Annotated in this window: 65 protein-coding genes, 1 tRNA gene and 1 riboswitch (2 of these 67 only partly in view); of the genes, 13 read left to right on the top strand and 53 right to left on the bottom strand. The window is 56.0% G+C overall.

Annotated elements, in window-relative coordinates:
- Window positions 1-795, top strand: the final stretch of a protein-coding gene (locus tag ABLQ08_RS13510; RefSeq protein ID WP_352943031.1) for a TRAP transporter permease. The gene continues 1,125 nt to the left of window position 1, outside the view; 795 of the gene's 1,920 nt are visible here — the last part of the coding sequence; the start codon falls outside the window, past its left edge; the stop codon is at window positions 793-795.
- Between the two features lie 164 nt (window positions 796-959).
- On the opposite strand, the gene ABLQ08_RS13505 is transcribed toward ABLQ08_RS13510, so the two are convergent.
- Window positions 960-1,046: transfer RNA gene (locus ABLQ08_RS13505), tRNA-Leu, on the bottom strand.
- Window positions 1,047-1,178: 132 nt separating this feature from the next.
- Window positions 1,179-1,445, bottom strand: a complete 267-nt coding sequence (locus tag ABLQ08_RS13500) for a FliM/FliN family flagellar motor switch protein (RefSeq protein WP_352943028.1) — start codon at window positions 1,443-1,445, stop codon at window positions 1,179-1,181.
- 95 nt (window positions 1,446-1,540) lie between these two features.
- On the opposite strand from ABLQ08_RS13500, the gene lipB reads away from it, so the two are divergent.
- Window positions 1,541-2,248, top strand: a complete 708-nt coding sequence (gene lipB, locus ABLQ08_RS13495; RefSeq protein ID WP_352943025.1) for a lipoyl(octanoyl) transferase LipB — start codon at window positions 1,541-1,543, stop codon at window positions 2,246-2,248.
- A 9-nt stretch (window positions 2,249-2,257) separates the two neighbouring features.
- On the opposite strand, the gene ABLQ08_RS13490 is transcribed toward lipB, so the two are convergent.
- The 9 genes from ABLQ08_RS13490 to ABLQ08_RS13450 all read right to left on the bottom strand — a co-directional run bounded on the left by ABLQ08_RS13490 (window position 2,258) and on the right by ABLQ08_RS13450 (window position 12,191).
- A complete protein-coding gene (locus tag ABLQ08_RS13490) occupies window positions 2,258-3,145 on the bottom strand; it encodes an NAD-dependent epimerase/dehydratase family protein (protein ID WP_352943023.1) in 888 nt (295 codons plus the stop codon).
- Between the two features lie 106 nt (window positions 3,146-3,251).
- Window positions 3,252-4,106: a glycosyltransferase family 8 protein gene (locus ABLQ08_RS13485; protein ID WP_352943020.1), complete on the bottom strand. Its 855-nt coding sequence runs from the start codon at window positions 4,104-4,106 to the stop codon at window positions 3,252-3,254.
- Between the two features lie 9 nt (window positions 4,107-4,115).
- The gene (locus tag ABLQ08_RS13480; protein WP_352943017.1) at window positions 4,116-5,336 is read right to left on the bottom strand and encodes an NAD-dependent epimerase/dehydratase family protein; all 1,221 of its coding nucleotides are present in this window, start codon (window positions 5,334-5,336) and stop codon (window positions 4,116-4,118) included.
- A 163-nt stretch (window positions 5,337-5,499) separates the two neighbouring features.
- On the bottom strand, window positions 5,500-5,787 hold the full coding sequence (locus ABLQ08_RS13475; protein WP_352943014.1) for an acylphosphatase: 288 nt from the start codon (window positions 5,785-5,787) through the stop codon (window positions 5,500-5,502).
- An 82-nt stretch (window positions 5,788-5,869) separates the two neighbouring features.
- Window positions 5,870-6,781 (bottom strand): DMT family transporter, encoded by a 912-nt coding sequence (locus tag ABLQ08_RS13470; RefSeq protein WP_352943011.1) that lies wholly within the window; start codon window positions 6,779-6,781, stop codon window positions 5,870-5,872.
- Between the two features lie 80 nt (window positions 6,782-6,861).
- Window positions 6,862-7,014: riboswitch (FMN riboswitch) on the bottom strand.
- Window positions 7,015-7,184: 170 nt separating this feature from the next.
- Window positions 7,185-8,354 (bottom strand): AAA family ATPase, encoded by a 1,170-nt coding sequence (locus tag ABLQ08_RS13465; RefSeq protein ID WP_352943009.1) that lies wholly within the window; start codon window positions 8,352-8,354, stop codon window positions 7,185-7,187.
- Window positions 8,341-9,159 carry an RNA ligase family protein gene (locus ABLQ08_RS13460; protein ID WP_352943006.1) on the bottom strand — a complete coding sequence of 273 codons (819 nt, stop codon included), beginning with the start codon at window positions 9,157-9,159 and terminating at the stop codon, window positions 8,341-8,343. Before ABLQ08_RS13460 ends, ABLQ08_RS13465 begins: the two co-directional genes overlap by 14 nt.
- A gap of 255 nt (window positions 9,160-9,414) precedes the next feature.
- Window positions 9,415-10,083 carry an HAD family hydrolase gene (locus ABLQ08_RS13455; protein ID WP_352943003.1) on the bottom strand — a complete coding sequence of 223 codons (669 nt, stop codon included), beginning with the start codon at window positions 10,081-10,083 and terminating at the stop codon, window positions 9,415-9,417.
- Window positions 10,084-10,178: 95 nt separating this feature from the next.
- A complete protein-coding gene (locus ABLQ08_RS13450; RefSeq protein WP_352943000.1) occupies window positions 10,179-12,191 on the bottom strand; it encodes an acetyl/propionyl/methylcrotonyl-CoA carboxylase subunit alpha in 2,013 nt (670 codons plus the stop codon).
- A 225-nt stretch (window positions 12,192-12,416) separates the two neighbouring features.
- On the opposite strand from ABLQ08_RS13450, the gene ABLQ08_RS13445 reads away from it, so the two are divergent.
- A complete protein-coding gene (locus ABLQ08_RS13445) occupies window positions 12,417-12,884 on the top strand; it encodes a hypothetical protein (protein ID WP_352942997.1) in 468 nt (155 codons plus the stop codon).
- Between the two features lie 251 nt (window positions 12,885-13,135).
- On the top strand, window positions 13,136-13,447 hold the full coding sequence (locus ABLQ08_RS13440) for a hypothetical protein (protein WP_352942995.1): 312 nt from the start codon (window positions 13,136-13,138) through the stop codon (window positions 13,445-13,447).
- 62 nt (window positions 13,448-13,509) lie between these two features.
- Here the strand turns inward: ABLQ08_RS13440 and ABLQ08_RS13435 are convergent, their stop codons facing one another.
- Window positions 13,510-15,042 carry an acyl-CoA carboxylase subunit beta gene (locus ABLQ08_RS13435; RefSeq protein WP_352942993.1) on the bottom strand — a complete coding sequence of 511 codons (1,533 nt, stop codon included), beginning with the start codon at window positions 15,040-15,042 and terminating at the stop codon, window positions 13,510-13,512.
- Between the two features lie 424 nt (window positions 15,043-15,466).
- Here ABLQ08_RS13435 and ABLQ08_RS13430 point away from each other — a divergent pair, with 424 nt between their 5' ends.
- The 5 genes from ABLQ08_RS13430 (at window position 15,467) to mgtE (ending at window position 21,001) form a co-directional block, all read left to right on the top strand.
- On the top strand, window positions 15,467-16,891 hold the full coding sequence (locus ABLQ08_RS13430) for a circularly permuted type 2 ATP-grasp protein (protein WP_352942990.1): 1,425 nt from the start codon (window positions 15,467-15,469) through the stop codon (window positions 16,889-16,891).
- Window positions 16,892-16,898: 7 nt separating this feature from the next.
- Window positions 16,899-17,849 carry an alpha-E domain-containing protein gene (locus tag ABLQ08_RS13425; protein WP_352942988.1) on the top strand — a complete coding sequence of 317 codons (951 nt, stop codon included), beginning with the start codon at window positions 16,899-16,901 and terminating at the stop codon, window positions 17,847-17,849.
- A 26-nt stretch (window positions 17,850-17,875) separates the two neighbouring features.
- Complete coding sequence (locus ABLQ08_RS13420; protein WP_352942985.1) at window positions 17,876-18,694, top strand: transglutaminase family protein; 819 nt, start codon at window positions 17,876-17,878, stop codon at window positions 18,692-18,694.
- Between the two features lie 73 nt (window positions 18,695-18,767).
- Window positions 18,768-19,499: a proteasome-type protease gene (locus ABLQ08_RS13415; RefSeq protein WP_352942982.1), complete on the top strand. Its 732-nt coding sequence runs from the start codon at window positions 18,768-18,770 to the stop codon at window positions 19,497-19,499.
- Between the two features lie 77 nt (window positions 19,500-19,576).
- Window positions 19,577-21,001 carry a magnesium transporter gene (mgtE, locus tag ABLQ08_RS13410; protein WP_352942979.1) on the top strand — a complete coding sequence of 475 codons (1,425 nt, stop codon included), beginning with the start codon at window positions 19,577-19,579 and terminating at the stop codon, window positions 20,999-21,001.
- 119 nt (window positions 21,002-21,120) lie between these two features.
- Here the strand turns inward: mgtE and ABLQ08_RS13405 are convergent, their stop codons facing one another.
- Together ABLQ08_RS13405 and ABLQ08_RS13400 are read right to left on the bottom strand one after the other, a co-directional pair.
- On the bottom strand, window positions 21,121-21,894 hold the full coding sequence (locus ABLQ08_RS13405; protein WP_352942976.1) for an ATP12 family chaperone protein: 774 nt from the start codon (window positions 21,892-21,894) through the stop codon (window positions 21,121-21,123).
- Window positions 21,894-22,574 (bottom strand): HAD-IA family hydrolase, encoded by a 681-nt coding sequence (locus ABLQ08_RS13400; RefSeq protein ID WP_352942973.1) that lies wholly within the window; start codon window positions 22,572-22,574, stop codon window positions 21,894-21,896. The genes ABLQ08_RS13405 and ABLQ08_RS13400 overlap by 1 nt, the downstream gene beginning before the upstream one ends.
- 36 nt (window positions 22,575-22,610) lie before the next feature.
- Here ABLQ08_RS13400 and ABLQ08_RS13395 point away from each other — a divergent pair, with 36 nt between their 5' ends.
- From ABLQ08_RS13395 to ABLQ08_RS13380, 4 genes are all read left to right on the top strand, one after another.
- Entirely contained in the window at window positions 22,611-22,844 is a 234-nt protein-coding gene (locus ABLQ08_RS13395) for a hypothetical protein (protein WP_352942970.1), read from the top strand.
- Between the two features lie 172 nt (window positions 22,845-23,016).
- Window positions 23,017-24,180 (top strand): DUF2778 domain-containing protein, encoded by a 1,164-nt coding sequence (locus ABLQ08_RS13390; protein WP_352942967.1) that lies wholly within the window; start codon window positions 23,017-23,019, stop codon window positions 24,178-24,180.
- 103 nt (window positions 24,181-24,283) lie between these two features.
- Window positions 24,284-24,454 (top strand): hypothetical protein, encoded by a 171-nt coding sequence (locus ABLQ08_RS13385; protein WP_352942964.1) that lies wholly within the window; start codon window positions 24,284-24,286, stop codon window positions 24,452-24,454.
- Window positions 24,455-24,509: 55 nt separating this feature from the next.
- Window positions 24,510-25,001, top strand: a complete 492-nt coding sequence (locus ABLQ08_RS13380) for an AAA family ATPase (protein WP_352942962.1) — start codon at window positions 24,510-24,512, stop codon at window positions 24,999-25,001.
- Window positions 25,002-25,028: 27 nt separating this feature from the next.
- On the opposite strand, the gene ABLQ08_RS13375 is transcribed toward ABLQ08_RS13380, so the two are convergent.
- The 39 genes from ABLQ08_RS13375 to rpsG form a co-directional block, all read right to left on the bottom strand.
- Window positions 25,029-26,048 carry an RluA family pseudouridine synthase gene (locus tag ABLQ08_RS13375; protein ID WP_352942960.1) on the bottom strand — a complete coding sequence of 340 codons (1,020 nt, stop codon included), beginning with the start codon at window positions 26,046-26,048 and terminating at the stop codon, window positions 25,029-25,031.
- A gap of 125 nt (window positions 26,049-26,173) precedes the next feature.
- A complete protein-coding gene (crcB, locus tag ABLQ08_RS13370) occupies window positions 26,174-26,557 on the bottom strand; it encodes a fluoride efflux transporter CrcB (protein WP_352942958.1) in 384 nt (127 codons plus the stop codon).
- Between the two features lie 79 nt (window positions 26,558-26,636).
- On the bottom strand, window positions 26,637-27,425 hold the full coding sequence (locus ABLQ08_RS13365; protein WP_352942955.1) for a sterol desaturase family protein: 789 nt from the start codon (window positions 27,423-27,425) through the stop codon (window positions 26,637-26,639).
- 58 nt (window positions 27,426-27,483) lie between these two features.
- Window positions 27,484-28,263: a sterol desaturase family protein gene (locus ABLQ08_RS13360; protein ID WP_352942952.1), complete on the bottom strand. Its 780-nt coding sequence runs from the start codon at window positions 28,261-28,263 to the stop codon at window positions 27,484-27,486.
- A gap of 6 nt (window positions 28,264-28,269) precedes the next feature.
- Complete coding sequence (locus ABLQ08_RS13355; RefSeq protein WP_352942950.1) at window positions 28,270-29,043, bottom strand: sterol desaturase family protein; 774 nt, start codon at window positions 29,041-29,043, stop codon at window positions 28,270-28,272.
- Window positions 29,044-29,145: 102 nt separating this feature from the next.
- Window positions 29,146-31,539 carry a patatin-like protein gene (locus tag ABLQ08_RS13350; RefSeq protein ID WP_352942947.1) on the bottom strand — a complete coding sequence of 798 codons (2,394 nt, stop codon included), beginning with the start codon at window positions 31,537-31,539 and terminating at the stop codon, window positions 29,146-29,148.
- A gap of 179 nt (window positions 31,540-31,718) precedes the next feature.
- On the bottom strand, window positions 31,719-33,062 hold the full coding sequence (locus ABLQ08_RS13345; protein WP_352942946.1) for a replication-associated recombination protein A: 1,344 nt from the start codon (window positions 33,060-33,062) through the stop codon (window positions 31,719-31,721).
- Entirely contained in the window at window positions 33,031-34,440 is a 1,410-nt protein-coding gene (locus tag ABLQ08_RS13340; protein ID WP_352944391.1) for a Do family serine endopeptidase, read from the bottom strand. The genes ABLQ08_RS13345 and ABLQ08_RS13340 overlap by 32 nt, the downstream gene beginning before the upstream one ends.
- A gap of 181 nt (window positions 34,441-34,621) precedes the next feature.
- Entirely contained in the window at window positions 34,622-36,799 is a 2,178-nt protein-coding gene (locus ABLQ08_RS13335; protein WP_352942943.1) for a methyl-accepting chemotaxis protein, read from the bottom strand.
- A 188-nt stretch (window positions 36,800-36,987) separates the two neighbouring features.
- Window positions 36,988-37,413 (bottom strand): 50S ribosomal protein L17, encoded by a 426-nt coding sequence (gene rplQ, locus ABLQ08_RS13330; protein WP_352942940.1) that lies wholly within the window; start codon window positions 37,411-37,413, stop codon window positions 36,988-36,990.
- A gap of 79 nt (window positions 37,414-37,492) precedes the next feature.
- The gene (locus tag ABLQ08_RS13325) at window positions 37,493-38,515 is read right to left on the bottom strand and encodes a DNA-directed RNA polymerase subunit alpha (protein ID WP_094071083.1); all 1,023 of its coding nucleotides are present in this window, start codon (window positions 38,513-38,515) and stop codon (window positions 37,493-37,495) included.
- Window positions 38,516-38,606: 91 nt separating this feature from the next.
- Window positions 38,607-38,996, bottom strand: coding sequence for a 30S ribosomal protein S11 (gene rpsK, locus ABLQ08_RS13320; protein ID WP_006936427.1), 390 nt, complete (start codon window positions 38,994-38,996; stop codon window positions 38,607-38,609).
- Between the two features lie 72 nt (window positions 38,997-39,068).
- Window positions 39,069-39,437 (bottom strand): 30S ribosomal protein S13, encoded by a 369-nt coding sequence (gene rpsM / locus ABLQ08_RS13315; RefSeq protein WP_352942937.1) that lies wholly within the window; start codon window positions 39,435-39,437, stop codon window positions 39,069-39,071.
- A 180-nt stretch (window positions 39,438-39,617) separates the two neighbouring features.
- A complete protein-coding gene (locus ABLQ08_RS13310) occupies window positions 39,618-40,214 on the bottom strand; it encodes an adenylate kinase (RefSeq protein WP_352942933.1) in 597 nt (198 codons plus the stop codon).
- Window positions 40,211-41,542 (bottom strand): preprotein translocase subunit SecY, encoded by a 1,332-nt coding sequence (gene secY, locus ABLQ08_RS13305; RefSeq protein ID WP_352942930.1) that lies wholly within the window; start codon window positions 41,540-41,542, stop codon window positions 40,211-40,213. Before secY ends, ABLQ08_RS13310 begins: the two co-directional genes overlap by 4 nt.
- A gap of 49 nt (window positions 41,543-41,591) precedes the next feature.
- Window positions 41,592-42,059 (bottom strand): 50S ribosomal protein L15, encoded by a 468-nt coding sequence (gene rplO, locus ABLQ08_RS13300; RefSeq protein ID WP_352942927.1) that lies wholly within the window; start codon window positions 42,057-42,059, stop codon window positions 41,592-41,594.
- Window positions 42,060-42,081: 22 nt separating this feature from the next.
- A complete protein-coding gene (rpmD, locus tag ABLQ08_RS13295; protein ID WP_006936433.1) occupies window positions 42,082-42,279 on the bottom strand; it encodes a 50S ribosomal protein L30 in 198 nt (65 codons plus the stop codon).
- 41 nt (window positions 42,280-42,320) lie between these two features.
- Entirely contained in the window at window positions 42,321-42,887 is a 567-nt protein-coding gene (rpsE, locus tag ABLQ08_RS13290) for a 30S ribosomal protein S5 (protein ID WP_352942923.1), read from the bottom strand.
- Between the two features lie 41 nt (window positions 42,888-42,928).
- Window positions 42,929-43,291, bottom strand: a complete 363-nt coding sequence (gene rplR, locus ABLQ08_RS13285) for a 50S ribosomal protein L18 (protein WP_352942921.1) — start codon at window positions 43,289-43,291, stop codon at window positions 42,929-42,931.
- 12 nt (window positions 43,292-43,303) lie between these two features.
- Window positions 43,304-43,837: a 50S ribosomal protein L6 gene (gene rplF / locus ABLQ08_RS13280; protein WP_352942918.1), complete on the bottom strand. Its 534-nt coding sequence runs from the start codon at window positions 43,835-43,837 to the stop codon at window positions 43,304-43,306.
- 41 nt (window positions 43,838-43,878) lie between these two features.
- Complete coding sequence (gene rpsH, locus ABLQ08_RS13275; RefSeq protein ID WP_297586241.1) at window positions 43,879-44,277, bottom strand: 30S ribosomal protein S8; 399 nt, start codon at window positions 44,275-44,277, stop codon at window positions 43,879-43,881.
- Window positions 44,278-44,289: 12 nt separating this feature from the next.
- Entirely contained in the window at window positions 44,290-44,595 is a 306-nt protein-coding gene (gene rpsN / locus ABLQ08_RS13270; protein WP_352942914.1) for a 30S ribosomal protein S14, read from the bottom strand.
- A 21-nt stretch (window positions 44,596-44,616) separates the two neighbouring features.
- Window positions 44,617-45,174, bottom strand: a complete 558-nt coding sequence (rplE, locus tag ABLQ08_RS13265) for a 50S ribosomal protein L5 (protein WP_352942912.1) — start codon at window positions 45,172-45,174, stop codon at window positions 44,617-44,619.
- Window positions 45,167-45,484: a 50S ribosomal protein L24 gene (gene rplX / locus ABLQ08_RS13260; protein ID WP_352942909.1), complete on the bottom strand. Its 318-nt coding sequence runs from the start codon at window positions 45,482-45,484 to the stop codon at window positions 45,167-45,169. Before rplX ends, rplE begins: the two co-directional genes overlap by 8 nt.
- Complete coding sequence (gene rplN, locus ABLQ08_RS13255; RefSeq protein ID WP_008191626.1) at window positions 45,484-45,852, bottom strand: 50S ribosomal protein L14; 369 nt, start codon at window positions 45,850-45,852, stop codon at window positions 45,484-45,486. Before rplN ends, rplX begins: the two co-directional genes overlap by 1 nt.
- A gap of 69 nt (window positions 45,853-45,921) precedes the next feature.
- Window positions 45,922-46,152, bottom strand: a complete 231-nt coding sequence (gene rpsQ / locus ABLQ08_RS13250; protein ID WP_141186217.1) for a 30S ribosomal protein S17 — start codon at window positions 46,150-46,152, stop codon at window positions 45,922-45,924.
- A gap of 10 nt (window positions 46,153-46,162) precedes the next feature.
- Complete coding sequence (gene rpmC / locus ABLQ08_RS13245) at window positions 46,163-46,363, bottom strand: 50S ribosomal protein L29 (protein WP_352942905.1); 201 nt, start codon at window positions 46,361-46,363, stop codon at window positions 46,163-46,165.
- A 20-nt stretch (window positions 46,364-46,383) separates the two neighbouring features.
- Window positions 46,384-46,797 (bottom strand): 50S ribosomal protein L16, encoded by a 414-nt coding sequence (gene rplP / locus ABLQ08_RS13240; RefSeq protein WP_055115933.1) that lies wholly within the window; start codon window positions 46,795-46,797, stop codon window positions 46,384-46,386.
- A gap of 47 nt (window positions 46,798-46,844) precedes the next feature.
- Window positions 46,845-47,573: a 30S ribosomal protein S3 gene (rpsC, locus tag ABLQ08_RS13235; protein ID WP_352942902.1), complete on the bottom strand. Its 729-nt coding sequence runs from the start codon at window positions 47,571-47,573 to the stop codon at window positions 46,845-46,847.
- Entirely contained in the window at window positions 47,573-47,953 is a 381-nt protein-coding gene (gene rplV / locus ABLQ08_RS13230) for a 50S ribosomal protein L22 (RefSeq protein WP_297586251.1), read from the bottom strand. Before rplV ends, rpsC begins: the two co-directional genes overlap by 1 nt.
- Before the next feature lie 2 nt (window positions 47,954-47,955).
- Complete coding sequence (gene rpsS, locus ABLQ08_RS13225) at window positions 47,956-48,234, bottom strand: 30S ribosomal protein S19 (protein WP_148632529.1); 279 nt, start codon at window positions 48,232-48,234, stop codon at window positions 47,956-47,958.
- A gap of 12 nt (window positions 48,235-48,246) precedes the next feature.
- Window positions 48,247-49,080, bottom strand: a complete 834-nt coding sequence (rplB, locus tag ABLQ08_RS13220) for a 50S ribosomal protein L2 (RefSeq protein WP_352942900.1) — start codon at window positions 49,078-49,080, stop codon at window positions 48,247-48,249.
- A gap of 18 nt (window positions 49,081-49,098) precedes the next feature.
- On the bottom strand, window positions 49,099-49,392 hold the full coding sequence (locus ABLQ08_RS13215; RefSeq protein WP_352942897.1) for a 50S ribosomal protein L23: 294 nt from the start codon (window positions 49,390-49,392) through the stop codon (window positions 49,099-49,101).
- Complete coding sequence (rplD, locus tag ABLQ08_RS13210) at window positions 49,389-50,009, bottom strand: 50S ribosomal protein L4 (RefSeq protein ID WP_352942894.1); 621 nt, start codon at window positions 50,007-50,009, stop codon at window positions 49,389-49,391. Before rplD ends, ABLQ08_RS13215 begins: the two co-directional genes overlap by 4 nt.
- Entirely contained in the window at window positions 50,009-50,719 is a 711-nt protein-coding gene (rplC, locus tag ABLQ08_RS13205; RefSeq protein WP_352942892.1) for a 50S ribosomal protein L3, read from the bottom strand. The genes rplD and rplC overlap by 1 nt, the downstream gene beginning before the upstream one ends.
- Before the next feature lie 23 nt (window positions 50,720-50,742).
- A complete protein-coding gene (gene rpsJ, locus ABLQ08_RS13200) occupies window positions 50,743-51,051 on the bottom strand; it encodes a 30S ribosomal protein S10 (protein ID WP_006936455.1) in 309 nt (102 codons plus the stop codon).
- Window positions 51,052-51,123: 72 nt separating this feature from the next.
- Window positions 51,124-52,314: an elongation factor Tu gene (gene tuf, locus ABLQ08_RS13195; RefSeq protein ID WP_352942854.1), complete on the bottom strand. Its 1,191-nt coding sequence runs from the start codon at window positions 52,312-52,314 to the stop codon at window positions 51,124-51,126.
- 46 nt (window positions 52,315-52,360) lie between these two features.
- The gene (gene fusA, locus ABLQ08_RS13190) at window positions 52,361-54,436 is read right to left on the bottom strand and encodes an elongation factor G (RefSeq protein ID WP_352942886.1); all 2,076 of its coding nucleotides are present in this window, start codon (window positions 54,434-54,436) and stop codon (window positions 52,361-52,363) included.
- A gap of 24 nt (window positions 54,437-54,460) precedes the next feature.
- A protein-coding gene (rpsG, locus tag ABLQ08_RS13185; protein ID WP_352942885.1) for a 30S ribosomal protein S7 crosses the window boundary here: on the bottom strand, window positions 54,461-54,619 show its final stretch. 312 nt of this gene lie beyond the right edge of the window; the window shows 159 of its 471 coding nt (coding positions 313-471); its start codon lies off the right edge, out of view; the stop codon is at window positions 54,461-54,463.

Genomic DNA, 54,619 nt, shown 5'->3' with positions numbered 1-54,619 from the left:
AGTTTCTTCAGGTCCGGCCCAAAGCCAACCGTGAACGAATTTCTGGAAGCTTTGACCAACGGCGCAGCGGTCGGCGCAAAAATCGGCATTTCGCTATGCGTGGTCGGGCTCATTTCGCAGACACTGATCACAACTGGCCTCGGCGCCAAGATTGCCGGCCTGGTCGAGCTGTTGAGTGCAGGAAACATGCTCATGGGTCTGGTGATCACGATGATCGTATCGATCATCCTTGGTTGCGGCGTGCCACCCGTGGCTGCCTATAGCCTCGTTGCCATCGTTGCTGTACCCACGTTGATCAAGATGGGCGTTCCGGTGATTTCCGCGCACTTCTTCTGCTTCTATTTCGCCATTCTGTCCGCGGTCACGCCCCCAGTCGCCCTGGGCGCACTGGCCGCATCGGCAATTTCCGGTGCCAACTATTTCGCGACCTCGCTGAAAGCCTTCAAGCTTTCCATCGCGGGCTTCATCATCCCCTACCTGATCGTCTTCAATCCGCTGCTCAACCTGCGTTCGGAAAATGCAATGACCACCGTCCTTTCCTTGATCGCCATACCGGTGGCCCTGCTCACAATGACGATGTTGATCTACGGGGTCCAAAAGATCTGGTTGACCGCGATGGAGAGACTTTTCGCCCTGGTCGCCTGCGTATCCATGTTTGGATACGCAACATTCGGCCACGATCACTGGGGCATTGCCGGTATCGCACTGTTCGGCGTTGGTTTCACCGGTTTTGTGGCTCTTCTCGTCAGCCAGCATGTCAGGGCAAAGGCACCGGTCAAGAATGTAACGGCTTGAACTGAACAGTTGGAAGACGCTCCGAAAGGCTGAAATCGAGGCATTTGCATCGTGAAACAGCCAATCGCACCGTTCACCGGGTCTCCAACAAACGTCGTACTTGAGTGCAGACGCAAAAAAACCGGCGCAAGGCCGGTTTTTTTAATACCAATCTCCGGAGAGAATGGTGCGGTCGAGAAGACTCGAACTTCCACGGGTTTTACCCCACAGCGACCTCAACGCTGCGCGTCTACCAATTCCGCCACGACCGCTTATTCGATTGTTTTCGGCGCCTCTCAGCGTCGAGGCGCCCCATGTAGCAAAAGGAATTTGGGGGCGCAAGTACTGAATTGGCAATAATTCACAGGCATGCAAAATTTCTTTTGAAAGCAGCTCATTATCGCTCAGAGCGGACCGTCGGTCCGCATGGGCCTGATCTCCGGTGCACGCATCAAAACTTCCGTAATGGAAATGCCGATCCGTTCGCCCAGCAACACCACCTGCCCTCTGGCAACGAGCGTGTTGTTCGCATAAATCTTCACGTCGTCATCCTCGTTGACGTCGAGGTCGATGACTGCACCGCGGCCCATGCGCAGAAGCTGATGGACCGGCATTTCGGACTCACCGAGAACGACGGAAATATCGACTTTGATTTCATCAAAGGTGGTCATCGGACGCTTGGTTCCTTAAATAGGCGATACCCGCCAGCGCTTAACCATACCACGGCCCGGCAAGCCAGCTCAAAAAACAAAGAACTGTCATCCACATGTCACCTGACGAAAGAGACAACCTATCCGTCAATTTCCTGCCGAAACCGGGCACAGCACCCGTCGAATGGAAAATATCCGACGAACTCGTTGACTATGAGGTCGCCCTGGCCGCGATGGACGAACGCGTGCAGAGAATCATTGCCGGTGAAGCGCGCGAGCAAGTTTGGCTGCTGGAACACCCCCCCATCTACACCGCAGGAAAACGAGCTGACGACAGCGATCTGGTCGCTCCAGACCGTTTTCCCGTCTATCGGACAGGCCGCGGCGGCCAGCACACCTATCATGGCCCGGGCCAAAGGGTTGCCTATGTAATGCTGGACCTGAGGCGGCGGCATCAGGATGTGCGCGCCTTTGTGTCCGCGCTCGAAGCCTGGCTGATCAATTCGCTCTGGCACTACCACATTCGCGGCGAACGCCGGGAGGACCGGGTTGGTGTCTGGGTTCGGCGCCCGGAGAAAGGCACGAATGTGGAAGACAAGATTGCAGCCATCGGCATTCGGTTGCGCAAATGGGTGACGTTTCACGGCATAAGTTTCAACGTCGAACCCGAACTGGAGCATTTTTCCGGCATCGTTCCATGCGGCATTACCGAACATGGCGTCACGAGCCTCGTGGATCTTGGCATCCCCGTCACGATGGCTGAGAGCGATTCGGTCTTGCGCGGCGAGTTTGAAAAGATCTTTGGCCCAGTCGAAGCTGCCTAGAAGCAGCAATCAGTCCTGATTGCCTGCCTCGGCGACACAACTTTTCTCAAGAAAGGACTGCAACCGTGCGCTACCGCCCGGTTGCCAACCCAGCACTTTCAGCTTGCCTGCATCCATGACGCCCAAGGGACCAGGTGCCCGCGCCGGCAAATCCACCGATATGTTTCTCACGCGCGCATAGCTTTTAAGAAGGTCCTGCCGGTCGAGAAGAAGGTCGGACACGTTGAAAACTTCAAAACTGTTCCCTTGGGAGGTGTTTCGGTTCAACACCTTCAAAACGGCATCGGCCAGATCTTCTCCGTGGACTTCGGTTCCAAGGCGCGGAGCAATATCCTCACCATTTTCCAAACGGATGAACAAATCACTCCATTTGTGTTCACTCAGGCCGGGAGGGCAGCCGTAGACCCCGGTTGCACGAAGGACACTACCGGAAAACGCCTCATCGCAGAGCGACTTGAGGGCTTCTTCCCCGGCAAGTTTCACTTGCCCATAAAGGGAATCCGACTGCGTCTCCGAGTTCTCGTTCAAGACAGCCCAATTCCCGGTATCCGTATAGACGGCGCGGCTTGAGAGAAACACGCAGTGCCGTACACCTGCCCGCTTCGCGGCCTCGAACAAACGCTGCGTTCCTTCGGCATTGGCCTGGATGAACCCATGAGGGTCGTCTCCCTCACCACCGCGATATTTTCCGGGTTCATGCTGAAACGCACAGTGGACGAGTATGTCAGCTTCCGGCAACTCCGGAGGTGCTTCCGACAGGTCAAACCGGCAAAATCCGGTCCTGCAGCCTTCCACGGGCCGTCGTCCCAGCGCAGTCACTTTGTGACCGTCATCCAGCATCCGTCTGGTGATGAAACGACCGACAACGCCGTTGGCACCGGTAATAAGTAAATGCATCAGAAAGTCCCGGAAAGACGCTCACACATGTTCGCTTTCAAAACCGCATCCCAAAGGGCGCGAGTCGGAGTTCTTATACTCCAACAGCATGCGGCAAACGAAGGGCTTACGGATTTCCAGATCCAGGATCTGCAAGTTGCGACACGTTTTCCGGCATCCCCTCACCAGTTGCGTAGGCCCGCCAGAGATCGATCAGCGGGCGAACAAGACCCGCTTTTTCGTGATTTTCCTGCCAGGGCTTTTCATACTGAAAATGCAGAATGTGAATGTCGCTCCAGCGCCAGAGGTCTGGCAGATTGAACCAGACATATTGCAGCATGTTGTAGAAAACCGGCAGGCCGTGCCAGTCCGGAAAATAGGTTTCAAGGAAGGTCTGGTCCGTGCGACGCCAAAAAACTTCCGGCTGATCCAACTTTTGCAGCATGTCCCTGAAAGTCGCATCGCTCGGTTCGGCTGTGAACACGCCGCTGTTGAGCCTGTGAAAATCAGCGCCGCTCTCATAGACATTCGGCGCTCCACAGAATTGGGGATAAGCAAACAGCTTGTCGCAGTTCTTCAGGACAAGTGCATCCGCATCGATGAAAACGACCTTCTCATACTCCGTCAGCTGCCAGAGGCGCAGCTTGACGAAGTTGTCCAGCGGCGTGTGAAACACCGGTTTGCCACCTTTCGTGAAAGGCGCTGCCCTGTGAAGCCGTCCCCGTTCATGCCGTTCGTTGAACGCCTCGGAAGTCGGCAGCCTCTCACACCGTCCCAACCGGGGTTCAAACTCGCGCAAGGTCTCAATGTCTGCCGGATTGACACCTGGCGTATAAAGCACGACCAGGTCCGCTTCTGTTGAAGTCCGGCGTAGCGACCGTAATAGAGCGGTCGCCCCGAGAACATAATCCCCGTTGGTGACCAGGGTTACGTAGGCGTTTTTGCTGGCCGGAGCTCGGTCGAACTCGGGAACATCAACCATCTGGCGTCCTCAGGAAACCGACTTGAGACGTGGATGTTCCGGATCGTGTTCGATTTCTTCGGCAATTTCTTTTGTCCAGGCTGAAGCCGCGGGAACCCGGCTTCGATCGACACGGTAGGCAAATGTTTTCGCCACGTCGACAACCTCACTCAACAGACCGTCCGCAAGTGTAATCGGATTAAGCCCGAGTTCAAGGAATTGCTTGTTTTCAACCACCAGGTCGTTTTCGGGTGCTTCCTTACGCGGGTTCGGCAAGTAGGCGACCTTTGCACAGGTCAGGCGGGAAATCAGTTCCGCCAGATCCCTCACCCGGTGGGTTTCGGTCATTTGGTTGAACACCTTTACCCGGTCACCCTTTTGCGGCGGATTGCTCAACGCAATTTCAATGCAGCGCACCGAATCCTGGATGTGGATAAAGGCTCTGGTTTGTCCTCCAGTGCCGTGAACGGTCAGCGGATAGTCGATGGCAGCCTGGATGAGGAAGCGATTCAGAACCGTTCCATAATCGCCATCATAGTCGAACCTGTTGATCAGCTGTTTGTGGCGCAGCGTCTGTTCAGTATGTGTGCCCCAGACAATCCCCTGGTGGAGGTCCGTGATCCGCAGTGCATCATTCTTGGCATAGAACTGGAACAGAAGCTGATCCAGACACTTGGTCATGTGATAGATCGAGCCAGGATTTGCCGGATAGAGGATTTCCTGATTGACCTTCTCACCGGACAGCGTCTCGACATCCACGCCAAGATATCCCTCAGGGATGGCAGCGCCAACACTGGAGTAGCCGTAAACACCCATCGTACCCAGATGGACCAGATGAGCATCCAGATCCAGCTCCACCATCGCATTCAGGAGATGGTGAGTAGCATTGACGTTGTTGTTGACCGTATAATTCTTGTGCCCGTCCGACTTCATTGAATAAGGCGCGGCACGCTGTTCGGCAAAATGAATGATCGCGTCCGGACGGTTCTCTGACAACCAGGCCTTGAGCACTTCGTACTCATCGGCAATGTCGATCAGGTGAAACTGGATGGTCTTCCCGGTTTCCTGTTTCCAGATGCGCACACGCTCTTGAATGGAATCCATCGGTGTGAGTGATTGCACCCCCAGTTCGGCATCGATCCAGCGGCGGCTCAAATTGTCGATGATATGAACTTCATGCCCCTGGTCGGACAAGTGCAGGGAAGTTGGCCAACCAACAAAACCGTCTCCACCGAGAATCGCAATCTTCACGAGAAATCTCCTAGGGTTACTCAACACGGGACTTGGCAACACTGATCGTGTGACTCAAAGTCCCGATTGTTCCATGCGAGAAATCAGATCATTGCGATATTTCAATAACAACTCAACATTGAATTTCGTAATTGATATACAATGGGCAATTGACAGCGACCGGCTAGACCGTATCGCGAATGGCAAATACGCCATTTTCCGGGTCTACCGGATCGAGATCCTTGATGGTGGTGACCCGTGCAAAGGAAGGTCCTTGCCACAACACATCGAGCATATCAACGACCGTATCCGAAGGGCCGAAGAACACGGCCTCAACGGCTCCGGATCTTCGATTTCGAACCCATCCGGATAAATTGCGCGCTTCTGCCTCTTCAGCGCACCAAACCCTGTAACCCACTCCTTGCACCCGGCCTTCAATCAGAACATGAACGTTCAAGGGATCGGCGGTCATTGGGCCCTCCAATCAACAAAACAGGAGAATCATAAATCAAGACCGCCGAATCCGGAAATTTTCCGCATTTGAGGCGTTATTCTCACACTTCTCCTGCTGCCGTTTGTCGTGCGGCGCGCTTCTGTTCGTCCAGCATGACAAGAAGAGAGGCCCCCACAATCACCAGGGCTCCGGGCCAGAATGCTCCTGACGGTGCAAAACCGAAAGCGAGAAAGCCGACCGCAATGTTCAGGGGCAGTTTCAGGTGATCGAACGGCTGAACAAATGCTGCATCCGCTTTCTGATAGGCCAGCGTCAGCAGATAGTTGGCGACAACAGTCAGAACACCTGCCCCCACCAACAACCAGAGTGCAGCTCCGGACGGTAGAATTTCCCCATCGCCCAGAGCCAGAAGAGCGTTGACCGGCGTCAACAGCAACAAAAGGTATAGCGTTATGGTGTCTGCCTGTTCCGTTTTGGTCAATTTCTTGGTGACCAGCGACGTCCCTGCCCAGAACGCGGCTGCTCCAATCGGCAGCAGCGCGCTCCAGTTGAAGGCTTCCGTCCACGGTTGAAGGATCACCATCCCGCCAGAAAATCCTGCAAGGGTCGCCAGCCAGCGAACCATGCCGACATGCTCGCCAAAAAACAGCTTCGCCCCAATGATGACGAAGAATGGAGAAGTCATCACCAGGGCAATTGCCTGCCAGATCTCGACGCGGGCAAGACCGGCGACCCAAAGCTGAATGCCGACAACGGCAAACGCACCGCGAAGAAGGTGCCAGCCGATTTGTCTTGTCTTCAAGGCCATTCGGCCTCTGCGCAACACCCACGGCAATGCCACAAGCAGGCCAAGTGCATATTGCCAGAACGCCGCCGACGTGGATGGCACACCAAGCTGCATGGTCGACGCCTGCAACGCTCCATTGACCAGCGCAAATGACGCGCCAGCGCCAACCATCGCCAGAGCAGCAAGCAGCGGTTTTTGGGTGAATGTTGCCGAAAGTTCCGTCATATCTCAGGTCCGTTCCAGTTCTTCTTCCAGAACAGCCCCAAAAGACACGCGCCCGTTGACCCTCATTTCAGAGCCCGCAGCCAAGTTCTCTATCATCCGGACTGTAACCGTCGGCTCCGGCATCTCACCGGATCTGCTGACCCCTGGCGTTCCAAATCGTGCCAAGGCGCTCGCGGGCTCCAAGTTTCCCTGATACCGCCGGTGGGGACTTCCACCCCGCCCCGAGAACTGTTCTCTATCCCGTTATTTAACTTCGATTTTTCGCAATGACAATGACAGCCGCATCAATTTTTCAGTATCACTGAAATATTCCCGACTTGAGATCCTACCCTGCGCGCCAGGTCCGAATTGATGGTTGCAGGCGACCGGACGTTCTTTGAGAAATGTCCGGTCGCAAGAGATGTCAGTCCGAGGAGCTATCTTTTACAAATCGCCTGACATGATGCGCTTCCCAGTCGCCGGGAGGTTCCAACTTCTCTGCAAGTTTCGCGAGCGCGGCCTCCGGGATCGCGGCTCTTCGCTTCCGGTTCTGTTCGAACAGTCTTGCCGGCGTTGGCTCCAGATAGACAATTTCGACATACGCCCCATAGTCACGAAACAACCGGAGCGGCTTTGCTCGCAATTGAGCAGTCACATTCGTTGCATTCCAGACAAAGTCCTGTCCCTCTCGCGAGTATACCCGGGCAAGTTCAAAGGCAGCCTGGATCACCCGCCCCTGATTGCCCGTCGAAGCTTCACCCAGCTCTTCCCGGAGACTATCAAGACTGACCACTGGAAGCTCCGGACTGTGTCTAGCTATCCAAGTATCCTTGCCTGATCCAGGAAGACCGGACATGAGAGTTACCCGGCAACGAAACGCTTCATGTGCGTGATACCTTGGATCTCGCTCCGGCTTCTCGAAATAGGCCAGTCGGCTTTCGTCATTCGCAAACGAAAATCGAACGGAACCGCACCCGACGTCACCAAAGACGAGTTGCGCAAGCGCGACATTGTCGAGGATCGCGGATTTGTCCGGGCAATCCCTCCCCTGCGCATCGGCCAGAGCGTGAAGACACAGAAGATCAGGGCGGCACTTCCACGAAGTCTCGATCGCGAGCCGCTCGGGATTGTCCCGCTCTATCAACCAGAATGGCAACTGATGAGCGGCAATGAGCCGACATACCTGCTCGCGCCATTCGAACGGTGCACCGGCTTCCCAAAGTAGCTTGCGTGCAATTGCAGCCCCTACTCTGGAATGACCGCGAGAAGAAATCCGCCCATCTTCCTCAAGTCTGGTCGTCGCGGGCTTGCCAATGTCATGCAGCATGGCTGTCCAGAACAGACACGAGCGGTCTTCCGCGCCCAGCGCGCGCCAGGCAGCCGACGCGATCAAGGCTTCCACAGCCATTCGCGTATGCGTGCCGACGTCACCTTCCGCATGATGAACGGGATCTTGCGGGCAGCGGTCAAGCGCTGGCAGCTGAGGCCAGAGACGCCAAATCCTGTCCCAAAGGACAAACCAGGTTGGTCCATTGGGAACAAGGCGCAGGAGCTCAGAGAATGTCGCCGGATCAGGTTGCTTACGCATCATCATCGTAGGCTCCCTTCACGCCAAGAACAGGAGCAAAGATATCTATTCCCTCTGCGAGCCGGTTCGAAAGTATGGGGCGCGACTGCCAATGACCATCAGCTGCCGTGATAGCCTGTATGAAACCTGCCCGGACAAACTTGAACCGTCCAAGCACGCTGGTTTCGTCTTCATGTTTCAGGTAAAGGCCCTCCGCAAGATCGGAGTCCTCTGTCTGCCGTTCCACCATGTCCAGCCTGCTACCGGATTCCGCAGTTGCCTCTAGCAAAACCTCTCGCCATTCTGGAGACTTGTAAAGCGACGGCCGAACCAGTTTTTCAGCCTGTTTGACGGACTTTAGTTCCCCTTCTCCGATAACCGGGACAGGCATAATCGGTAAGCCACACAGGACGTCTCGGCGTCTGGTTGTGCTTAGGAACGAGTTGGTCTCCTTGTCATAAAGGTCGAACTCGAGAAAGAAATGCGGCAGCCAGTCATAAAAGACAGTGTGCTTTGCATAAAGCCATTCTCCGTACATGACATAGCGCGTGCCCAGGACTTCTCTGAAACGGTCGGCGTGAACGGAACTCCATGTCTTCAGGAGGCTGAAGTGCCGTTCTCGATGTCCACCGTTGAGAAAATGTCCACGACTTTGCAGCAACAGAGTCCCATTCTCGTCAAACGAGACTGCGCAGTTGGCACCGTCAATTTTTTCTTCAACAACAAGCGATTGTCCGGCCAGCTCAGAAAGTGGCTGATCGTCTGACAAGTCACCAGCCTGCAGCCGCGACCCTTCAAGGTGCCGCGTCCGCTGGTACTTTATCAATTCCATGATTTCTCTCGATGTAATCCGGGAAGCATGTCTTTGCCCCGGTCAGATGCACACGCATATGGCTCCGCCGGCGCGGATCCACTCTCACTCTTGCAATGTGTGCTTTCGGATTACATCGAATTGGCCAAATAGATTGGAGTTGGCAATCGGCACTTTCTACACGCAGAACGTTCGAAGCAAAAGTGACATATACCAGTTCAACAAGTTCCGTTTCTCACCGAGACTATTTGGCAACAACCAATCGACAGCTGGTCATCAGCGGTTGCTGTCCGAAACCATCCCTAAATGCTGGACGATCTCAGCTGGTTGTTGCGCAACGAGAACCGGATCTTCGGAAGCCAGTTCTTCATGGCTTCCGTACCCCCAAAGCACGCCAATGCTCGCGACATTGTTGGCATTGGCTCCGATAAGGTCGTGTTTCCGGTCTCCGATCATCACGGTTTCCGACGCCGACAGTCCTTCTTCCTTCAGGATGTGGGCAATCAATTCCGCCTTGGCGGACCGCTCTCCACTGAGTTCCGATCCGTAAACCGTACCGAAATGCGGCATCAGCTCGAAGTGCTCCACAATCTTGCCCGCATAGGCGTGAGGTTTTGAGGTGCATACATGCAGGCGATACCCCGCATCACGCAAATCCTGCAATGCATCAGGAATTCCGGAGATCAGTGTGTTCTCGAACAGGCCAGTGACCGTGTATCGCTCTCGATAAAGAGCTACCGCCTCATCCAGTCTTGAGCGCTCATCAGTTTTCAGAAGAACTTCAAAACTGTCCCAGAGCGGCGGGCCGATGCACCAACGCAAATCACCGGCGTCCGGGACAGGCGCATCCAGTTTGTCCAGGGCGTACTGGATGGAACGGGTTATTCCGTCGAATGGGTCCGTGAGTGTCCCATCAAGGTCAAACAGGATAGTCGAATACGCCATGCACCCTCCTTAGGAAAAACAAAACGGCCCGTGACTCGTTTGTCACAGGCCGTTGAAGTACCGAGCGAAACTGTTAGCTGTCAATCACCGCCGGCTCAGGAAAACTCCATGATCACGGCATCAACAGCCAGACTGTCTCCTGGATCCGCTTTGATGGCGGAAACAACGCAATCGCGTTCTGCGCGCAACACGTTTTCCATCTTCATTGCTTCAACAACGGCAAGCTGTTCACCTGCCTTGACTTCCTGCCCTTCGGTCACCGCTATGGAAACGACCAACCCCGGCATCGGGCAAAGCAACATTTTTGAAGTATCAGGCGGCAGTTTCTCCGGCATAAGCTGATCAAGTTCGGCAATGCGCGGTGTCATGACCTTGGCCAGAACCGAATAACCTTGCCAATCCAACCTGTAGCCACCGGTAACCTGGCGGACCTGAACCGTCACTTCACGCGACCCGACTTTACCGGCCCAGATATGATCCCCTGGCGACCAATCCGATTCCACATTCATGACGGGACCGTCTCCGATGGCGACATCAAGTTCCACCGGTGTACCGGGATAGCCTGCCGCCAATCGGATTGGTACGTAGGTCTTGTCCAGCTTGACCACCCAATCTTCGCGGATCGCACCGGAGTGTTGCCGCAAACGTCCCGGCAGGTGATCCAGACGCTCTCGCTCCAGTGCTCCCATGGAAAGCGCAACTGCGGAAAGAACTGCATAGGCTTCATCATCCGGAACCGCATGCGAAAAGCCGTCCGGATATTCGTCGGCAATGAAACTGGTCGCAAGTTCACCGGACCGCCAGCGCGGATGGTTCATCAACGCCGTCAGGAACGGAACGTTGTGCTGGATGCCGTCAACGTAGAAGGCGTCGAGTGCTGAACTCATGGCTTCGATTGCCTCCGCACGCGTCGGAGCATGCGTGATCAGCTTGGCGATCATCGGATCATAGAACATCGAAATTTCGGATCCTTCGACAACGCCCGTGTCATTGCGGATCGTCAAAGTCTCTGTCGACATCTCTTCCGGCGGCTGATAGCGAACAAGGCGGCCAATCGACGGCAAGAAGTTTCTGTAAGGATCTTCCGCGTAAATCCGGCTCTCAACAGACCAGCCGTTCAGCTTCACATCATCCTGCGCCATCGACAGTTCTTCGCCCGCGGCAACCCGGATCATCTGCTCGACCAGGTCGACGCCGGTGATCAGTTCGGTCACCGGGTGTTCCACCTGCAAACGGGTGTTCATCTCCAGGAAGTAGAAGCTCTTGTCCTGACCGGCGACAAACTCAACCGTGCCGGCGCTGTCATAATCAACGGCCTTTGCCAGAGCCACGGCCTGTTCGCCCATCTTGCGGCGGGTTTCTTCATCCAGAAGCGGCGAAGGAGCTTCTTCGATCACTTTCTGGTTGCGCCGCTGGATCGAACATTCGCGTTCACCCAGATAAATGGCATTGCCATGCTTGTCGCCCAGAACCTGAATTTCGATGTGGCGCGGATTTTCAATGAATTTCTCAACGAAAACACGGTCATCACCGAAGGAAGATGCAGCTTCGGACTTCGATCTTGTATAGCCATCGCGCACTTCATCCGCGTTCCAGGCGATCCTCATGCCCTTGCCGCCGCCACCGGCCGACGCCTTGATCATCACCGGATAACCGATGTCCTCGGCAATCTGCACCGCGTGATCAGGAGTTTCGATGACACCGAGATAGCCGGGGACCGTGCTGACATTTGCATCATTGGCAAATTTCTTGGATTCGATCTTGTCTCCCATCGCCTCAATCGCGCGCGGATTGGGCCCGATCCACACAATCCCTTCCTTGGCGAGGGCTTGGGGGAAACTTGCCCGTTCCGACAGGAAACCATATCCGGGGTGGACCGCCTCGGCGCCGGTTTCCTTGCACGCAGCAATGATCTTCTCGGCAATGAGATAGGACTCCGCTGCGGCAGCCGGACCGATATGCACTGCCTCGTCTGCCATTTCGACATGCAAAGCGTCCCGGTCCGCATCCGAATAGACGGCAACGGTCTTGATGCCCATACGGCGCGCTGTCTTGATGACCCGGCACGCAATCTCGCCCCGGTTGGCGACAAGGATTTTCGAGAACATGTATTTCCACCCAACTGGATCGTTTTTTCGTTTGTAGGACGCGCCAAAAGACGGCGCAACTTATCCAAAGGGCGAGAGGTGTTTTACGGATGGAGACGATTTCCAGGTTGCTTGGACCGGAAATCAGGTTTGTCTCGCCCCTTGCTTCAGCCGAAGCGATTGCTTCTCTTACGTTATTTTAACAATAGATCGGCACAACTACCAAGATTTCGCCTGGGAGGCTTCATGAATAAGAGCGCTGCAATTGCCCTGATTGCGTCCATCATACTGTCGAGTAGTGCTGCCGGAAAAACAGTCGGCAAGTGGAACAGTGGAAAAGTAGACGGGTTTACACGTTATTGGACGACCAACAACGTCGGCGCAAATTTTGTGGTCTGGTGTCATCCGGAGCGCAAGGTCAACGGCACGCTTTTGCACATCGAGATCGAAGGCAAAACACCGCCCCCCGAATCCCGTATCAAACTGATCCTGGATCAGGAGATCCTGGACCTTCCCGTCAACAAACAGGGTTATGTTGGCAGCGACTGCGCAACATGCGCGGACAGTTTCGGATATGTCTGGCACAAACTTCGATCGGCCCAGACCATGGCGGTAAAGTTCGACGATGACAGTTATGCCGGTTTTTCCCTGAAAGGTGCACAAACCATTCTTCCGGGAGCTGTATGCCCGACCGATTGGGAAAAGCGAAACTAATCGGAATTCAATGCTCTCAGCGCTTCGGTTTTTTTTCTGGAAAGCACTGGAATCCGCTTCAAATCTCGCAAGACAGACTGCCTCGCGTTGAGTTGAACGAACGTGCATTTTGTGGCGCCGGTCACAGCCTTGTAACGAAGTCCGGCGCACACTTAAATTTGTAACTGACGTATAGGTAAGATCTGCTAGATTCAAGTTAGCGTAGAAATTGATAGATACATTCTTGCCCGGAACTTGCGGGAGGTAAATCAATGCGAAAAACACATCTGCTGACAGCCAGTCTTGCGCTTGGCAGCATTTTTCTCACAACAGCTGCTGAAGCGCGGCCGGATTTGCGGCAACTGACCTGTTCACAAGCCCAGAACATGGTTCGCCAACACGGTGCTGTGGTTTTTACGACCGGCCAGTACACCTATTCAATGTTTGTCTCAAACAGAAGCTATTGCGACTACAATCAGGTTCTCTTTGTCCAATACGGACCGACGCGGGACAATCGCAAATGCCCTGTCGCATATGAATGCAAGGAGCCCTTGTTCCAACGCGGTTTCAACCGCTGGGACTAGAACGAATACGGGCCGGAAAACCGGCCCGCTCGTATCCTGATTCATCGGTCAGAACGATATCGTCACAGAGGAATATTGTCGTGTTTCTTCCACGGCAATTCCGCCTTCTTGGACCGAAGCAGAGCCAACGCCTTAGCAACCCGTCTGCGCGTTGAGTGCGGACGGATGACATCATCGATGTATCCACGCTCGGCTGCTACGAACGGATTTGCAAACCGGTCTTCATAGTCCTTTGTCCGCTTGGCGATCTTGTCCGGGTCTCCAAGCTCGGAGCGGTACAGGATTTCAACCGCCCCTTTCGCCCCCATCACCGCAATCTCCGCAGAGGGCCAGGCATAGTTGATGTCGCCACTGATATGCTTTGAGCTCATGACGTCATATGCACCGCCATACGCCTTGCGCGTGATGACGGTAATCTTCGGCACAGTCGCCTCCGAATAGGCAAAGAGCAGCTTCGCTCCGTGCTTGATCAGGCCGCCATATTCTTGCGACGTACCCGGAAGGAACCCCGGAACATCCACAAACGTCACGATCGGGATGCTGAAACAGTCGCAGAACCGGACAAACCGGGCCGCTTTCCGACTTGCATCGGAATCCAGAACACCGGCAAGAACCATCGGCTGGTTGGCGATGATGCCGACCGTCCGGCCTTCGATTCGGCCAAAACCGGTGATGATGTTTGCAGCAAAATTTGCCTGCAGCTCGTAGAAATCCCCCTCATCAACGGTTTTCAGAACAAGTTCCTTCATGTCATAGGGCTTGTTCGGATTGTCCGGGATCAGCGTATCCAGGCTCATGTCGACCCGGTCAGGGTCGTCGTAATTTGTCAACTCCGGCAGATCTGCCTGATTGTTCATCGGCAGGAAGTCGATCAACCGGCGCATTTCCTGCAAAGCTTCGACATCATTGTCAAAAGCACCGTCCGCAATCGAGGACTTGGTCGTGTGGATCGAGGCACCGCCCAGTTCCTCCGCCGTCACTGTCTCGTTCGTCACGGTTTTGACGACATCCGGACCGGTCACGAACATGTAGGAAGTGTCGCGCACCATGAAGATGAAATCGGTCATCGCCGGTGAGTAAACATCACCGCCTGCGCACGGTCCCATGATCAGCGAGATCTGCGGGATGACGCCGGAAGCCAGGACGTTTCGCTTGAAGACCTCGCCGTAACCGCCAAGCGCCGCGACACCTTCCTGGATACGTGCACCGCCGGCGTCGAACAGGCCGATGACCGGCGCCCTGTTCTGAAGAGCCATGTCCTGCAGCTTGGTGATCTTCTCAGCGTGCGTTTCGGAGAGTGAGCCGCCAAAGACTGTGAAGTCTTTCGAGAACACATAGACTGTCCGGCCGTTTACCGTGCCCCAACCGGTGACAACGCCGTCGCCGGGAATGTGCTGTTCCTCCATGCCGAAGTCATTGCAGCGATGCTGCTTGAACATATCGAACTCCTCAAAGGAGCCTTCGTCCAGCAGGATTTCGATACGTTCACGCGCGGTCAACTTGCCCTTGGAATGCTGTGAGTCGATGCGACGCTGTCCACCGCCAAGGCGTGCCGTTTCGCGGCGCCGTTCCAATTCGGCCAGAACTTCTTTCATCCGGTCCTCCCAATACTCGTTCCCACAGCCCGTACCACGATCCCCAAATCTGGCAAAGTCAGCACATGGGCTTATGGAGATTTACGCCGATGTCAGGCCCGCCACCTGTTCTGCCAGCGTTTTCAACAAGAAGGGTTTTCGCTTCCCCCCAATAGAACAACTTCTTCGCATGTGTAGAAAGCTGTTCCGGCAAGGCATTTCGAATGGTTCGGTCACGGCAACACCGTTCGAGGCGATAATCAGGCAACGCTACTCTTTACAACCACACGAAGAATACCTGGAGCCGAAAGAAAACTCACGTCAAGCCCCCTTCAAACAGCCCGTGCGCCCAAATTCCAGGCAGCGTCGCCGAGATATTGACCTTTGACACCCTTCAGAATTTTGCCATGATTGCTCAACAACGAAGCATAGCAAAGGGGAGGCAATGGCGGACGCTCGCACTTTCTTCAATGAAATGCTTGACGAGACTGGCAGATCGCGCCAGCCGTATTCAAGGCTCGCCGAATGGCTTGAAGACAAGCCACTGAATTTCCTCACCAAGAAAAGCCGGGATGCCGAGACGATCTTCCGCCGTCTCGGAATTACCTTCGCGGTCTACGGCGCTGAAGAAGCAACTGAGCGCCTGATACCCTTCGACCCGATTCCCCGCATCATTTCAGCATCCGAATGGCGACGCCTTTCAGCCGGGATCGACCAGCGCGTTCGGGCACTAAACGCCTTCATGCACGACATTTACCACCGGCAGGAAATCCTGCGGGCCGGTCGCATTCCCGCCGATCTCATTCTTCAGAACGAAGCCTTCCTGCCGGAAATGGCTGGCTTCACTCCTGCCAGAAAGGTCTATGCCCACATTATCGGCACAGATCTTGTCCGGGTTTCGGAAAACGAATTCTACGTTCTGGAAGACAACACCCGCACTCCCTCCGGGGTCTCCTACATGCTGGAGAACCGTGAAACGATGATGCGGCTGTTTCCCGAACTCTTTCAAACGCACAGGGTCGCCCCGGTCGAGCAGTACCCGGAACTGTTGCGCCGAACCCTGGAAAGCGTTGCCCCTGATCCGGCCAAGTCGGCCCAGACAGTCGTGGTTCTCACCCCGGGAATCTACAACTCCGCTTACTTCGAACACGCGTTTCTGGCCGATTCCATGGGCGTTGAATTGGTGGAAGGACGCGACCTCTTCGTCGACGCAGGCAAAGTCTTCATGCGGACCACGCGTGATCCGAAACAGGTGGACGTGATCTACCGGCGCATTGATGACGCCTTTCTCGATCCCCTCACCTTCAATCCTGACAGCATGCTCGGTGTGCCAGGTCTGTTCGATGCCTATCGTGCGGGCAACGTAACAATCTGCAACGCCCCCGGCACAGGCATTGCCGACGACAAGGCGATTTACGCCTATGTTCCGGACATTATCGAGTTCTATACCGGTCAGAAACCAATCCTGAACAACGTGCCGACTTGGAACTGCTCACGGCCCGATGACCTGGCCTATGTGCTCGACAATCTGCAGGATATCGTGGTCAAGGAAGTTCATGGATCAGGCGGTTACGGCATGCTGATTGGCCCGACGGCCTCGAAACGAGAAATCGCCGACTTCCGGAAAGTCCTGGAAACCAATCCTACCAATTACATTGCTCAACCCACCCTGGCGTTGTCGGCCTGCCCCACCCATGTGGCCTCCGGCGTCGCACCCCGTCACGTGGATCTGCGCCCTTTTGTTCTGATTGGCGACCAGGTCCGGATCACGCCGGGCGGTCTGACCCGCGTCGCACTCAAAAAAGGCTCCCTCGTCGTCAATTCCAGCCAGGGCGGCGGCACCAAGGACACCTGGGTACTTGAGGACTGAGAACTAGATGCTTGGAAGAACCGCTTCTTCACTGTTTTGGATGTCGCGCTATCACGAGCGCGCTCAGAACGTGACCAAACTTCTGGAAGTCGCCTATCGCGGCGCCATCATGTCCCATACCGGACAGGAGCACGGAACCCACTGGACCTTCGCCTTGTCCTGCTCCGGATGCGAAGGCGATTTCAACGAAAGATACGACGAGCTGAACCTTCGCAATGTCGTGAGTTTCATGGTGTTCTCTAAGGACAACCCGGTGAGTATTCGTAACAGCCTGGAACTGGCACGCAACAATGCCAGAGCTGTACGCACCGGGATTACCGCCGAACTCTGGGAAGCCATCAACACCACCTGGATCGACTTTGCCGATGTTAATCCCCAGACCATCAATCAGGAAAAGTTGCCCGATTTTCTTGCCTGGGCGAACCAGCGCTCACACTTGTTTCGCGGTGCGCTTCTGAACACCATTCTGCGTGATGACGGATACTACTTCAGCCAGATGGGGAATTTTGTCGAACGGGCAGACAACACCGTGCGGATCCTCAACACGCAATACTATTCGCTGTTGCCGGACAATGACATTGTCGATGACGGTTCCATGGAGCGATATCAATGGTCGGCAATCTTGCGGGCTCTCTCAGGCAGAAGAAGTTACCGGTTCGCCTACCCGAATGCCCGTCTCAAGCCGTTCAACATCGCGGAGTTCCTCATCCTTCGGCGGGAAATGCCACGTTCTCTGGCCCATTGTTACCACTGGCTCGCCGACACTGCCGAGGATCTGGGCCAGTTCTATGGCTCGCGTGAACCCAGCCTGGACATGGCAAGAGAGATTTCCCGCTCACTTTCTGAAAAACAGATGCGCGAGATCTATCAAGAGGGATTGCATGAGTTTCTGACCGACTTCATTGGAAGGAATAACCTGTTCGCGCAAAAACTGTCCGAAGACTACAATTTCGCCTGATCAACAAACCAATTCTCTGGTGACGCATGCGACTGACCGTTCGACATACCACTCGCTACCGCTACGATGTTCCCTTGGCAAATGCCATGCAGCAGCTGCGCCTGACACCTGAGGACACTGCGTCGCAAAAGGTCGTCGAATGGTCTATCGAAGCTCCCGGTATCGAAAGGGCAACAACCTACAAGGACGCCTTCGGTAACCGCGTTCACATGGTTTCCCGCAGCGAACCGGTTGAGGACGTGGAGATTACGGCAGCGGGCATTGTTGACACGGTGGATGCAAATGGTGTGCTCGGTCATGAGCCGGATGCTGGTGTGCCTCCCCGCCTTTACACGAGAGTAACGCCTCTGACCCAGTCCAATCCGGCAATCCGCAAACTGGCGTCTTATGCAGAAGGCCATGACAGGATTGGCGGGTTTCACGCACTCATGCACGCGATCCGTGAAAAGGTTGCGTACAAGATCGGGGTCAGCGAAACACATGCCTCGGCAGCCTCCGCTCTTGCCGCGGGCGAAGGTGTCTGCCAGGACCATGCGCATATCTTCATCGCGGCTGCCAGGGCCATCGGAGTTCCCGCCCGCTACGTTTCCGGTTATCTGCTTCTGGAAGACGAACAGGCATCAGAAGCACACCACGCCTGGGTGGAAGTGCTCATCGACGGGCTTGGCTGGACGGGTTTTGATGTCTCCAACGCAATGTGCCCCACGGACCGCTATATCCGCCTGACGGCTGGTCTGGACTCCCGCTCGGCGGCTCCGATCCGGGGCATCCGTTTCGGGGGCCTGGAAGAAAATCTGGAAGTTGAAGTCGACGTGGCACAAGCGGCTTTTCAACAGCAGCAATAACTGTCATTTTCCGACGCCATGATCGGGCTCTCTGATCGATAAAACGTCACGTCAGATGACCAAGGGGTTGGGGATGACCTACTGTGTCGGCATGAAGCTGAATCGCGGCCTGGTGTTTGCCGCGGACACGAGAACGAATGCAGGGGTCGACAACATATCGACTTTCAAGAAACTGCATGTCTGGGAAGAGCCGAACGAACGGGTGATCACACTGCTTTCCGCCGGCAACCTTGCGGTTACCCAAGCCGTCATTTCTCTGTTGAGCGAGCACATTGCGTCAGCCGACAATGACAGGGCAACGCTGATGACCGCCAAGACCATGTTCCAGGTCGCACGCCTCGTCGGCAGCGCGGTTCGTGAAGTCAAGAAGATCGACGGAGAAGCGCTGGCGACCAACGCGGAAAACTTCTTTGTCACCTTCATTCTGGGTGGACAGATCAAGGGTGAAGAGCCGCGCATGTTTCAGATCTATGCAGCTGGAAACTTCATCGAAGTCTCGGAAGACACGCCGTACCTTCAGATCGGTGAGCACAAATACGGCAAGCCGATCCTGGACAGGGTCACCAAAGCCGACATGCGCCTCGGAGAAGCTGCCAAGCTCGCGCTGATCTCGTTTGACTCCACTCTCCGGTCCAACCTGTCTGTCGGCATGCCTATCGACATGCTGCTTTACAACACGGATTCCTTCTCCACCGAGCGGCAAGTTCGCATTGAGCGTGACGATCCCTACTTTCAAAGACTATCGCGCGGCTGGTCCGACAAATTGCGTGAAGCCTTTGCGGATATAGAAGAGTTCGAGGTTTAATCGTACACATTTGCCTGTCAGGATGCCGTCATAAACCGGCAGTAGAAGCGGACACATCCTAATACGGAGCCATTTTCATGAGCAATGTAAGTTCAGTGTCCGAGCTTCAACCGGTAACCTGGATTCGCGAACCGGCTCAGAAACCACTTGAAGCAAACGACGCAGCACTCAGGGCGATCCGCGATCTCATCAGGGATGGCAAGCGAACCCAGCTTGTCGAACTGCTCAAGCGTTGGGATCCGGTTGATGTCATGCAGCTTCTGACGCGGCTGCGTCTGAAACACGCTCGCAAACTGTTTCACTGGCTGCCCGCAAATCCTTCGATCAAGGTCGTGGCTGAACTGCGTCCGGAATTCCGCGCCATATTGATGGAAGATTCCACGCTCGATCAGTTCCGCGACATTCTGGCGGGCCTCGATCCGGAGGACGCGATCGAAATTCTCAATGAGTTTCCGGACGATGTCGCCGACAAGCTGATCGCCAGATTACCGGACGTGGAAGACATCGCGACGCGCGCCTCCTATGCCGACGATACCGCAGGGCGGGTCATGGCACGGAAATTCGTTGCCCTGCCCGAGACCTGTACTGCCGGTGATGCTGTGGCACAAATGCGCGCGGAAGCCAGCAGGATCCGCAGAGTGTTTACCGTCTACGTCACGGATGCCAACGGGAAACTGATAGGCACGGTGGAAGTGGGAAGACTGCTGCTCGCCCCTAGCGAGACAACGCTTGGCAGCATGATGAACAGCGACGTGATCGCTGTCTCGGCCGACACTGATCAAGAGGAAGTGCTTCGCCTCGCACGCAAACGTGACATGCGCACTGTTCCCGTCATCAATGGTGACGGCGTTCTGCTCGGCCGGGTTACACCGAAGCAGCTCACAAGAATTGCGTCTGAAGAGGCCAACGAGGACATGCTTCTGATGAGCGGCGTGTCTGCGGAAGCCCGTTCCGACGATACGATACTGCGTATTGTTCGCGGCCGCCTGCCATGGCTTCTTGCGGGTCTCGTCGGGGCCAGCGTGGCGGCAACCGTGGTTGGTTCATACGAGGATCAGCTCGCCGAAGCCGCGATTCTTGCAGCCTTCATTCCCGTCATCATGTCCATGGCCGGAAACGCAGGCCTTCAAGCCTCGGCAGTTGCCGTACAGGGCATTGCCACCGGAGCCCTCTGGTCCGGAGACATCTTCTTTCGATTGATGAAGGAACTTGTCGCGGCACTGTTCAACGGTGCCATCGCGGGTACCATTCTGTGCGGCCTGGTGCTGATCGCATCGCTGGTGGTTCCCATCGAAGCCCCAGTGCGGCTGGCGCTCGCAACTTCATTGTCATTGTTGTGCGTCACAACGCTCGCCGCAATGGTCGGCGCCACCATTCCGCTCATACTCGACAAGATCGGCGTCGACCCGGCAATGGCGATCGGGGTCTTCATCACCTCGTCAAACGATGTTCTTGGAGTGCTGATCTTCTTCCTGATGGCAACGACGTTTTATCTCGGGTGAGAGCCTCGGGATCAGCAGGTTGATTTGGATTCAGGAAGATCTCCTTTAATGTAGAATCCTGAATCCCCGTTTTCGCGGGGGTTCAGGAAACTTCATTACGAGCTGCTTGCACAAGCCCCTCAGCCTTCCTTCAAAATCAGTACCGCAGCGTCGAACTCGGTTCGCTTGTAGGCCCTGATCTGCGCCGCTTCAGCGTCTTCTCCCCAACGCTCAATGTTGAAGTCCTCCTCGACATGTGCGGCTGTCCAGACGGCATCGGCCTCCAACTTCCCTTCTTTCAGGGCAAGTGCCAGAATTGCCGAACCGGTCAGACTGGTAATCGTGTGAAGCGCTGCGAGTCGAAAAGCGCTCTCATCCGCGATGCATGCCCGATAGGCTTGCATCACGTTTTCCGGCTGCGGTTTGTGCATGATGCCTTCGATGAGAACGAACCGTCCTCCGAGCAGCTCTCCCGCCCAATCCACCACAGGATCCCAAAGTCTGCGCTGTATCTCGACAAGACTCTCCGGGTCGTCCGCCCGGTAGCAGAGCGCATCATTCCCTGCAAAACTGGTGATGTCGTCGGCAACTTCTTCGAACCGTACCGTCACCGCGTCCTGTGCCGTATTGGCAAGGCGGGTCAGCGGCATCGTAGCCGGATTGATTTCCTTTTCCTGAGCCGACCATTCAGCGGCAACGGCTGCGCCAAGCGCTTCATTTGGCAACAGCAGAGTTGACTTGCCCGGTGTTTTCACCTGCCGCCCATCCAGATGAATGGCATAGCCGTCTTCCACGGCTACATGCTGGGCTTCCTTGTAGAACCGCTTCGGCAGCTCACGCTTGGATAGTTCGCGCGCCCGCTGTTCGGGATCTTTTGCAGCATCTTCATGCAATGCTTCAAGAAAATCACGCATCACACTGTTTCCTTGTTCATTTTCAGCAAATCGATCAAAGTCCGATCCAATTCATCAAAGCTGTCGATGATCTTGTCCGCACCTTCATCGACAAGTCGCGAATGATCATGATAGCCCCAGGTCACGCCAAGTGCGTGCGCGCCTGCGGCCTTGGCCATGGCCATATCGAACCCCGTATCGCCGATCATAAGCGTTCTGTGCGGCTCGGCGCCTGTTTCAGCGATGGCGCGAAGAACCATGTCCGGATGCGGTTTGGACGGCGATGTATCTGCAGTCTGTATTGTAACGAACCGACCGTGAAGATCATGCGTGTCCTGCATGTGCTTGACGCCGCGCCGCGCTTTTCCGGTCGCAATTCCAAGCAGGATGTCATCCCTGGCATGAAGCCGATCGATTGCCTCTCTGGCGCCCGGATACATGGGATCGATCTCCAGTCCCTGCTCGCGGCGCGTTATCTTCGCATGCCTGTAGGCTGCCGACATCTCGTCAATCTTGTCGTGGTGCTCTGGAGCGAGCAAATCGGCAAATGCCTTTTCCAGCGACAACCCGACAATCGAAAGCGCCGTCTTGCGATCCGGCATGGGCAGTCCAACAGCCTCAAATCCGACCTGCAGGCCGTGATAAATGCTGTTCTGGCTGTCAACCAGAGTTCCATCGACGTCGAAAATGATCAGATACATGGAAGGCCTTTTGAAAGCATCTTCTGGGAGCCCCGCATGTGCAGGGTTTTCCCGTCGGGGTCAAGGGTTCTTCAGGAGCCGCCGCTCAAGCCCGGTTCGATACCGGCTGGTGCTCCGTCACTCATCGCCGCCCTCGGTGGAAACAACAATGCCATTGCGGGGCAATACGCCCGGCAGCTTGCAATTTTCAATCGTCCGACGGACGTGCCCGAAAATTGCCTCTTTCTGGTGATTATCGCACCACCGATTCTGAGCGCAATAAATGGTTAACCATGTTTGTAAACGGCGTGGTTACCAAGAATGGCAATACTTTTGCGCACAGGTGGGCACGATCGTTTGGGGCAATTTTGCCACCAGATTTTGCGGAATTTAAGAACGCGGCAACTGCTGTCGCGGGCGTCGGTTTGTTAGTGAGTCTCTGACCTAGAGTGGGTTTGCCTGAATGCTTCACAGTGAACAGAAGATCAATCAAGATCGCCAGAAAACTTTCGCGATTGATCACTGGCCGATCTTTGCGATCCTGGCGGCAGTTTCGATCCTCTTTGCCGGCCTTGCGATCGGAATTTTCAAATTCGGTCCCAACCTGGTTCCCGGTCATTTTATGGCCGAAGCTCCCAGTGCTGAAACAATCGAGCTTTCTTTTGTCAGGCAGCAGCAGACAAATTCTCCCGAGGCACTACAATTCAAGCCAGATGAGGAAGTGAGCGAGCAAACCAGCAAGAAGTTGGCAGCGGCCAGGCTTGCCAAAGTCGAACACATTCAGGCAAATGTTATTGCGATGCAGGAAGCCAAGTCTGCTCTTGCATCAAAGCTCGCCCATCGACAACTCACAAGAATGGTATTGTCCGCCCAAACAACATCCGGCTTGAAGCTTCCGCGCACCGATGTCGCAAAATTCGCTGTCGCAGAGGCTGTCGTCGATACTGGCACTAGTGTTCCAGCCGGCAATGAGACCGTACCGGCTCCCGCTACAGAGCCGGAGGCGTCGGCAGTTGTCGCCGAACTGCCCCATCCCATTCCCCGCAGCAAACCACAGGCACCAAGAGTGACAGTAGCGGCGAGTTCCGTAGAAAAGCCGGGCAAGCCAAATACAGCACTTGGATATGCGGCTGCTGGCAACCCGGAGGCAGAAGAAGGAAGCGTCTTCAGTGGCATCGGCAAACTGTTCAGTGGTTCGAAAGCCGGCCTGCCCGGCCGACATCGGGGCATTGCAGTCTATGACATCAGCGCAGCGACCGTTCACATGCCGGACGGAACGAAACTGGAAGCGCATTCGGGTATCGGCCACCGCAAGGACAACCCCAAATATGCGCACGTAAAGAACCTCGGCCCGACGCCGCCTAACATCTATGACCTCAGGATGCGAGAAAGCCTGTTTCATGGTGTCGAAGCGATCCGGATGACACCGCGCGACATTGCAGCCATGAAGGGCCGCGACGGCATGCTTGCCCACACCCCATTGCTGCGCAGAGGCAACGGATCTCATGGCTGCGTCGCCTTCAAGGATTACAAAAAGTTTCTGAAGGCCTTCAAAGCAGGCAAGGTGAAAAAGATGATCGTTGTGCCATCGATGAACGAGTTGCCGACCTACATGGCCTCTCTTTGAAGAATCTCTGAAGAACAGCGACGTAAGTTCAAGCGCTTGCGACTTGGCCGGGAATTGGCTATGCCGCATGCATCAACCAGATCTGTCCTGTGCGGAGTCTCCCGTGACCAAAATCATCCTGTTGCTGCTGTTTCTTGTCGCCGCGATACAGGTGATCAAACCGCTTGGCTGGCCAGGTCTCAAAAAACGCTCTGACGCCTGGAAGCTGGTTGCCGGTGTCGTTTGTGTCACCTTTGTTTCGGTGATCATTAGCGCGTTGTTTCAGACGCCCTGATACGCCCCGTCTCTGCCGGTTTTGAGCTGAGTATGGACAATTCAAGAGATCCAGGATGACCACTCAGGCAACACTCCACCTTGTGTGCGGAAAAATCGCTTCCGGGAAATCAACATTTGCTCGCGAGTTGGCTGCCAAACCGGGCACGATCCTTCTTCAGGAAGATCATTGGTTGTCCAGTCTGTATGCAGACGAATTGTCGACCATTGCAGATTACGTTCGCTGTTCCCGGCGGCTGAGGCAAGCGATGACACCACATATCACTGCACTGCTTCAGCAAAGGCTATCGGTCGTTCTGGACTTCCCGGCAAACACCTTTGAAAACAGACAATGGATGATGGGCCTCATCAAGGCGGCCGGTTGTCAGCATCAACTGCACTTCTTCGATATCGCGGATGAGGTCTGCAAAGCCAGGCTCAGCTTGAGAAATGCTGCCGGAGAGCACGAGTTTTCCGTCTCGGAGACCGAATTCGACCGGATCAGCAGTCACTTTCAGCCGCCATCGGAAGACGAAGGCTTCGACTTGCTGATCCATACGGCCGAGTAGACTTTTCTACAGCCGTATTATCGTCTCTTACCGCTTGATCAGTGTCTCGTCCGGATCGTCCGCTTCCGGGTCGTAGTCGCTGGCATCAAAGCCGAGCAGGTTCCAGGTCTGTTGCATATGCGGCGGCAGCGGAGCGGACACGTCGATCATGCCGTGGCCGGACGGATGCGGAATGACGATCCGGCGTGCCAGGAGATGGAGACGGTTCTGAATACCGCCCGGCAACTCCCAGTTTTCAATGTTGAAATACTTGTCGTCGCCGATGATCGGATGGCCCATATGCGCCGCATGTGCTCTGAGCTGATGAGTCCGTCCGGTGACTGGTTTCATCGTTACCCAGGAGAGCTTTTGGGCCGACTGTTCAAACACGGAATAGAGCGAGACCGCGTGCTGGGCATCATCGTCCCCCTGACGCACGACCTGCATGCGCTCCTCGCCCTCACTGCGGGCAAGAAACGTCGAAATCCGTCCCTGTTTGGGTTTGGGCACGCCAGCCAGCATCGCCCAGTAGATCTTGCGGGTGTTGCGATGACGGAAAGCCTTGGTAAGTTCCTGCGCGGCCTGACGTGTCCGTGCGACCAGAATGATGCCTGAGGTTTCCCGGTCGAGGCGGTGAACGAGCCTGGGTTTGTTGCCTTTCCGGTCGGTGAACGCATCCAGCATGCCGTCCAAATGCCGCTTCAACCCCGAGCCGCCCTGTACCGCAAGTCCTGCCGGTTTGTTGAGGACCATCACCTGATTGTCTTCAAACAGCAGCATTTCTTCGATTGCCTTGCGATCATCGGCAATCAGCTTGGTGGATTTGGGTTTGGCATTCTTTTTGTCATTCGCCGGCAGGTCGACCCCAAGCGGTGGGATCCTGACCATCTGCCCTTTGGCAATGCGCGTGTTCGCTTCCGCCCGCTTGCCATCCAGACGGACCTGCCCGGTGCGTAGGAGCTTTTGCAATCGGCCGAATCCGAGCCCCGGATAGTGTGCCTTGAACCAACGGTCGAGGCGCATGCCCGCTTCGTCAGCGGTCACTTTTTTCTGTTCAATCGCGGACATGTTTTTCTCAAATCTGGCAGAAGACCGGTTCCGGTCTCGCTCAACCACAAGCCCCGCAAATCACGCACAGGGCAAAATTCGTTCCGGAGCGTATAGGCGCAATTGGCTTGAAAAGAAAGAAAAACCTACGAAGCAAGCTGACGCATGAACATCAAGCCGGCGAAGACGGCGAGGATCGACAACAGGACAGACGCAACAACATAAATCAGCGCCAGATGCGTATCACCACGCTCCCAGAGAACCGAAGTGTCGAGGGAAAAGGCCGAGAAAGTGGTGAAACCACCGAGGATACCTGTTGCAATAAAGTATCTGACGGTCTGTATGTGGCCGAAATCGGACTTTGCCAGCCACCCGATCAACAGCCCCATGACAAGCGATCCGACAATATTGACCGTCAGGGTGCCAACCGGAAACGCTGTTCCGAACATGCGCAATGTCAGCAGCGCAACAAGGTGCCGGGCTCCAGCTCCCAGACCTCCACCCAGCATCACAAGAAGGAGATGTTTCAAATTGTACCGCCACTTGCTTTCGTCCCGTGCATCTCTGCAAGATCAGATCAGGGAACCGGATGGAAAGACCAAATTGATGTTATTTTCCGAGCGCCGAGGATTTCTCCGCAGTGCCCTTCCCCATCTTCTCAAACACCTTCACCTGCTCATCATACTTCGGATCGATAGTCCCGCAGACACGATCCCAGAACGAAAAGAAGTTGGCGAAGTTGTACTTGAACCGGGAATGATGCTGATCGTGAAACGTCACACAGACCATAGGTGACGGCAGGCGAGACATGGGCGAAGCATAAAATTCGAAACCCGAATGCCCGATGGTGCCGTTGAAATGATCCCAAAGCCTGTGAAAGATCAGGACTTCCACCGGGATAGGCAGAAAAATGACCGCCCAGAGGTAATAGCTCTGCATGACGAACGCATCGACCAGATCATCGGAGTAGGTGCTCCAGACCGTTGGCGCCACGGAACGGTGATGTTCTGCATGGAAGCGATACAGCCATTTGGTGTGCATCAGCCTGTGTCCCCAGTAGAACCAGGTATCGAAGGCGAGGATGGACACCACGAACATCAAAATTGCAGACCACCAGGTCAGTGGCAGAGGTTCAACAAGCGTCCAGCCTTTGAGCGACAGAAAGATGCCGCCGGCAAGACAGCCGGCCGTAACCGTCAACGAATAGACGCTGGCCCGAATTTCCTTCCACATGCGTTTTTCACCGCGCCGGTGTTGCTGAATGCGCCGCTCCGGGTGGCGGTTCTGGATCTGGACAAGTACCCAGCCTGTCGCGAAATACAGGAAGACGTTGATCCCGTAGCACGCCGCGTAGATCGGTAGAAATTCAAGAAAAACGGTCAGCGCCTGATCCAGCATTTCGTCTCTTACTTCCAGTTATTCGGTTGGCTGACACATGCCTGAAAACTTGTGCGGTTTATCCGGTAGCCTTGACTTTGGTATCTTCAGAATCCGGAATTTCTCCGGTTTCTTCCATGGAACGCACCAGGTCATCGTATTTCGGATGCACCGTGCCACAAACCCGGTCCCAGAACGAAAAGAAGTTACCGTAGTTATAGTGAAACTGCGAATGATGCAGATCATGAAACGTGGTGCATATCAGCGGAGAGGGAAACCGCGACGACCTGGATGCGAAATACTCAAATCCGGAATGCCCGACCATCCCCGAGATCTGATCGAACAGGCGCAAGGCAAAAACACTCAATGCCGGAACGGGCAGCACGAACCAGACGATAAAATAGAAGAAATGCTCGATCAGAGTATCGACGGTCGTCGAACTGTCGTTACTCCATACGGTTGGCGCTATGGAGCGATGATGCGGAACATGAAACTTGTAGAGCGCCGGGATGTGTAACAGCCGGTGTCCCCAGTAGAACCAGGCGTCGAACAACACAAAGCAGACGGCAAACATCAGCGGAAACGACCACCAGGACAGTTCAAGCGGCGCAACCAGGGTCCATCCCTGCGACTGAGCGAAAAACCCGGCTGAAAGCAGGAAGGAGGATGTCGCGAGCGCCTTCATCGAAGCGCGGATCTCCTCTACCTGCCGCTTCATGCCGTCCCGGTGTTTCTGAATGCGTCGCTCCGGGTGCCTCGCATTGATCATCAGCATGGTGAAACCGGTCGCGAAATAAACCGTCACCATGGCGAGATAGGTCAGCGCAAAAACAACTAGATAGTTGATCAATACGGACATCGGCGTTCAATCCTTCTTGCCGGCGTAAAGCGCTTCAAACCCTTCCACCCTTTCGTCATAGGTCGGGTGAATGGTGCCGCACAGGCGATCCCAGAAGGAAAAATAGTTGGCATAATTGTAAACGAAATGCTGGTGATGCTGGTCGTGATAGAGCGTGCATAGCAAAGGCCATGGCTTGCGAGCGGTCGGGCTGGCAAAGTGTTCGTAGCCGCAATGACCGATCGCTGCTGAAATCTGGTCGAAGATCCGATGTCCCAGAAACACCAGCGGTGGCATGGGCACCACGAAAAGCACCAGAGCATAGTAGGAATGCGCGAACAGCGTATCGACGCTTGACCCCGCGTCGTTCGACCAGACCGTCGGCGTGACGGTCATATGGTGAGGTTTATGAAACCGGTAGAACATCTTCGTGTGAAGTACCCGGTGCCCCCAATAGAACCACGTATCGTGGAGAATGAGCGACAGTACAAAAAAGACCGGGACCGACCACCACGAAAGCGCCACCGGCGCAAACAATGTCCAGCCGCGCATTTGCGCGTAGAGGCCAATTGCCAGACAACAACTTGTAATTGACAGCTGTATCATTGAAGACTTGATGTCGCGGATGGCATCGTGGGTAGGACTGCGCTTCTGTATCTTGCGGTCCGGATGACGGCGGTTCAATGCCGTCATCGTCACCCCGGTAGCAAACAGGATCGCCAGACTTGATATGTAAAGACCAATGGCAAGAACCAGAAAGGCGCCGATGCCCGTTCCAAACATGTTTTGAAAGAAGGTCATAAACTCAAAAAACCTGTCTGCGAAAAAACGCGATATCAGTGCGTAGCCAAACCGCGATCCTTCCGTCAAGGAAACACTTCGCAAAATCTCAAATTGTCGCGCTCAGACCTCTTCCGCGACATGTGCGAAATCTGGATAAATCGACCTGATCAGGTCATCGACCCGATCGATTTCTTCGGGAATTTCCGAGAGCTTCTCGCGCTCCTCCTCCAATATCGCAAGAAAAATGCGCGCCCGCGCCTGATTGACCTGAGGTTGGGGCAAAATACCTTCGCCAGCTGCGGACAGTACGATGCTCACCAGGCGATCGGCGGCATTCAAACGTCCCCACAGATAATCGTGCTCTCTCCATCCACGATTGAAGAACGCTCCGAAAGCGTTCAACGCCTTGCCTTTCAGATCAAAGCCCTCCGTGTAAAGGCTCGAGGCGTCTCTCGGGCTGATCCTGTCGACGAGGATCTCCGTGACCTCGGAAAAATCATTTCGCTGCAGGACGGGAAATGTGATCAGGTCGTAAAAACCGAAGCCGATATAAGCCCGCAGCAGGGAAGCATGCCTTTCCTTGTCCAGAAGATCGCGTGCTGTCTCTGCAAACAACTCGTCCTGCAGCCTATCCAGGTCCGTCAGCCCCATCATGTGAGCATAGCCGTTCACAAGCGAAACAACCTGCTCGCAGGCGCTGGATGATCCGGTCTCCACTGCCCTCACAAGCTCTTCAGCCTGTTTGCGGCTCCTGCCACCATAGAAGCGCTCTGTCCAACGCCAGGTCAAATGATCGATCTGCTCGTAAAGGAGACCCTTCATATGGTCGAGCGCCCCGGTGTTAGGCGCTGGTAGATCGGAGGACGGCTGATAGTTGTAGAAGCCATTCAGTTTCCGGATCACAAAACGCAGCCGCCGGATGCGGTAGTCGACGTCCAGCCCACGAAGCAAAGCGACTACATTGGGGTCCGTCCGTCCCAGCACATCCGTGCTTTCAGATGTAAGTTTGGTGAAGTGCTGACTGTAAAGTCCCAGTATTGCTTCTTCGTGCGTGTGCGCTCCCGGCACCTCGCTGATACGCGAGGTCAGTCCGGCTAGCCGCTCGGCCAGAGCATGAAGCTTCAGCGACTGATAATTCAGGAAGGCAAACCCTGCCTGCTCGAATGCGGTGACGGTCGCATCCTTTCGGCATTTTGACAGGATATCCGCGGTTACTGCCCTCCGTTTTGGCAGCAGTCCCGAGACGGCCTGTTCCACCATGGGGCCAGCCGCATCAATGAGCTGAGAAAGCCAACGGCTCCGACGATTGTTCTGTTCAAGTTCCTTCAGATCATCGCCGATGGGCTCGTTGCGCGGAATATGGGCGAGAGACGCCAGAATGACCCGGAAGAATCCGGGAAGTTCGATTGGGCCGCCCTTTCCTTCCATGAGCTCAACTGGCGCTGGATCCACATAAATGAGCCGTCGGGCAACTTCGCGCGCAGCAGGCCGATCTTCAATGACGCTGATAACAGGCGCAAACGGTTTGTTCATGACGACGCTGCCGTCGACGAAGCAATGATTGGTCATCGTCTCCGGTGTCAGACAAAGCCTGTTGGTCAAAAATTCTTCGCGATTGTCCCAGCTCTGGCCATGCCTGGATAGAACCCTTTCCATCTCCGCCATGGTTGCCGGCGGGAATGCACCAGGAAAGGACGACGTTGCCCTGGCAGCGAAGACCAGCTCCGGAATGTTGTCGGAAGTAAACTCGCTGTCAACGAAGCCCGGTGTCCGGTGTACCGCGTGAAAGTTCAGTATACGCCTGTGATCCCATTCCTCGACATAGGCCGGATCATCCAGGAATATACGCCGTTTGACGCCGTTATAATCGGTGATCGTTACGAACAGATCGAGAGTTTGCCCGCGCGGAATAAGCGAACCTCTCGGCTCTTCGTCCTTTTCCATGTTCTTGCAGGCATCCAGCATCCATCCAATGAATCTTTCGCCTGAAAACGGCGGTGAAAACCACCTTGCCTGCATAAATTGGCGCAGCTTGTCTCTCGTTTCCGCGCTCTCGATCTGCTTGTTCAATCTGGAGGAAATAAGCCGGTCGAGCACCGGCGAGACAGAAATCTTCAGATAACGGGAAAGACCGGTCTGCGGTCTGGACAGACGCGTCACATCAGCATTTTCAAGCCACATCCTGCTGTGACTTTCAAGCGGCAGATCGTGTGCAATCGCCCTGGCCAGCATGATGCCATTGACGCCCCCGGCCGAAGCGCCCGCAATGGCATCAACGACAACGCGGATATCGGCGACCGACGATAACAGATCAAGCAGATCCTGAAATGCGACCTGAACCGGCGTCAGCTCCTCTATGGTTCCGCCATTGATGGAACCGTTCGCTTTCCTGTCGAGCCTGTAACTGGATGCCCGGACAAGGTTCAGTATTTCGCGGCTGACACCATGCATATAGATGGCAAGCGATACGCCGCCGTAAAGAACAAGAGCAAGCCTGAGTTCAATTTCCTTCATCGATCCGCCGCCAGGTCAATTCTGACTTTCTATCATAAAGAGTGTTCACAATCTTTATGTGGCTACGAATTTCAGCGGACGAAGTCGGCATCGGGCCAGATGCGATCATACCTGATCACATACGCGGGTTCTTCACGTGTACGGCGGGAATTGTTTCACTACCGGTGGAACACGGGCCTTCAGCCGCGTTCTTTCCGCAACTTGTTCCAATACTCCAGGCGTTTGCGCAGCTCACGTTCAAAGCCGCGTTCAGGAGGGTCGTAATAGGTCTTGCGCCCCATCTGCTCCGGAAAATAGTCCTGGCCGGAAAAACCATCCGGTGCATCGTGGTCGTACTGGTACCCGTCGCCGTAACCTTCCTGCTTCATGAGCTTCGTCGGAGCATTCAGTATATGTTTCGGCGGCAGCAGCGAGCCGCTGGACTTGGCCTCGCGCATCGCAGCCTTGTAGGCGACATAGGCACCGTTCGACTTGGGAGCAGTTGCCAGATAGATGACCGACTGAGCCAAAGCGAGTTCGCCTTCCGGAGACCCAAGCATCTGATAGGCATCACGTGCGGCATTGGCCTGTACCAGCGCGTTTGGATCTGCAAGACCGATATCCTCCACCGCCATGCGAATAAGCCGCCTGGCGAGATACATCGGATCCTCACCACCATCCAGCATGCGGCAGAACCAGTAGAGCGCTGCGTCCGGGTCGGAACCACGAACGGACTTATGCAGGGCCGAAATCAGATTGTAATGGCCATCGGCACTCTTGTCGTAAATCGGTGCACGACGCTGCACGATTTCCTGAAGTCTCTCTGCATCAAAGACTTCATCCTCACCGGCAGCACGCCAGACATCTTCGGCAAGTGTCAGCGCTGACCGGCCGTCTCCATCGGCCATCCGGATCAGCACTTGTCGTGCCTCCAGATCAAGGGGAAGATCCCTTTCCTCGGTTTCTTCGGCGCGCACCAGCAGCTTTTCAATCGCTTCGAGCGAAAGCGAATGGAAAGTCATCACATGTGAGCGGGAAAGCAATGCAGCATTCAGCTCAAAGGACGGATTTTCCGTCGTCGCACCGACCAGCGTGATCGTGCCATCTTCCATGACAGGCAGAAAACTGTCTTGCTGCGCGCGATTGAACCGATGGATCTCGTCCACGAACAGCAAGGTCGCCCTGCCGCTCATTCGTCTTGCCCGGGCCGTCTCGAACACCTTTTTCAAGTCGGCGACGCCGGAAAAGATGGCGGAGATCTGCTCGAACGCCAGATCGGTTTCATTGGCCAGCAAACGGGCGATCGTGGTTTTGCCCGTTCCCGGTGGCCCCCAGAAAATGAGCGATCCCAGGGTCCGGGTTTTCAGCATGCGCGAAAGCGTCCCATCTTCGCCCAGCAGATGGTCCTGCCCAACAACGTCCGACAGCTGGGATGGCCGCATCCGATCCGCGAGAGGGCGCGGACCGGATTGCGACAGACCGGATGCTTCGAAGAGATCGCTCACCTCTGCCCTACCGCAATATGAGCTGGGAAACCTTGCCATCCCGCTCGATATCGAGCCGCCAGACCCGTGGCGGTGTCTTTGTCACGGTTTCCAGCATTCTCGTTGTCTCGATCTTTTGCTCGTTCACGCCCCGAACAATGTCGCCCGGACGCAGGCCGACCTGGTTCGCAGTGCTCCCCGGGGTCACCGTGGCGATGACGACACCTTCAAAAACACCCTCCACTCCGACTTCCTCGGCAACAGCAGGCGACAGGTTCATCACCGTTGCCCCCTCAAAAGGCGAGAACTCGCGCAGTTCGCGGGTGTCGCGTGGAACGGTTTCAGGGGCAGGCTTCAGAGAAATCGACAGGGTCACTTCCCTGCTGCCACGCAGGACGACAAACTCGGTTTGCTCACCGATCATCTTTGTCGCGAACCGGTAGCCGAACGAATTGGGATCTGTGATTTCTTTGCCTTCGATCGCAATCACCAGGTCGCTGACTTTCAGGCCTGCCTCATGTGCTGGAGATCCGTCAAAGACCGCCGTGACAAGAACACCCTGTGGTCGATCAAGTGACAGCGCTTCGGCAATTTCCGCATTGACAAGCTGGACCGTGGCCCCAAGCCAGGGCCTCTGCACTTTGCCTCCCTGATCTGCTGCCCTGGCGACGAAACGTGCCATATGCGCAGGGATCGCAAAACCAATTCCGTTCGATCCGCCGGACCGAGAGAAGATCGCAGTATTGATACCGACGAGTTTGCCGGTCATGTCGACAAGTGCACCGCCGGAATTGCCCGGATTGATCGCGGCGTCGGTCTGGATAAAAAACTGAAAATCAGTGACACCGACCTGCGTCCGTGCAAGCGCGGACACGATGCCCTGCGTCACCGTTTGACCGACGCCGAACGGATTACCGATCGCAAGCACAATGTCACCGACTTCCAGGCTGTCGGAATCGGCGAAGGTTACATGCTCGAACGGTCCCTCCCCGCGAATCTTCAGAACGGCCAAGTCCGTTCGTTCATCCATCAGAACGATATCGGCATCGAATTCGCGACGGTCGCTCAAAGCCACACGGACTTCATCCGCACCCTTGATCACGTGATGATTGGTAATGACCGTTCCATCGGCAGAAATGACGACACCGGATCCGAGTGAGGATTCAACACGTTCTCTCGGCCGATCGAAGTTTCCACCCGGCTGTCCGAAAAAACGCCGGAAGAACGGGTCATCGAAAAACGGCGACACCCGTCTGCGCTGCACCACTTTGCGGCTGGCATAAACATTGACGACTGCAGGAGCGACCTGTTTCACCACCGGAGCAAAGGATAACTTGATCTGGGATTCGTTCTGCGGGACGAGCCTCAGGTCTGCGGCGGTGGGTTGCGTCGTTTGTGCAATCGCTGCACTGGACCAAATTCCCAAGAAACCCGCCATCAATGCACGGATCAAAAAGTCTGCTTTGCCAGCTTGTGCCAGGCGCATAGCCAGAGCCCTCAATTTCGAATCTCATCTGTCACTTGGCGATACATGGCAGATAGGGAGGAAAAGAGGCAAATACAAAAGCAAAAAGCCGCCGGAATTCCGGCGGCTCTTCACAATTACGTAGGGAGAAAGCTCAGGCAGACCGGACCTGATCCAGGAAGCTGCGAACCTCCTTGTCCAGCTGCTCGGCTTCCATCGCCATGTCCGCTGCTTCTTCGGAGAAGTTCTGCGCGGCCATATTGGTGTCATTGGACAGCGCCGACACGTTGCGAATGTCTTCGGTGACCTTGGATGTGCCGCCTGCAGCCCGCTGTGTGTTCTCAGCGATGCCCTGAGTGGCATAGCTCTGCTCGGTCACGGCCGCTGCCACGTCGCTGACCGACTTGGTGATCTCGTCGATGGTTTTCTGGATATCACCGATGGCGTCGACAGCATCGTCGGTAGCACCACGGATGGCGTCGATCTGCTGCTGGATTTCACCTGTGGCCTTGCCCGTCTGGGAAGCCAGATCCTTCACTTCGGACGCAACGACCGCGAACCCCTTGCCGGCTTCCCCGGCACGGGCTGCCTCAATGGTTGCGTTCAAAGCCAGAAGGTTGGTCTGGTCGGCAATATCGCTGATCAAGGTTACGACCTCACCGATCCGGTTTGCAGCTTCCGCGAGCGATTTGACGGTTTCGTTTGTGGTTTCGGCACGTTTGGTTGCCGCCGCTGCAACACTTGAGGAGCGTTCAATCAAAGTCGAGATCTCCTGAATGGAACTCGAAAGCTGGTCGGAGGCCGCTGCAATCGACTCAACTTCAGCCAGCGTCTCTTCAGACATTGTGGCCGCATTCACCGAGGTCTCACCGGCGGTATCTGTCATGTCGCGCATCTTGTTGGCGGATTCACGAAGCGACGCAGCAGACCGGGCGACCTTGTCGACGACGCTTCCGACAGTCGATTCAAAGTCACCGGCAAGGCTTGAGAGCATTTCCTGACGCTGCTCTGCCTGACGGCGGGCGTCGTCCGCTTCTTCCGCGGCCCGTCGTTCGTTTTCCTCAGCTGCATTCTGGCGGATCTGAAGGACTGCACGTCCAATATCGCCAATCTCGTCTCTGCGGTTTGCGGCCTTGATCTCGGCTCCCAGATCGCCGGAGGCAATCGCGTTGAGCGCACTGACAAGCGTAGACAACGGCCGCGTGATCGATTGCGAGAAAAAGAGCGCGATGACCGCAGCAATGGCAACGGCACCCAATGACCAGAAAATCATCTGGTCACGCATGTTTGTGACCGCCGCAAGCGTTTCATCAACGCTCTTTTCGGCAATGATTGCCCAGTTCTGACCCTGAAAATTCATCGGGCGCGCAACCATGAGATCGGCAACACCATCTGCGCCGGTCACAATCGCGGCTGCTTCGGCACCGCCTGCGGCAGCCAGTGCCGGTTCTGCCGAGGTCTTGGCTACAAGTGCGGTCGGTTCAGCGGACAGCGGCATATCGCTCAGAACCAGGCCATCTTGATCAACCACATAGACCTGACCTGTCTGACCAATGTCGTCCCTGTTCGCCACGACATTGTTCAGGAAAGAGGAGCCAAGCCGCATCACGGCAACGCCGCTCAAGCTTACTTCTCCAAAGGAGTTCATGTAGACCGGAGAAGCCAGGAACAGAGACCCTTCTCCACCTGCCGGGTCATAGGCTTCAAAAACGCTGGAAACGATCTCGCCTTCACCCAGTGTCATCGCGGCATCGTAAACGGCCTCAATACCAGTCCCATCGGCAATGCTGCCCTGACCGACACGCGACAGAAATTCGCTGCCCTTCGTAACCGAATAAAGGACAAGTCCTGCCGGATCGATCAGATAGATGTCGGCGTAACCACCATTCTTCCAGACGTTGTAGAGAGCCGGGTGCGCCTCGGAGTGACGCCAGGCATACATCGTCTTCTGTTCCTTGCCCGTCAGCTGTGCGCGTGCTTCGGCTGTCGCCGGTGCATGGAACAGGCTAAGGATCTCGTCCTTTTCCTTGGAAAGGTTCATGGTCGCATTGCCGAGATCGCCCATGGAACTTGCAACGCTCGAAGCAAGGTTGACGACTTCAGCTTCCGCCGCCTTCAATTTGCTTTCCAGCAAAGCCGATCTTGCGGTGATGACCATACCAAGCTCGGCTTCAGCCGCTTTCTGCAATCCATCACGACCTGACATGTAACCGATAACACCAACTGCGGCGCACGCAGCAACAGTGATGAAAATCATCAATGCAGGAATGACGATAGAAAGTCGAAGCGAAGGTGATGCCTTCTTCGAACCTGAACTCTTCTTGCCGAACACAATAAATCTCCCCAGCCCCGAATCCGTCTCCAATGGGCACGCCGGAAAGATAGGTAGAGTTCCTTAAAGCATTGATAATCAGGGGTTTCATTATCCGGCACGGAGCAACCTGCACCATGCATTGAACATGTTCCAAAACAAAAAAGGCGAGCCGAGGCCCGCCTTCTCAAGTACTGTCTAAGCAGTTTTTACGCTGCGTCTTCAGAAGCTTCTTCAGCTTCAACGCGTGCGCGATCTTCAGCACCACGAGCTTCAGGGTCACGGTCGACCAGCTCGATGACAGCCATCGGAGCGTTGTCGCCATACCGGAAACCGGCCTTCAGAACGCGGGAATATCCGCCGCTGCGGTCCTTGTAACGCTCGCCGAGCGTTTCAAACAGCTTTGCAACCATGGCCGTGTCGCGAATCTGCGAGATGGCCTGGCGGCGTGCGTGGAGATCACCGCGCTTGCCCAGGGTGATGAGCTTGTCGATGATCGGCTTCATTTCTTTAGCCTTCGGCAGAGTCGTAACGATCTGTTCGTGCTTGATCAGCGACGCTGCCATGTTTGCGAACATAGCCTTACGGTGGCTAGAGGTCCGGTTGAGCTTGCGGCCGGATTTACCGTGGCGCATGGCCCTCTCCTTTTTCTTTCAGGCAGTCAGCTAATGTTGAAGCTCTTGCCTGGTGGATCCTTAGGGACGCGTACGCCCCTTAATACTGATGGTCTTCGTAGCGCTTGGCGAGATCATCGATGTTCTCAGGCGGCCAGTTGGCGACTTCCATGCCGAGATGGAGACCCATCTGTGCGAGAACTTCCTTGATTTCGTTGAGCGACTTGCGGCCGAAATTCGGGGTCCGCAGCATTTCCGCTTCGGTCTTCTGAATGAGATCGCCAATATAAACGATATTGTCGTTCTTCAGGCAGTTTGCAGACCGGACAGACAGTTCCAGCTCGTCGACTTTCTTCAGAAGCGCAGGATTGAAAGCCAGTTCCGGGACAGTGTCCTCGGCGACTTCGCGCTGCGGCTCTTCGAAGTTGACGAAGATGGAAAGCTGATCCTGCAGAATGCGCGCTGCGAATGCTACGGCATCATCCGGCTTGACGGAACCATCGGTTTCGACAGTCAGGGTCAGCTTGTCATAGTCAAGAACCTGGCCTTCACGGGTATTTTCAACCTTGTAGGAGACCTTCTTGACCGGAGAGTAAAGGCTGTCGACAGGGATCAGGCCGATCGGAGCATCTTCCGGACGGTTGCGGTCCGAGGAATGATAGCCCTTGCCCGTGTTGACGGTGAACTCCATGCGGATTTCAGCACCTTCATCAAGCGTGCAGAGCACCAGTTCCGGGTTGAGAACCTCAACGTCGCCTACGGTCTGGATGTCACCTGCTGTCACAACACCCGGGCCCTGCTTGCGCACAACCATGCGCTTCGGACCTTCACCTTCCATGCGGATGGCGATTTCCTTGATGTTGAGAACGATGTCGGTGACGTCTTCCCGAACGCCCGGGATCGAGGAGAACTCATGCAGAACGCCATCGATCTGAACCGCAGTCACGGCAGCACCCTGCAGCGAAGACAGCAGGATACGGCGCAGCGCATTGCCCAAGGTCAGACCGTAGCCACGCTCGAGCGGCTCGGCAACAACGGTTGCCAAGAAGCGCGGATCTTCGCCCGGCTTGATCTCGAGTTTGGTCGGCTTGATCAGTTCTTGCCAGTTTTTTTGAATGGTCACGTTTTCGTCCCTTCGGCTATCCCGCCTGGCACTTCCAAGTCCAGGCCATTCTTTGCCATTTGGAGAAACAGGTACCTAAAGCTGGGAAGCCTTAGACGCGGCGGCGCTTGCGCGGACGGCAGCCATTGTGCGGGATCGGCGTCACGTCACGGATGGACGTGATGAGGAAACCGGCAGCCTGCAGAGCGCGAAGAGCAGATTCACGACCAGAACCTGGACCACGGACTTCAACTTCCAGAGTGCGCATGCCGTGCTCGGCAGCTTTCTTTGCCGCATCTTCAGCAGCAACCTGAGCAGCATACGGAGTGGACTTACGGGAGCCCTTGAAACCGAGAGCGCCAGCAGACGACCAGGAAATCGCATTGCCCTGTGCATCGGTGATCGTAATCATGGTGTTGTTGAACGTGGAGTTCACATGCGCAACGCCAGAAGAGATGTTCTTGCGCTCGCGGCGACGCACGCGCGTCGTGTCTTTAGCCATTCTCTTATCCTTGTATTGATCTCGTCACTGCCGTAATCCCGGCAGCTCCACCACCAATCGCGGTGTTGATGATTATTTCTTCTTACCTGCGATCGGCTTCGCCGGACCCTTACGGGTACGTGCGTTCGTATGCGTCCGCTGACCGCGAACCGGCAGGCCGCGGCGGTGACGCAGGCCGCGGTAGCAGCCAAGGTCCATAAGACGCTTGATGTTCATTGCGGTATCACGGCGAAGATCACCTTCCACGAGGTAGTCGCGGTCGATGGTTTCGCGGATAGACAGAACTTCAGCATCGGAAAGTTCATTCACGCGGCGGGCAGCATCGATGTTGTTTTTCTCGATGATTTCCTGGGCAAATTTCTTGCCAATGCCATGAATGTACTGAAGCGCGATGACTACGCGCTTGTTTGTAGGAATGTTAACGCCAGCAATACGTGCCACGTTTGTCTCCATGTTTGGCGGCGGACAACCAGGCCCTTCCGCAGTTGGTAAATCCCGCGTCCGGTGGAGTCCGGCCCTTGCGGGGTACGAATATGCCGGGAAGCACCCGACATAGAGAATGCCGGTCCCACATACATGGAACCGGCTAAACTTTCAGCTAGAGCGCGTCCTTTAACTGCTCTAAACTTCCTCGTCAAGTCCTTGAAGAAGGCTTTCTACGGAAGCCGAGACTTCATCAATGGACTGCATGCCGTCAATCACGGAAAGATGGCCGGTTTTCTCGTAATAAGGCACAACAACTGCAGTATCGCGATTGTATGCTTCAAGCCTTTGCTTGAAGACTTCCGGGTCATCGTCCTTGCGCACGGGTTGACCTGCTGCCTTGGCGTCTTCTGCTCTCTTGACGATTCGATCGACAAGCTTGGTCTGGTCTACCCGCAGTTCGAGAACGGCATTCAACTTGAGGCCATTGGTCTCCAGCATATCGTCCAGAGCTTCCGCCTGGGCCAAGGTCCTCGGAAAGCCATCGAGAATGAAGCCGTTCCTGGCATCGTCCTCTGCAATCCGGTCGCGAATGATTCCAACGACAATCTCGTCTGAAACCAGTCCACCGGCGTCCATGACTTCCTTCGCCTTGAGCCCGATCGGAGTTTCTGCGGCGACAGCTGCCCGCAACATGTCACCTGTCGACAGTTGCGGAATGCCGTACTTCTCAACGAGGCGGGCGGCTTGCGTCCCCTTCCCCGCTCCTGGCGGTCCAACCAGAATTAGCCTCATCGACGTCTCCCCCTGAGTTTAGCTTTCTTCACCAGCCCCTCATATTGATGCGCAAGCAGATGGCCCTGGATCTGAGACACGGTATCCATTGTCACGCTAACGACAATCAACAAAGAGGTTCCACCGAAATAGAACGGAACGCCCGTCGCCGAAATGAGGAATTCGGGTAATAGACAAACGATGGTGATGTAAATCGCACCCACGACCGTGATCCGCGTCAGAACATGGTCGATATACTGCGCCGTCCGTTCCCCTGGACGGATACCCGGAATGAAACCACCATGTTTTTTGAGATTATCAGCGGTGTCGCTCGGGTTGAACACGATTGCCGTGTAGAAGAAACAGAAGAAGATGATCATTGCGGCGTAGAACACCATGAACAACGGCTGGCCATGACCAAGCGCTGCGGTGATGTATGTCAGCCATTCATTCCCTGCACCCTGCCCGAATCCGGCAAGCGTTGCCGGCACAAGAAGCAAAGACGAAGCGAAGATCGGCGGAATCACACCTGCGGTGTTGAGTTTCAACGGCAGGAACGAGGTGTTGCCCTCGAACATGCGATTGCCCATCTGGCGCTTCGGATACTGGATCAGCAGACGGCGCTGTGCGCGCTCCATGAACACGATGAACGCAATCACGACCACAGCCAGAATGATAACCGCGAGAATGATCCAGGTGGCAAGCGATCCCTGCCGACCGAGTTCAAGTGTCTGAACGACTGCGGACGGGAGACCGGCCACAATGCCTGCAAAAATGATCAGCGAAATACCGTTACCGATGCCTCGCGAAGTGATCTGCTCACCCAGCCACATCAGGAACATTGTGCCACCGACCAGCGTAATCACGGTCGAAGCACGGAAGAACCAGCCCGGATCTGTTACAACATTAGCAGCGCCTTCCAGGCCGACAGCAATTCCGTAAGCCTGGAAGGCTGCGAGAATCACGGTGCCGTAGCGCGTATACTGGTTGATGACTTTCCGGCCTTGCTCGCCTTCCTTCTTCATCTGCTCAAGAGACGGCACAACGGTCGTCATGAGCTGCATGATAATGGAAGCCGAAATATAGGGCATGATGCCGAGGGCGAAGATCGCCATACGCTCGACCGCCCCACCGGCAAACATGTTGAACATGCCGATGATACCGGATTGGGCCTGGCTAAAGGCCTGCGCAAAAGCTTCCGGGTTGATACCGGGCATCGGAATATAGGTGCCCAGTCGATAAACCAAAAGCGCCCCTAGCGTGAACCAGATGCGCTTTTTGAGTTCTTCAGCCTTGGCGAAAGCTGAGAAATTAAGATTTGACGCCAGTTGCTCGGCGGCCGATGCCATGCCCTACTCCGGTCGAATGCTTGCCCACAGATGGGAAAAGCCCAGGCTGTTAAGCCTGAGCTCCCAGAACGGCAACCTTGCCGCCCGCTTTTTCGATAGCTGCCACTGCACCCTTGGAGGCGCCGGCAACTTCAAAGGTCACTGCTGCGGTGAGTTCACCGTTAGCAACGATGCGTACGCCGTCGCGAACCCGCTTGACAACGCCGGCAGCTTTCAGCGCTTCGACGGTGACCGTCTCGGAAGCGTTGAGTTTACCTGCATCAATGGCCTTCTGAACACGGCCAACGGATACAGTGTTGTAATCCTTGGCAAAAATATTCGTGAAACCGCGCTTCGGCAGACGGCGGTGAAGCGGCATCTGACCGCCTTCAAAGCCTTTGATCGCAACGCCGGAACGGGACTTCTGACCCTTTACGCCACGGCCGCCGGTCTTGCCTTTGCCAGAACCGATGCCGCGTCCAACGCGAGTGCGCTCTTTTACTGCACCTTCGTTGTCACGAAGTTCATTGAGCTTCATGTTTTCTCTCCTCACCCCGTTCTTATGCGTTGTCTTCGACGACGCGAACGAGATGCTGGACCTTATTGATCATGCCGCGCACTTCAGGAGTATCCTTCAGCGTGGAACGGCGGTGCATCTTGTTCAGGCCGAGACCGACGAGCGTCGCGCGCTGGTCCTTCGGACGGCGCAGCGGGCTGCCGATCTGTTCGACCGTGACAGTCTTTTCGGTGTTCGCCATGGAACCTACCCTCTCTCAGCTGGGGACCGGAGCCGCTAAGGTCAAGCCTCAGCGGCAGCCGGAGCCGCCTCTTCGTTGTTGTCACGACGCCGAGACTGCAGCACAGAGACCTTCAGGCCACGGCGGGCAGCGACGGAGCGCGGGCTGTCTTCCTTGGTCAGTGCAGCAAAAGTTGCACGAACCATGTTGTAGGGGTTTGAAGTCCCCAGCGACTTGGCCACAACGTCCTGAACACCAAGGGTTTCGAATACTGCACGCATCGGACCACCTGCGATGATACCGGTACCAGCCGGAGCGGCACGCAGCAGCACTTTACCGGCACCGTGACGACCTTCCACATCGTGGTGAAGCGTCCGGCCTTCGCGCAGCGGCACACGGATCATGGTGCGCTTTGCAGCTTCTGTTGCCTTACGGATGGCTTCCGGCACTTCACGTGCCTTGCCATGACCGAAGCCGACACGGCCCTTCTGATCACCAACCACTACCAGAGCGGCGAAGCCGAAACGACGGCCACCCTTGACCACCTTGGCAACGCGGTTGATGTGAACGAGCTTGTCGACGAATTCGCTGTCTCGCTCGTCGCGATCGCGATTTTCTTGTCTCGCCATTTTATACGTCTTCCGTTCTTAAGAGCGCCAACGGGCGCTGGTCAGAATTCAAGTCCACCTTCGCGGGCTGCATCGGCGAGCGCTTTAACGCGCCCATGATACATGTACCCGCCACGGTCAAACACGACCTGCTTGACGCCGGCTGCGGTTGCGCGCTCGGCTACAAGCTTGCCAACGGCTGCTGCTGCAGCAACGTCGGCGCCCGTTTTCAGGCTGCCCTTGAGATCTGTTTCGATCGTTGAAGCAGAGGCAATCGTATGCCCCTTCGCATCGTCAATGATCTGGGCGTAGATCTGCTTCGACGAGCGGAAGATAGAAAGGCGCGGGCGTCCACCGGCGGCTTTCTTGATCGAACGGCGCACGCGATCGCGGCGGCGCTCGAAAGCTTGTTTGCTGTTCGCCATGATCTGGGTCCGTTACTTCTTCTTGCCTTCTTTGCGGACGATAAACTCGTCTGCATAACGAACGCCTTTGCCTTTGTAGGGCTCCGGCGGGCGGAATTCGCGGATCTCAGCCGCCACCTGACCGACGCGTTGCTTGTCGGTTCCGGCAATGCTGATTTCCGTCGGTTTCGGGCACTTGATTTCGATGCCTTCCGGAATCGGATAGACAACGTCGTGCGAGAAACCCAATGCCAGCTGAAGATTCTGGCCCTGGACCTGGGCGCGGTAACCAACACCGGTAATCGCCAGGTCTTTTTTGAAGCCCTCGGTTACACCGGTAATCAGGTTTGCAACCATTGTCCGGCTCATGCCCCACATGGAACGTGCCGGTTTGGAAGTGTTGCGCGGATCAATCTTGATCCCATCGTCCGTCATTTCGGCCAGAACAAGATCATTGAGCACGAAAGACTTTTCGCCTTTCGGGCCCTTGATCGTAACCGTCTGACCGTCGATCGATGCCGTTACCCCGCTCGGCACGGGGACTGGCTTTTTGCCAATACGAGACATTTGACCAACCTTGTCGTTTTTTCAAAAGCGAGGAAGCCGCGTCAGAAGACGCGGCAAAGAACCTCACCACCTACATTTTCATCCCGCGCCTGATGGTCGCTCATGACACCACGCGGAGTCGAAATGATCGACACGCCCAGGCCATTAGAGACATGCGGGATGTTTTTCACCGACGAGTACACGCGGCGGCCCGGCTTTGATACCCGCTCAATCGTGCGGATTACCGGTTCACCATCGAAATACTTCAGTTCGATTTCCAACTCGGACTTACCGCCCTCGTAGTCAACCGTGGTGTAGCCACGGATGTAACCCTCTTTTGCGAGCACATCAAGTACATGAGCACGCAATTTGGAATTTGGTGAGCTAACCTTGTTCTTGCGACGCATCTGTGCGTTGCGAATCCGGGTCAGCATATCCCCCAACGGATCAGAAATTGCCATCGGAGTTTCTCCTTACCAGCTCGACTTGACCAGGCCCGGGATCTTACCCAGAGAGCCCAGTTCACGAAGCGCAATACGCGACATCTTCAGCTTGCGGTAGTAACCGCGCGGGCGGCCGGACACTTCGCAGCGATTGCGAATGCGGTTCGGCGCGGAGTTCCGCGGCAGTTTCGCCAGCTTCAGGCGTGCGTTGTAGCGCTCTTCCAGGGACAGGCTTTCATCTTTAGCCATTGCCTTCAGAGCTGCGCGCTTCTCAGCGTATTTCTTGACAAGCTTCTCGCGGCGCTTGTTTTTCTCGATTGCGCTTTTCTTCGCCATCGTCGTTCCCTTCCTTGCCCGTTACTTCGTGAACGGGAAGTTGAACGCGCGCAGAAGCTCGCGCGCTTCGTCATCCGTCGGCGCCGTGGTGCAAACGATCACGTCCATGCCCCAGATCTGGTCGACCTTGTCGTACTCGATTTCCGGGAACACGATGTGTTCTTTGATGCCCATGGCGTAGTTGCCGCGACCGTCGAAGCTCTTCGGGTTCAAACCACGGAAGTCACGAACGCGCGGCAGCGCGATGGTGATGAGACGATCCATGAATTCGTACATCTGCTGACGGCGCAGGGTCACCTTTACACCAAGCGGCATGCCTTCACGAACCTTGAAGGTCGCGATGGACTTTTTCGCTTTGGTGATGACCGGCTTCTGACCTGCTATTGCAGCCAGATCTTCAGCGGCAGTGCGAGCTTTTTTGGAGTCGCCAACTGCCTCGCCAACGCCGATGTTCAGGACGATTTTTTCCAGTTGCGGAACCTGCATGACGTTCTTGTACTGGAATTTTTCCTGAAGCTGCTTGCGCACGACTTCATCATAATGCGTCCGAAGACGCGGCACGTTTGTGGTCTCAGCCATCGATCAGGTCTCCCGAACGCTTGGCCACACGGACCTTGGTGCCATCGTCCTGCGCTTTGAAGCCGACGCGAGTCGCCTTGCCGTCCTTCGGATCGGCCAGAGCGATGTTGGACATGTGGATCGGTGCCTCTTTGGACACGATGCCAGCTTCCTGCGTCTGGGTCTGCTTCTGGTGGCGGCGGACCATGTTGATGCCACGGACCAGGGCTTTGTTGTCAGTCGGCAGAACCTGAATGACTTCGCCGGACTTACCCTTGTCACGACCGGTCAGTACGACCACCGTGTCGCCTTTTTTGATTTTCGCAGCCATCAGAGCACCTCCGGCGCGAGCGAAATGATTTTCATATGGTTCTTTGCGCGGAGTTCACGCGGCACCGGACCAAAGATACGGGTGCCGACAGGCTCCTTGTTGTTGTTGACCAGCACGGCCGCATTGCGGTCGAACCGGATCACGCTGCCATCGGGACGGCGGATATCCTTTGCCGTGCGCACGACGACAGCCTTCATCACGTCGCCCTTCTTAACGCGGCCCCGCGGAATAGCCTCTTTGACGGAAACGACGATAATGTCGCCTACCTGGGCGTATTTGCGCTTGGAGCCGCCGAGCACTTTGATGCACATGACACGACGAGCGCCGGAATTGTCCGCGACGTCGAGGTTTGTTTGCATCTGAATCATGACTGGCTGCCTTGTTCTTCTATTGGCGCTCGGGTCACGGGCGCCTGATGCTCACTGAATGGAGCGTGGTCACTGAGTGACCACAGTCCAACGTTTGTTTTTAGAGATCGGCGCGCACTCTTCAATCTGAACAGAGTCGCCAACCTTGTACTGGTTGCTTTCGTCGTGTGCGCGGTACTTCTTGGTCCGGCGCACAGTCTTTTTCAGCAGCGGGTGCGTGAAGCGGCGCTCCACATTCACCGTCACCGTTTTGTCATTGGCGTCGCTGACAACGGTGCCCTGCAGGATACGCTTCGGCATGGCCGTCTCCTTACGCGTTCGCCGACACGCGCTTTTCGCGCATGATCGTCTGGATACGCGCGATGTCGCGGCGGATCTGCCGGACACGCGCAGTGTTTTCAAGCTGACCCGTGGCTCTCTGGAAGCGCAGGTTGAACTGCTCTTTCTTCAAACCTTCGAGCTCGGTGCGGAGCTCATCGAGGGTCTTCGCCCGTACATCGGTAGCCTTCATGGCTTAACTCCTCGCCTGCCTTACTCGCCGATTCGCTGAACGAAACGGCACTTGATCGGCAGCTTGGCAGCCGCAAGACGCATGGCTTCACGCGCAATGTCTTCCGGCACACCGTCGATTTCGAACATGATCCGGCCTGGCTTGACACGGCAAGCCCAGTAATCCGGAGAACCCTTACCTTTACCCATGCGGACTTCAGCTGGTTTCGAAGAAACCGGAACGTCCGGGAAGATACGGATCCAAACACGACCTGCACGCTTCATGTGGCGGGTCATAGCACGACGGGCCGCTTCGATCTGGCGTGCAGTAACACGCTCCGGCTCCAAAGCCTTCAGACCGAATGCGCCGAAGTTGAGGTCAGTGCCCCCCTTCGACAAGCCGTGGATGCGGCCTTTGTGCTGCTTGCGGAACTTTGTGCGCTTCGGTTGCAGCATCGTTCTTCTCTCGTCTTTCTTATCTTACGAGCGGCAGGCAGCTTAAATTAAGCTGCGCGCTCGCGGCCCCGATCCCGGCGTCCGCCGCGATCACCCTGGCTACCTTCGGAAGCAGCTGTCGCGCGGCGCTCAGACGCCATCGGATCATGCTCCAGAATTTCACCTTTGAAGATCCAGACCTTCACACCGCACACGCCATAAGCCGTGTGAGCGCTTGCTACACCGTAGTCGATGTCCGCACGCAGAGTGTGAAGAGGCACGCGGCCTTCACGGTACCATTCGATACGTGCGATTTCCGCACCGCCGAGACGGCCGCCACAGTTGATCCGGATACCCTGTGCACCGAGGCGCATGGCGGACTGAACAGCCCGTTTCATGGCACGGCGGAATGCAACACGGCGTTCCAGCTGCTGAGCGATAGAGGCGGCAACCAGGGTCGCATCGACTTCCGGCTTGCGCACTTCAACGATGTTGAGATGCACTTCCGAATTGGTGATGTCGGCGATCTTCTTGCGAAGACGCTCGATGTCGGCACCCTTTTTACCGATGACCACACCCGGACGACCGGAGTGAATGGACACGCGGCACTTCTTGTGCGGGCGCTCGATAACTACTTTGGAAACCGCTGCCTGCTTCAGTTCCTTCAGGAGGACCTCGCGAATGCGGAAGTCTTCGTGAAGAAGATCACCATATTCGTTCTTGTTAGCGTACCAGCGGGAATCCCAGGTGCGGTTGATCCCGAGGCGCATGCCGATCGGGTTTACTTTATGTCCCATCAGGCAGTCTCCTCAACTTCGCGCACAACGATGGTCAGGTTCGAGAAAGGCTTCTCGATCCGGCCAACACGTCCGCGTGCACGGGCCTGGAACCGCTTGATGACAAATGCCTTGCCAACATGTGCTTCGGCAACAACCAGGTTGTCGATGTCCAGCTCGTGATTGTTTTCCGCGTTCGCGACGGCGGACATCAGGGTTTTCTTGACGTCCTGCGCAATGCGCTTGCGGGAGAATGTCAGGTCCGCAATCGCGGAACCGACTTTTTTGCCACGGATCGAAGCCGCAACGAGGTTCAGCTTACGCGGCGAAACGCGTATCATGCGGGTCATTGCCCGAGCCTCGTTGTCAGCGAGCGTCCGCTCACGCTTCGGCTTGCCCATCGTTACTTCCTCTTCGCCTTCTTGTCGGCGCCGTGTCCGTAGTAGGTCCGGGTCGGAGAAAACTCACCGAACTTGTGACCAATCATCTCTTCAGACACCAGCACCGGAACGTGCTTTTGACCGTTGTAGACGCCGAAGGTCAAACCTACGAACTGCGGCAGGATCGTTGAGCGGCGGCTCCAGGTCTTGATGACCTCGTTCCGGCCGGACTCACGTACCTTGTCCGCTTTCTTAAGCAGATACCCGTCGACAAACGGACCTTTCCAGATCGAACGTGCCACGATCCTTGCCCTTTACTTCTTACGCGCGTGGCGGCTGCGGACGATAAACTTATCAGTCTGCTTATTGCGCCGCGTGCGCTTACCTTTGGTCGGTTTACCCCAAGGAGTAACCGGATGACGACCGCCGGAGGTCCGGCCTTCACCACCACCATGCGGGTGGTCGATCGGGTTCATGGCAACACCGCGAGTATGCGGACGGATGCCAAGCCAGCGGGAACGGCCAGCCTTGCCGAGGTTGATGTTGGCGTGGTCCGGATTGGACACGGCGCCAATGGTAGCCATGCAAGTGCCAAGCACACGACGCTGTTCACCAGACATAAGGCGCAGCGTGGTGTAGCCCTGGTCGCGGCCAACGATCTGAACAAATGCTCCAGCAGAACGTGCGATCTGAGCGCCTTTACCAGGCTTCAGCTCGATGTTGTGGACGATCGTACCGACCGGAATACGCGACAGCGGCGCAGCGTTGCCCGGCTTAACGTCGACGTTTTCGCCAGCAACAACAGTGTCTCCGGCAGCAAGACGCTGAGGAGCCAGAATGTAGCTCAGCTCGCCATCTTCGTAACGGATCAGAGCAATGAACGCGGTCCGGTTAGGATCGTATTCCAGACGCTCGACCGTTGCCGGTACGTCCCATTTGCGACGCTTGAAGTCTACAAGACGGTAAGACCGCTTGTGACCGCCACCGCGGTTCGGAGACGTCAGGCGGCCGGTGTTGTTGCGACCACCCTTCTTGGACAGACCCTCGGTCAGAGTTTTGACCGGCTTGCCCTTGTGCAGACCAGAGCGGTCAACCTGTACCAGCTGACGGCGGCCTGGGGACGTCGGGTTGAATGTCTTAAGTGCCATTTTCTTAAAGTCCCCGTCTTAGAGCCCGGTGGTCACGTCAATGCCGTGACCTTCCTGCAGCGTAACGACGGCCTTCTTGAAGTCTGATTGGCGGCCAAGACGTCCGCGGAAGCGCTTGACCTTGCCCTTGCGGACCAGGGTGTTCACTGCCGTGACCTTGACACCGAACAGCGCTTCGACTGCGGCCTTGATTTCCGGCTTCGTCGCGTCACCCGCAACCTTGAAGACAACCTTGTTCTCTTCGGAAGCCATCGTCGACTTTTCGGTAATCACCGGGCCGACGATTTTGTCGTAGTGAGGAAGATTGCTCATTTAAAGCGCTCCTCAAGTGCGGACACCGCAGCCTTGGTCAACACCAGGGTGTTGGCCCGCAGGATGTCGTAGACGTTGATGCCCTGTACCGGCAGAACATCCACATGCGGAATGTTGCGGGATGCCAGAGCGAAGTTGTTGTCGACTTCGGCGCCGTCGATAACCAGAGCACTGGAAAGTCCAAGCTTGCCCAGCTTTTCCTTCAGAGCCTTGGTTTTTGCTTCGGCGGCCTTGGCGTCTTCAACGACGACGATGCTGTCTGCCTTGGCTTTCGCGGACAGAGCATGTTTCAGGCCGAGGGTGCGAACCTTCTTCGGCAGGTCGTGACCATGGTCACGAACGACCGGGCCGAATGCCTTGCCACCACCGCGGAACTGCGGAGCCTTTTTGTTGCCGTGACGAGCGCCTCCGGAACCTTTCTGGCGAACGAATTTCTTCGTCGAGCCGGAAACTTCCGAACGCTGCAGCGTCTTGTGGGTGCCTGCCTGGCGCTTGGCCAGCTGCCAACGCACCACACGGTGGATCAAATCGGTGCGCGGCTCGAGACCGAAGATCTCGTCAGACACCGTGATCGAACCGGCCGCCCCGCCTTCGAGGGTCTTGACCTGGAGTTCCATCACTCACTCTCCTTCCCGGCAGCCGCAGTCGCTTCGGACGCTTTGAAAGCACCCGGAACCGGAACGTTCTCCGGCAGCGCCTTTTTGATCGCGTCGCGGACCAGGATCCAGCCGCCTTTGGCGCCTGGAACAGAGCCCTCGACCATGATCAGGCCACGCTCAACATCAGTGCGCACAACCTTGAGGTTCTGCGTGGTCACGCGGGCATCACCCATGTGACCGGCCATTTTCTTGCCCTTGAACACGCGGCCCGGGTCCTGACACTGACCGGTGGAACCGTGTGAACGGTGCGAGATCGAGTTACCGTGGGATGCACGGCCACCGCCGAAGTTGTGGCGCTTCATCGCACCGGCAAAACCTTTACCGATGGAAGTACCGGTCACGTCGACGAACTGGCCTTCGACGTAGTGGTCGGCGGTCAGTTCCGCGCCAACGTCGATCATGTTGTCCGCAGAAACACGGAACTCGGCAACAGTCCGCTTCGGCTCAACCTTTGCAACAGCAAAGTGGCCGCGCAGTGCCTTCGGCGTATTCTTTACTTTACGGGTACCTGCACCGAGCTGCAGTGCATTGTAACCGTTCTTTTCGTCAGTCCGCTGAGCTACCACCTGGCAATTTTCCAGCCGCAGAACAGTGACCGGAACATGCTCGCCTGCATCGTTATAGATGCGGGTCATGCCCACTTTCTGAGCGATCACTCCAGAACGCATGGATGTGTCCCCTTCCGCCCGGCTTACAGCTTGATCTCGACGTCGACACCAGCTGCGAGGTCGAGCTTCATAAGCGCGTCCACGGTCTGGGGAGTCGGATCGACGATGTCGAGAAGACGCTTGTGTGTACGCATCTCGAACTGATCGCGGCTTTTCTTATCGATATGCGGTCCGCGAAGCACGGTGTACTTCTCAATCCGCGTCGGCAGCGGCACGGGACCCCGTACCTGAGCACCGGTCCGCTTGGCCGTATTGACGATCTCCTTTGTGGAGGCGTCGAGAATACGGTGGTCAAACGCCTTAAGGCGGATCCGGATATTCTGACCGTTCATTGTTATTGTTCCCAATAAGACTGCGGGCCTGCCCGCGTTTTGCTCAAACGTGCCGGCAGGCCCGGCTGTCGATTATTCGATGATGGATGCGACGACGCCGGCGCCGACGGTACGGCCACCTTCGCGGATAGCGAAGCGCAGGCCTTCTTCCATGGCGATCGGCACGATCAGCTCAACGTCAACGGAGACGTTGTCGCCCGGCATCACCATTTCCGTGCCTTCCGGCAGAGAAACCACACCGGTCACGTCCGTCGTACGGAAGTAGAACTGCGGGCGGTAGTTGGTGAAGAACGGGGTGTGACGACCACCTTCTTCCTTGGTGAGGATGTATGCCTCAGCCTTGAACTTCGTGTGCGGAGTAACCGAACCCGGCTTACACAGAACCTGACCACGCTCAACGTCTTCACGGCCAATACCGCGGATCAGTGCGCCGATGTTGTCGCCGGCTTCACCGCTGTCCAGCAGCTTGCGGAACATTTCAACGCCCGTAACGGTCGTCTTCTGAGTGTCCTTGATGCCGACGATCTCGACTTCTTCACCCACGTTGATCACGCCGCGCTCAACACGACCGGTCACAACAGTACCGCGGCCGGAGATCGAGAACACGTCTTCGATCGGCATCAGGAACGGCTGATCCTTCGGACGCTCAGGCGTCGGGATGTATTCGTCAACCTGAGCCATCAGCTCACGGATCGCATCACGGCCGATAGCCGCATCGCGGTCTTCAACAGCTGCAAGCGCAGAACCCTTGACGATCGGAATGTCGTCGCCCGGGAACTCGTAGGAAGACAGAAGCTCGCGGATTTCCATCTCGACAAGCTCGAGAAGCTCTTCGTCGTCGACCTGGTCAACCTTGTTCATGAAAACAACAAGGGCCGGAACGCCAACCTGACGCGCAAGCAGGATGTGCTCGCGGGTCTGCGGCATCGGGCCGTCTGCGGAAGACACAACCAGGATCGCGCCGTCCATCTGCGCAGCACCGGTGATCATGTTCTTCACGTAGTCAGCGTGACCCGGGCAGTCAACGTGAGCGTAGTGACGGTTTTCCGTCTCATACTCAACGTGCGCCGTGGAGATGGTGATGCCGCGGGCCTTTTCTTCAGGCGCACCGTCGATCTCATCGTATGCTTTTGCTTCAGCACCGCCAGCTTCAGCCAGCGTCATGGTGATTGCAGCGGTCAGCGTCGTCTTGCCGTGGTCAACGTGGCCAATCGTGCCAATGTTAACGTGCGGCTTGTTGCGCTCAAATTTTTCCTTCGCCATCGGATTACTCCGTTTCTCTATTTCTTTTTGACGTTAAGAGGTGGGATCAGGCGTATTTCGCCTGAACCTCTTCGGCGACAGCCTGCGGCACCTGCTCGTAGTGATCGAACACCATCGAGTACTGGGCGCGGCCTTGAGACATGGAACGCAGGTTGTTCACGTAACCAAACATGTTGGCCAGCGGTACCATTGCTGTGATGACGGTGACGATGCCCCGGTTCTCCGTGCCTGCGATCTGGCCGCGGCGGGAGTTCAGGTCACCAATCACATCACCCATGTAGTCTTCAGGGGTGACAACCTCGACCTTCATGACCGGCTCGAGCAGTTTCGGGCCAGCTTTCTGGATCGCTTCGCGGAAACCGGCACGACCGGCGATTTCGAAGGCCAGAACAGAGGAGTCAACGTCGTGGTATGCACCATCCGTCAGGGTTGCCTTGATGTCGAGCATCGGGAAGCCAGCCAGCGGACCGGAAGACATGACGCTTTCGATACCTTTGGAAACACCAGGGATGTATTCCTTCGGAACATTACCGCCAACGATCTTGCTCTCGAAAACAAAGCCTTCGTTTGCTTCTGCCGGTTCGATGGTAAGTTTGATGCGTGCAAACTGACCGGAACCACCGGACTGCTTCTTGTGGGTGTAGTCCACGTCAGCAACCTTGGTGATGGTTTCGCGGTAAGCAACCTGAGGTGCACCGATGTTCGCCTCAACCTTGAACTCACGCTTCATGCGGTCGACGATGATGTCCAGGTGCAGCTCGCCCATGCCGGCGATGATGGTCTGACCGGATTCTTCATCAGTCTTCACGCGGAAAGACGGATCCTCAGCAGCCAGGCGGTTCAGGGCAAGGCCCATCTTTTCCTGGTCGCCTTTGGTCTTCGGCTCAACAGCGATTTCGATGACCGGCTCAGGGAATTCCATGCGCTCCAGGATCACCGGCTTCAGCGGATCACAAAGAGTGTCGCCGGTCGTGGTGTCCTTGAGGCCTGCGATCGCAACGATGTCGCCAGCGTAAGCTACATCGATGTCTTCGCGGGAGTTGGAGTGCATCTGCATCATGCGGCCGACGCGCTCGCGCTTGTCTTTCACGGTGTTGAGCAGGGAAACACCCTTGTTCAGAACACCGGAATAGATGCGGCAGAACGTCAGAGAGCCAACGAACGGGTCGTTTGCGATCTTGAACGCCAGCAGGCCAAGCGGCTCTTCGTCGGAAGACTTGCGCTCAACTTCTTCTTCGCTCTTCGGATCGATACCCTTGATGGCCGGAACTTCGACCGGGCTCGGCAGGAAGTCTACAACAGCGTCAAGAAGCGGCTGTACACCCTTGTTCTTGAATGCAGAACCACAGAAGACCGGAACGAAGTCACCGTTGATGGTGCCCTTACGGATCAGTTCCTTGATCTTGTCCATGGAGGGCTCTTCGCCTTCCAGGTAAGCTTCCATGGCTTCTTCGTCGACTTCAACAGCGGTCTCGATCAGAGCATCGCGCATTTCCTGCGCACGATCGGCGAGTTCAGCCGGAATATCGACTTCGTCCCAAGCAGCACCCAGGTTTTCGGACTGCCAGATCAGGGCCTTCATTTTCAGAAGATCGACAACACCGGCAAATTCGCTTTCAGCACCGATGTTCAGCTGCATGACCAGCGGGGTCGCGCCGAGGCGTTCCTTGATCATGGTAACGCAGCGATCGTAATCGGCGCCGAGCTTGTCCATCTTGTTGACGAAGATCATCCGCGGAACGTTGTACTTGTCGGCCTGACGCCAAACAGTCTCGGTCTGCGGCTCAACGCCGGCGTTGGCGTCCAGAAGTGCTACGGCACCATCGAGAACACGCAGGGAACGCTCAACTTCAATGGTGAAGTCAACGTGACCCGGAGTGTCAATGATGTTCAGGCGCTTTTCGTTCCAGAATGCGGTGGTTGCAGCAGAAGTGATCGTGATACCACGTTCCTGCTCCTGCTCCATCCAGTCCATGGTGGCTGCACCATCATGAACTTCACCGATCTTGTGGCTCTTACCGGTGTAGTAGAGGATCCGCTCGGTCGTAGTCGTCTTACCAGCATCGATGTGAGCCATGATGCCGAAGTTACGGTAGTCCTCGATTTTATGCGTGCGCGACATAGCGTCAGCCCTTCGAAGTAACTTTTACCAGCGATAGTGCGAGAACGCGCGGTTGGCGTCTGCCATCCGGTGCGTATCTTCACGCTTCTTAACTGCGGTACCACGGTTGTTGGCTGCATCGAGCAGTTCGCCGGAGAGACGATCAACCATTGTGGTTTCATTGCGGTTGCGCGCAGCGGAGAT

The sequence above is a fragment of the Roseibium sp. SCP14 genome, assembly GCF_040329475.1.
Taxonomy (GTDB): Bacteria; Pseudomonadota; Alphaproteobacteria; order Rhizobiales; family Stappiaceae; genus Roseibium.
This window is presented reverse-complemented; position numbering and strand designations above follow the sequence as displayed.

Excerpts from the sequence above, each read along its gene's own strand:
- ABLQ08_RS13500 (WP_352943028.1), bottom strand. The coding sequence starts at position 1,445 with ATGACCACCTTTGATGAAATCAAAGTCGATATTTCCGTCGTTCTCGGT.
- lipB (WP_352943025.1), top strand. The coding sequence starts at position 1,541 with ATGTCACCTGACGAAAGAGACAACCTATCCGTCAATTTCCTGCCGAAA.
- ABLQ08_RS13490 (WP_352943023.1), bottom strand. The coding sequence starts at position 3,145 with ATGCATTTACTTATTACCGGTGCCAACGGCGTTGTCGGTCGTTTCATC.
- ABLQ08_RS13485 (WP_352943020.1), bottom strand. The coding sequence starts at position 4,106 with ATGGTTGATGTTCCCGAGTTCGACCGAGCTCCGGCCAGCAAAAACGCC.
- ABLQ08_RS13475 (WP_352943014.1), bottom strand. The coding sequence starts at position 5,787 with ATGACCGCCGATCCCTTGAACGTTCATGTTCTGATTGAAGGCCGGGTG.
- ABLQ08_RS13470 (WP_352943011.1), bottom strand. The coding sequence starts at position 6,781 with ATGACGGAACTTTCGGCAACATTCACCCAAAAACCGCTGCTTGCTGCT.
- ABLQ08_RS13465 (WP_352943009.1), bottom strand. The coding sequence starts at position 8,354 with ATGATGATGCGTAAGCAACCTGATCCGGCGACATTCTCTGAGCTCCTG.
- ABLQ08_RS13460 (WP_352943006.1), bottom strand. The coding sequence starts at position 9,159 with ATGGAATTGATAAAGTACCAGCGGACGCGGCACCTTGAAGGGTCGCGG.
- ABLQ08_RS13455 (WP_352943003.1), bottom strand. The coding sequence starts at position 10,083 with ATGGCGTATTCGACTATCCTGTTTGACCTTGATGGGACACTCACGGAC.
- ABLQ08_RS13450 (WP_352943000.1), bottom strand. The coding sequence starts at position 12,191 with ATGTTCTCGAAAATCCTTGTCGCCAACCGGGGCGAGATTGCGTGCCGG.
- ABLQ08_RS13445 (WP_352942997.1), top strand. The coding sequence starts at position 12,417 with ATGAATAAGAGCGCTGCAATTGCCCTGATTGCGTCCATCATACTGTCG.
- ABLQ08_RS13440 (WP_352942995.1), top strand. The coding sequence starts at position 13,136 with ATGCGAAAAACACATCTGCTGACAGCCAGTCTTGCGCTTGGCAGCATT.
- ABLQ08_RS13435 (WP_352942993.1), bottom strand. The coding sequence starts at position 15,042 with ATGAAAGAAGTTCTGGCCGAATTGGAACGGCGCCGCGAAACGGCACGC.
- ABLQ08_RS13430 (WP_352942990.1), top strand. The coding sequence starts at position 15,467 with ATGGCGGACGCTCGCACTTTCTTCAATGAAATGCTTGACGAGACTGGC.
- ABLQ08_RS13425 (WP_352942988.1), top strand. The coding sequence starts at position 16,899 with ATGCTTGGAAGAACCGCTTCTTCACTGTTTTGGATGTCGCGCTATCAC.
- ABLQ08_RS13420 (WP_352942985.1), top strand. The coding sequence starts at position 17,876 with ATGCGACTGACCGTTCGACATACCACTCGCTACCGCTACGATGTTCCC.
- ABLQ08_RS13415 (WP_352942982.1), top strand. The coding sequence starts at position 18,768 with ATGACCTACTGTGTCGGCATGAAGCTGAATCGCGGCCTGGTGTTTGCC.
- mgtE (WP_352942979.1), top strand. The coding sequence starts at position 19,577 with ATGAGCAATGTAAGTTCAGTGTCCGAGCTTCAACCGGTAACCTGGATT.
- ABLQ08_RS13405 (WP_352942976.1), bottom strand. The coding sequence starts at position 21,894 with ATGCGTGATTTTCTTGAAGCATTGCATGAAGATGCTGCAAAAGATCCC.
- ABLQ08_RS13400 (WP_352942973.1), bottom strand. The coding sequence starts at position 22,574 with ATGTATCTGATCATTTTCGACGTCGATGGAACTCTGGTTGACAGCCAG.
- ABLQ08_RS13395 (WP_352942970.1), top strand. The coding sequence starts at position 22,611 with ATGTGCAGGGTTTTCCCGTCGGGGTCAAGGGTTCTTCAGGAGCCGCCG.
- ABLQ08_RS13390 (WP_352942967.1), top strand. The coding sequence starts at position 23,017 with ATGCTTCACAGTGAACAGAAGATCAATCAAGATCGCCAGAAAACTTTC.
- ABLQ08_RS13380 (WP_352942962.1), top strand. The coding sequence starts at position 24,510 with ATGACCACTCAGGCAACACTCCACCTTGTGTGCGGAAAAATCGCTTCC.
- ABLQ08_RS13375 (WP_352942960.1), bottom strand. The coding sequence starts at position 26,048 with ATGTCCGCGATTGAACAGAAAAAAGTGACCGCTGACGAAGCGGGCATG.
- ABLQ08_RS13365 (WP_352942955.1), bottom strand. The coding sequence starts at position 27,425 with ATGCTGGATCAGGCGCTGACCGTTTTTCTTGAATTTCTACCGATCTAC.
- ABLQ08_RS13360 (WP_352942952.1), bottom strand. The coding sequence starts at position 28,263 with ATGTCCGTATTGATCAACTATCTAGTTGTTTTTGCGCTGACCTATCTC.
- ABLQ08_RS13355 (WP_352942950.1), bottom strand. The coding sequence starts at position 29,043 with ATGACCTTCTTTCAAAACATGTTTGGAACGGGCATCGGCGCCTTTCTG.
- ABLQ08_RS13350 (WP_352942947.1), bottom strand. The coding sequence starts at position 31,539 with ATGAAGGAAATTGAACTCAGGCTTGCTCTTGTTCTTTACGGCGGCGTA.
- ABLQ08_RS13345 (WP_352942946.1), bottom strand. The coding sequence starts at position 33,062 with ATGGCAAGGTTTCCCAGCTCATATTGCGGTAGGGCAGAGGTGAGCGAT.
- ABLQ08_RS13340 (WP_352944391.1), bottom strand. The coding sequence starts at position 34,440 with ATGGCGGGTTTCTTGGGAATTTGGTCCAGTGCAGCGATTGCACAAACG.
- rplQ (WP_352942940.1), bottom strand. The coding sequence starts at position 37,413 with ATGCGCCACGGTAAATCCGGCCGCAAGCTCAACCGGACCTCTAGCCAC.
- rpsK (WP_006936427.1), bottom strand. The coding sequence starts at position 38,996 with ATGGCTAAAGACACGACGCGCGTGCGTCGCCGCGAGCGCAAGAACATC.
- ABLQ08_RS13310 (WP_352942933.1), bottom strand. The coding sequence starts at position 40,214 with ATGAGGCTAATTCTGGTTGGACCGCCAGGAGCGGGGAAGGGGACGCAA.
- secY (WP_352942930.1), bottom strand. The coding sequence starts at position 41,542 with ATGGCATCGGCCGCCGAGCAACTGGCGTCAAATCTTAATTTCTCAGCT.
- rplO (WP_352942927.1), bottom strand. The coding sequence starts at position 42,059 with ATGAAGCTCAATGAACTTCGTGACAACGAAGGTGCAGTAAAAGAGCGC.
- rpmD (WP_006936433.1), bottom strand. The coding sequence starts at position 42,279 with ATGGCGAACACCGAAAAGACTGTCACGGTCGAACAGATCGGCAGCCCG.
- rpsE (WP_352942923.1), bottom strand. The coding sequence starts at position 42,887 with ATGGCGAGACAAGAAAATCGCGATCGCGACGAGCGAGACAGCGAATTC.
- rplR (WP_352942921.1), bottom strand. The coding sequence starts at position 43,291 with ATGGCGAACAGCAAACAAGCTTTCGAGCGCCGCCGCGATCGCGTGCGC.
- rplF (WP_352942918.1), bottom strand. The coding sequence starts at position 43,837 with ATGTCTCGTATTGGCAAAAAGCCAGTCCCCGTGCCGAGCGGGGTAACG.
- rpsH (WP_297586241.1), bottom strand. The coding sequence starts at position 44,277 with ATGGCAATTTCTGATCCGTTGGGGGATATGCTGACCCGGATTCGCAAC.
- rpsN (WP_352942914.1), bottom strand. The coding sequence starts at position 44,595 with ATGGCGAAGAAAAGCGCAATCGAGAAAAACAAGCGCCGCGAGAAGCTT.
- rplE (WP_352942912.1), bottom strand. The coding sequence starts at position 45,174 with ATGGCTGAGACCACAAACGTGCCGCGTCTTCGGACGCATTATGATGAA.
- rplX (WP_352942909.1), bottom strand. The coding sequence starts at position 45,484 with ATGGCTGCGAAAATCAAAAAAGGCGACACGGTGGTCGTACTGACCGGT.
- rplN (WP_008191626.1), bottom strand. The coding sequence starts at position 45,852 with ATGATTCAGATGCAAACAAACCTCGACGTCGCGGACAATTCCGGCGCT.
- rpsQ (WP_141186217.1), bottom strand. The coding sequence starts at position 46,152 with ATGCCGAAGCGTATCCTGCAGGGCACCGTTGTCAGCGACGCCAATGAC.
- rpmC (WP_352942905.1), bottom strand. The coding sequence starts at position 46,363 with ATGAAGGCTACCGATGTACGGGCGAAGACCCTCGATGAGCTCCGCACC.
- rplP (WP_055115933.1), bottom strand. The coding sequence starts at position 46,797 with ATGCTGCAACCGAAGCGCACAAAGTTCCGCAAGCAGCACAAAGGCCGC.
- rpsC (WP_352942902.1), bottom strand. The coding sequence starts at position 47,573 with ATGGGACATAAAGTAAACCCGATCGGCATGCGCCTCGGGATCAACCGC.
- rplV (WP_297586251.1), bottom strand. The coding sequence starts at position 47,953 with ATGGGCAAGCCGAAGCGTGAGCGGACGCTCGCTGACAACGAGGCTCGG.
- rplB (WP_352942900.1), bottom strand. The coding sequence starts at position 49,080 with ATGGCACTTAAGACATTCAACCCGACGTCCCCAGGCCGCCGTCAGCTG.
- ABLQ08_RS13215 (WP_352942897.1), bottom strand. The coding sequence starts at position 49,392 with ATGAGCAATCTTCCTCACTACGACAAAATCGTCGGCCCGGTGATTACC.
- rplD (WP_352942894.1), bottom strand. The coding sequence starts at position 50,009 with ATGGAACTCCAGGTCAAGACCCTCGAAGGCGGGGCGGCCGGTTCGATC.
- rplC (WP_352942892.1), bottom strand. The coding sequence starts at position 50,719 with ATGCGTTCTGGAGTGATCGCTCAGAAAGTGGGCATGACCCGCATCTAT.
- rpsJ (WP_006936455.1), bottom strand. The coding sequence starts at position 51,051 with ATGAACGGTCAGAATATCCGGATCCGCCTTAAGGCGTTTGACCACCGT.
- tuf (WP_352942854.1), bottom strand. The coding sequence starts at position 52,314 with ATGGCGAAGGAAAAATTTGAGCGCAACAAGCCGCACGTTAACATTGGC.
- fusA (WP_352942886.1), bottom strand. The coding sequence starts at position 54,436 with ATGTCGCGCACGCATAAAATCGAGGACTACCGTAACTTCGGCATCATG.